Consider the following 57,671-nt stretch of genomic DNA (forward strand, 5'->3'; position numbering starts at 1 on the left):
CTTTATCATTTATCATATTTATCGAAATTAACAGCTCTTACTTGTTTAGATAACAAAAAATCATTGGATTTGGTATCAAATTAAATCTTCATTGGAAGTATGAATAATTCAGGTTAAATCTTGTTTTGCCAGATTTTTTGGTAAACGGTAAGGGGGTCAATATGAAAAAATTAATTTTTGTCCTCTGGGCAAGTATTGCAGCCATCCTTCTTGCTGCCTGCAGCAATAGCGGCGGAGATTCTTCCGGTTCCATCCAGACAGAATCCTATACGGCGGAGCCGCAATTTACGGTGGAGGAGCGGGCCGCAGACATGGCAGATGCAGATATGGCTGTGGAAAATGCTGAGAGCGGGGATGGAGATAGCGCCGACCAGGGAGCAGAGGAAATTCCTGCCCAAAAGGACCGGGTCATTATTTATCATGCGAATCTATCAATTGAAGTAAAAAACTATGATGAGGCCGTAAACGAAATTGAATCCCAGGCGGCTTCCAAAGGCGGGTATGTTGTAGAATCAACGATGCACGGCCGCGGGGATGACAGACGGACTGGCTACATCACGCTAAGAATCCCGCAGGAACATTTTCCATCCTTTCTTCAATTTATGGAAGAAGGGAGCTTTAAAGTGCTGGACAGCAACATATCCGGTGAAGACGTAACCGAAGAATATGTTGATTTGGAGTCCCGCCTGAAGTCGAAAAGAGTTGTAGAAGAAAGATTATTAGCCTTTATGGAAGAAGCGGAGAAGACGGAGGATTTATTAAAAATATCCAATGATTTAGCGAAGGTGCAGGAAGAAATCGACCAGATTGTCGGCCGGATGAAATATTTAGAAAACAAGTCGGATTTAGCAACGGTAACGATTCATATTGAAGAAAGAAATGTATCCCTGACTGGGGAAGAAGATTTGAACACATGGGAAAGAACGGCGGAACAATTTAAGAAGAGCCTTAATTTCCTTATGTCCTTCTTTTCCGGCTTGGTTGTTTACGTCGTTGGCGGATTTCCGATTATCGCCATCATGGCACTGATAGGACTTATCATTTACTACATCATCAGAAAACAGAGGAAGAAGGATTCATAAAATGCCACGGGTGCCAATGTCCATGGCACCCGTGGGAAGAATCCAGGCGATATTTAAATTTATTCCTTCATTTTGGCGGGCAAGGCGTGGATGGATTCGATCAGCTGATTCAGCTTTGCCTCAATGCGGTGGAGCAAATAGAAGGTAACCGCAATGGGGAAGCCGACCTCAGTGATAACAGATATCCATGTTTCCAAGCGTCATCCCTCCTTAAAATTGTCGTAAAGGTACAAAAGCATCCAGTGAAAGACGTTCACTGGATGCTTCTGCTATTACGGTAATTCAATTTCTTCAACGATATTTTCTACAACCCGCGCACTATGTTTTTCCACCAGGTCACCGCCGCCGGAAGTAAAAACATTTTGTGCAATAATTTCATCCATTGCCGTGCTGACAGCGGCAGGGTCCACCGGTTCCTTTGGCTGATCGATGGAAAAGGTGACCGTCTTTCCGTCTTCATTCAAAAATTTCAGCTCCAGCCGTTTCATCCTTTTCCCTCCTTTCTAAAAAATATGCGCCAGTTTATTCGCCGTCACGAATTTCCGACTGGTCACGGCGGACGATGTTATAAAGCGGATGTTCCTGCAAATCCGCAATGGCCGTCGCTGCGGCAAACAGCTTGTCTGCCGTCGCATCCGTTTTGACGTTATTAAAACTTTTGTATTTTAAAATTGGTTTCCCTGTATCCATATCTGTCCCGGCTTGGAAGACAAGCTGCAAAGACGTATTTGTTAAATATTGTACGGCCATCTTTGTCACCTCCTTTTCACCCGTATAATCGCACCGAAAAACTGGGTGGAGGGGGAATAGGGAATTTTCCTCAGCGGCGGATACGCTTGACTTCCTACAGAGCTGATGTCCAGCAAAAAACAGCACCCCATTTCCAAATCTTGAACATGGAGTGCTGTCTTGTTTTGATTATTTCCGTTTCCGCATCATATCCATCCGCTTCACCGGATGCTTTACGCGCATTTTGACGATCATCAGCGGATGCGGTGCCCGGTCAATCGGATTTCCTTCTTCGTCCCACATTTCTTCGATTGTCTGATTCAGGTGGGTATAGTCCGGGCCGTAAAATTCGATTTCATCGCCAACCCCGAAGTTGTTGCGCTGTTCGATCGTTGCAATTTCCGTTTCCGGATCGTAATCGAGGACTTGTCCGATAAACGTATACGCAGGAATTTTCCGCTTTTTGCCAAACAGCTGCTGATTCTCATCCGGAATGCCGTAATAAAATCCGGTAGCCAATTCCCGCTGGGCCACTTTCCACAACTCATCTTCCCAAGCCTGATTAAACTCGTAGTTGTCCGGGTCGGCACAGTACGCATCAATCGCTTGCCGGTAAACACTTGCGACCGTCGAAACGTAGTGAATGGACTTCATTCGTCCTTCAATTTTCAAGCTGTCGACGCCAGCTTCCACTAAATCAGGAATATGGCGAATCATCGACATATCGACCGCGCTCATGGAAAAGTCTTCCTCCGGGTCTCCGCCTAACAGCGATTTGCGGTTTCCAGGAAGATCCATCTCAAACAGGTCATATTTCCAGCGGCACGATTGGGAACAGCCACCGCGGTTAGCATCGCGATGGGACATATGGTTGGAAAGCACGCACCGTCCCGAATAGGAAATACACATCGCACCGTGGATAAACGTTTCAATTTCAATATCGGTATTCCGTTTCATTTCCCGGATTTCTTCCATGCTTACTTCGCGGGCTAAAACGACCCGTTCCAAGCCCTCTTCTTTCCAGAAGTTCAATGTTTCATAGTTCGTTGCCGAGGCTTGGGTTGAGAGATGGATTGGCAATCCAGGCGCTTCCGTGGCGCATATTTCGATTAATGCCGGGTCGGATACGATGACGGCGTGGATGCCGATATCCCGCAACGTCCGGAAATAGTCCCCGGCTCCTTTCGTATCCCCTTCATGGGCGACCATATTTGCAGCAACATATACTTTGGCGCCGCGCTCATTGGCAAAACGGACTCCTTCCCGCATTTCATCAAAGGTAAAGTTTCCAGCCCGGCTTCTCAGTCCGTATGCATTTCCGCCGATATACACCGCATCGGCGCCATAATGAATGGCAACTTTTAATTTTTCCAGCGTACCAGCTGGTGCTAACACTTCCGGTTTCTTCGTAATCGTTCTCATCGCTTCCTACCTCACCTTTTCCTTTCCTGATGTTTTTATTACTGAATGTCTGTCGGATTTTTTACGTAAAACCCTTTGTCCAAACCTCTTTCCTGCGGGTGAAGCTGAACGAGCTGTTCCTGCAATTCATCCCGCAATGCATCGGTCCATCGGTTTTCCGTCACCGCTTCCTTCGCTTTTACGAACAGTTCGGCAATCTTGACAAAGGTTTCTCCTTTCACAAAAATCCCGTCCAATTTCCATTGGGCAATCCCCATTTCCTTCAGTTCTCCGAGCACGGTCATCAAATTCACATCGTTCGTCGCAAAAATATGGGTTCCGTGCTCGTCTTCATAAATGGAATAATGGGTATCTTTATTTTTCGGCTCGGAAATGAACAGCCCCCGGTCTTTTCCGGTATCTTCTTCCGCGCCGACGAAGCCAAAATAGTTTTTAACTAGCGGCCGTTTCGACTGATGGATGCACGTTGCCCCATACACTAATATTTCAACGGGTACGTTTGACTTCTCGGCAATCTCTTCCAGCTCCGGTTTCGTCAATTCCCGGGCCAAAACCGCCGCCGTTGCTCCCCGTTTTGCCCAAAAATTAATTTGCGTTGAATTCGTTACGAGCGTCTGGGCGTCATACACGAAGGGAATCGCAATATCGTTTTTCTTCATTAAATGCACGACGCCGGGATCCCCGACGACGACGGCATCGACACCAATTTCCAGCAAAAATTGTAAATAAGGTACAACATCTTGCAAATGTTCATTGTGCATAATCGCATTGACGGCAATTCGCACTTGCTTTTGTTCTTTATGGGCAAAATCAGTGATTTCTTTTATTTCTTCGTAGGAAAATGAAGCTGGAAGTCGAAGGCCAAACCGCTTTTCCCCGATATAGAGGATATCGACGCCTGCAGCGATTAAAGATTTGGCCTGTTCGACGGATTCTGCCGTTGCAATAATCTCTACCATTTTTTAAAAACTCCTCCAATATATGTCAGTTTACATTCCACATCTATCAATTTTACTATAATCTGAAAAAATATTTAGTGACAAATTTATCATATTTACAGGAAAAATAGGAAGTTCGAGAAGTGCCTTATGCATGTTGCCGGGGAGGAGGGCTTATAGCCGCCACTTTTCTTGCGGAAGAAGAACGGCAAGGCGAACCAAAATCAATCGCTCCCTTCACCAGCGAAAGCCAGGTCTTTGTAATATGTTATAAAATATTTTTTTACGAATGTCATCCAAATTGTTCGGTTCATAAACATGTAAAAAACCCAAGAGCGGATCAACTCTTGGGTTTGATTTCTTTTATTCCATTCCGATGGCAACGTACTGGCTTTCTAAGAAGGCGTCAATTCCTTGGTGTCCGCCTTCCCGGCCGATTCCGCTTTCTTTCATGCCGCCAAACGGTGCTTGTGCAGCCGATGGCAATCCTTCATTCCAGCCGATGACCCCGAAATCGAGCTGTTCGATGACGCGGATTCCCCGGGCGACATTTTCTGTGAACACGTAGGCTGCCAGCCCATACTCGGTGCTGTTCGCCAGACGGATTGCTTCTTCCTCCGTTTCAATTTTTTGAATTGGAGCGACCGGACCGAATGTTTCTTCTTTCATAATGAGCATCGATTCTTTTACGTCCCGGATGACCGTCGGCTGACAGAAATATCCGCCGCTTTTCTCGATTCGTTCTCCTCCGGCAACAACCGTTGCTCCTTGTTTCACCGCATCTTCAATATGGTGGAGCACTTTTTCCAAGCCTGCCTCATTAATTAATGGACCGACATCGACGGAATCATCCAATCCGTCTCCGACTTTCAAGTTTTCTACCGCTTTTGCGTATTTTTCTACGAATTCGTCATAAATGCCAGACTGAACGTAAATCCGGTTGGCACAAATACAAGTTTGGCCCGTATTGCGGAACTTCGATGCAAGTGCCCCCTGAACCGCCTTGTCTACATCCGCATCATCAAAGACGAGGACAGGAGCGTGTCCGCCAAGTTCCAGCGAAAGTTTTTTCACTTGTTTGGCGCTTTGTTCGATTAATAGCTTTCCAACTTCGGTAGAACCGGTAAAGGTAATTTTCCGTACTTTGTCGTTGTTCATTAAAGCGTTTGTAATTTTGCTGGAAGAGCCGGTAACGATGTTTACCGTACCTTTCGGAAAGCCGGCTTGCTCGCACAGTTCCATCAGTTTCATCGCTGTCAGCGGACTTTCACTGGATGGTTTCATAATGACCGTACAGCCAGCAGCAAGAGCCGGTCCCATTTTCCGGGTAAGCATCGCTGCCGGGAAGTTCCATGGGGTAATGGCAGCAACGACGCCGATTGGTTTCTTCCACACTTGCATCCGTTTATTGTTCATATGGGTCGGAATCGTTTCCCCGTATATCCGTTTTGCTTCTTCCGCATACCATTCGATGAATGTTGCGGCGTAGACGACTTCCCCGCGGGATTCTTTAATCGGTTTGCCCATTTCCAGCGTCATGATTTCCGCCAATTCTTCTTGGTTTTCCAGCATCAGCTCGTACAGTTTTTTCAAGTAAGCAGACCGTTCGTAAGCAGTCAGTTTGGACCAGGATTGAAAAGCGGAATAGGCTGCCTCAATAGCTGCCTCTGTTTCTGCTTCACCGCCCCGCGGAACCGTTCCGACCACTTCCCCGTTTGCCGGGTTTACGACTTCCATTTTTTCCAAGTTTTCGCCAACCCACTCGCCGTTAATGTGCAACAAATACTCTCTCATTTCTCCACCTCATTTTCTCCTTCCTGCTCGGAAAGGGTTTTCTTTTTGTATTGTCGACAAACAACATTTACAAAAATTATATTCCTGGCAAATTCGAGTGTCAAGTCAATTGTTTATTTTCTAAATATATTGAATAAAACTTGTCCGCTTTCTGGGTAAGCAAGGGAATGCGCTAAAATTTTCTCCTTTAGCACGGAATATTGTATGATACACTAGAAAAAAAGGGGGAATCGTCATGAACATTATTGATACCCATTGTGATGCATTGTTTAAGCTGCAATGGAATGTCCGCAGCCAATATGATAAAAAGCCGTCGTTGGATTATCAGAACGCAGAGGAATTGGACACGAACGTCCGCCGACTCCAGCAAGGGGACGTAAAAGTGCAATTTTACGCCATCTTTATCCCGCCGGAAGTGCCGGAAAATGAAAAATGGCAGCACGCCCTTGAGCAGGTTGATCTTTTTTACCGGGAAGTCATCGGGAAAAATCCGAACATCGTACATATTCGCTCCTGGAAGGATTTGGAAACCTTACAGGAAGAGGAAATCGGTGCGGTTATTACGCTGGAGGGGGCAGACCCGATCGGAAATGACATCGTCAAATTACGGCATCTATTCCGGCTCGGTGTCTTGTCTTTCGGGCTGACGTGGAACCATGCGAATCTTTGTGCCGATGGGGCCGAAGAACCTCGCGGCGCCGGCTTAACGGTTTGGGGAAAAGAAGTTGTGAAAGAAAATAACCGCCATCAAGTGCTGACCGATGTTTCCCATTTATCGGTGAGAGGTTTTTGGGATGTCATCGAGCTTGCCGATTATCCTTTCGCCAGCCACTCCAATGCGAGGACAGTGTGCGATCATCCCCGCAATTTGTACGACGACCAAATCCGAGCGCTTATTGAAAAGAATGGAACGATTCACGTCGTCTTTTACCCGCCTTTTATTAACGAAGGAAAGGAGACGGCGGAAATTGCGGATCTCCTCCGCCATATTGACCATATTTGCTCCCTCGGCGGGGAAAAACATATCGGCTTTGGCTCGGACTTTGACGGCATCAGCAGCCGTGTCCGTCGGCTGGAACATGCGGGACAATACGAAAACCTTATCAACGAATTGTTAAAATATTATCCGGAAGAAACAGTGAAAGGATTTTGTTATCAAAACTTTATGGACTGCCGGCCGCATATTAGATAGGGCGCCGTTTCCGCACGAAGCTGCAAAACGAAGGGGAACATCAATACAGGTGTGTATCGTTTCCATCATATAAAAAAGGGAAATGGACGGATTCTCCATTTCCCTTTAGTCTATAAGTTTTGGCCGTAATATTTTTCCAAGGAAAAGCCCCGGCCCATAATTTCAGAAGCATTAATAAAAATGACGAAGGTCGCCGGCACTTCTTCCTGCAGTCTTTTCTTCAGATGGATTGCTTCCCGGCTGTCCGTCACACAGAGAATCATCGTCTTATCCTCGTTCGTATACCCGCCGATGGACCGCACTTTCGTTAATCCCCGGTCCAGTTCGTTGTGGATGATTCCTTGAATTTTTTCCTCGTTATCCGTAATAATTAAGATTAGCTTTGTGCTCGACGTCCGCAGCTGGACGAAATCGATGGCTTTTCCGGATATGTAAATCGCAAGCAGGGCAAAGAGGGTTAATTCCAGATTAAAGACGATGACACTGGCAATGACGACGATGCCGTCCACGATAAATTGGGAATATCCGCTGGAAATGCCGGTAAACTTTTTCACGATTTGCGCAATCGCCGCCGTTCCTCCTGTGGAACCGTTCCCTTTATAAACGATGCCGAGGCCGACGCCAAGAAGAATCCCGCCGTACAAGGAGGCTAAAAATGGATTCGTAACGGTAAAGGGAATATCTTCTGTTAAAAAAATCACAAATGGGACCCAAAAGGTTCCGACGAGGGTTTTCCAGCTGAAATCTTTGCCAAGGGCCAGCCAGCCGATGATAAAAATCGGCACGTTAATAATAAATTGAACGAAGGCAGGACTTGTAGCATACAGTTCAAAAAGAATCGTGCTGACTCCGGAAATGCCTCCTGCAGCAATTCGGGATGGCAGGAAAAAGATATTATAGGCAAAGCCGACAATCGTTGCGCCGGTCAAAATATAGCACAGATGCAAAAACGTTTTGTTCTCTTTCATTGCAAACTTCCCTTCAGCAAACGATGGTGCATGTATACTGTATCACTGTTGAGTTGGAGAAGTAAATGATAAACATAAGGGGCGGATGAATTTGATTAAAAAAATGGATGTGACGAAGGAAAAGCATGCAAAAGACGTGCTAAAGCTGCAAATCCCAGCATACCGGCAGGAAGCAGCACTTATCGGCGATGACCGCCTGCCGCCGCTTACGGATACGGTACGTTCCCTGCAGACCTGCGGCGAAACCTTTTATGGCTTTTATCGTAACGGAAAATTACGTGGTGTCATTTCCTGCAAAGTTAAAGGCGGCGTACTGGATCTGCATCGTCTTTTCGTCAGCCCGAGTGATTTTCGCCAAGGTATCGCACAGAAGCTATTCGATTTTGTGCAAAAGAATGAATCTCGTATGACGAAAATGACCGTCGCAACAGCTGCAAATAACAAGCCAGCCATCCGTTTTTACGAAAAAAACGGCTTTGTTCAAATAAAAGAGCAAGATACGGCGGAAGGGATACGCCTAATATGTTTTGAGAAGAAAATAAGTTCAGACGAATAGCGGCTGCCGTTGAGCAATTTCCTTTGCGACCCGTTCGGTAAACTCCCTCCCCAGCTTTGGCACTTTTGCTTTCAATACCGAGTTCATCATTGGCCCCATCATGCCTTTCGCCGATATTTCCAATGAGCCGGTAATTTTCGTTTTCCTGTCTGTAATCGGGGCGGCGGTAAAATAGCCTTGACCAGAACAAGGATAATCGATTACGGATAAGGAAAAAGCAATGAATGTGGGCGCCTGCACTTCCGTTAATTCAACTTGCACAGAAATTTGTTTCCGCACTTTCCCTATTTCCCCTTGCAGCTTCCATATGGACTTTTGCGAATCGAGCTTCCAATGTTCTACGTATCCAGGCAGGAGCGGCGCCCAATGATCAAAATCTTTTACAAAATTCCAGATAACAGAAATTGGCAGATCCATTTCGACATGATGAATGCCTGATGCCAAAAAAATACCTCCTTTAATCAATGCATGCACGCTTATTATATGGCAGGGCAAAAAGAATTAGACCAAGGTTTCGTATAATTTAATTTCTAAAGCAAAAATTAATAGGGAACAGAAGCAATTTCTGTTCAATACCGCCGAGGAGTGATTCACGTTGGCAAATCGTAATAAACTGGTAGTGCCTGGTGCCGAACAAGCATTGAATAACATGAAAGAGGAAATCGCAAGGGAATTCAATGTGGAACTGGGCGCAGACACGACTGCCCGGGAGAACGGATCGGTGGGCGGCGAGATGGTTAAACGAATGATCCGAATCGCCGAAGAAAACATGAAAAATAAAAATCAGTAACGTAAGGCTTGAAGCTGTGGCGTAATGTCACAGCTTTTTTTGGCGGGGTATTCGGGGGATCAAAGGATGATAAGAATATCAGCTTACTGCGCAAGTTATCGGCGAACTTTGCAATAAATCGGCTTTCGGTGCAAGTTATCGGCGAATTTTTGCGATAAATCAGCTTTTTACGCAAGTATATCGGCAAACTTTAGCGATAAATCGGCTTTTTACGCAAGTATATCTGCGAACTTTGCAATAAATCGGCTTACTGCGCAAGTATATCGGCAAACTTTGCAATAAATCGGCTTTCAGCGCAAGTTATCTGCGAACTTTGCGATAAATCGGCTTTCGGCGCAAGTATATCGGCGAACTTTTGCAATAAATCGGCTTTCAGCGCAAGTTATCGGCGAATTTTTGCGATAAATCGGCTTTCAGCGCAAGTATATCGGCGAATTTTTGCGATAAATCGGCTTACTGCGCAAGTATATCGGCGAACTTTGCAATAAATCGGCTTTTCTTTCGATTTATCGAGCGCTGATTTAAAAATATCGGCGATTTCCCAAAAATTTCGGCGTTTCGGGCTTAGATATCGGCGTTTTCCCAAAAATTTCGGCGTTTCGGGCATGGATATCGGCGATTTCCCAAAAATTTCGTCCTAACTCCAAATATATCGAGCGCAGAAATAAATTTATCGGCTTTAAGCTTTATATCGGCTTAGCTCACTGATATATCGTCTTTTAAGCATCTTCCAATATATTAGCGTTTGCACGTCGCCATATGCGGAAGCCCGCACAATCCCCGAAAAAATAAAAGGACGGCTCTAGCCATCCTTTTATTTCACCTTGGAAGTTTCACAAACTTTGACCGTCCAGTTAAATGGGTCTTCGATTTTTCCGTATTGGATTCCGGTGATTGTATCATACACTTTTTTCGACAGTTCCCCGGTTTTGCACTCGTTGATGACGATATGTTTTCCTTCCCAGTAAAGTTCGCCGATCGGAGAAATTACTGCAGCCGTTCCGCTGCCAAAGGCTTCCTCCAGTTCTCCTTTTTCATACGCATCGTACATTTCTTCCATAGAAATGCGCCGCTCCGTTACAGGCAGGCCCCAATGTTTGAGCAAGTGGATAACCGAATCCCGTGTGATCCCTGGAAGAATGCTGCCGTTAAGCGCAGGGGTAATGATTTCGCCGTTTACCTTGAAAAAGACGTTCATGCTGCCGACTTCTTCAATGTATTTCCGTTCTACGCCATCCAGCCAAAGCACTTGGGAATAGCCTTCTTTTTCCACGATTTCTTGCGCCTTCAAGCTGGCAGCATAGTTTCCGCCCGTTTTTGCTTCCCCGGTGCCGCCTTTGACTGCCCGGACGTATTTATTTTCTACGGCAATTTTAACCGGATTGATGCCTTCTTTGTAGTAGGAGCCTACCGGTGACATAATTACGATAAATTTATATTGATGGGCTGGTGCCACGCCTAAAAAAGGTTCTGTTGAGATGATAAACGGCCGGATGTAGAGGGACGTTCCTTCTGCATCAGGCACCCATTCCTGGTCGATTTCCACCAATTTTTTGATCGCCTTCACGAGGAATGCTTCATCAATCGGAGGAATGACGAGCCGTTCATTTGATCTGTTCATGCGCTCCATATTTTTTTCCGGGCGAAACAGCTGAACCGACCCGGATTTTGTCCGGAATGCCTTTAACCCTTCAAATACCGACTGTCCATAATGGAAAATCATTGCCGCCGGATCCAATGTAATCGGCTGATACGGGACAATGCTCGCGTTATGCCAGCCGATTCCCTCCGTGTAGTCCATGACAAACATGTGGTCCGTAAAAATGCGGCCGAATACGAGTTCAACTGCTTTTGGCTTTTCTTTTTTCGATTGACTGAGCTCCACACGAATTGACTGTTCTTCCATTTGTATTATCCCCTTAGATTAAAAGTTTTTATATATGATAAATTATATTTATCTTTTAAGCAATACCAATTTTCAAAAAGATAGTATATTCTTATTACAACTTTTTCACTTATGAACGGCGATTGTCCATCATTCCCCTTGGTCAATCTCCCTGTCTGGTATACAATGGCAGTATAAAGCGTTGGAAAGGGTGGAACCGGTGAAGGCGATTTTTTTTGACTTGGACGACACGCTGCTCTGGGATGAACGCAGCATACAGTTAGCCTTCGAAGATACGTGCGAATTGGCAAAACGAAAATATGAACTCGACCCGAAAGTGCTGGAGGAAAATACAAGAAAAGCAGCAAGGGAATTATACGAAAGTTATGACGTATATCCGTTTACGCAAATGATCGGCATTAATCCCTTTGAAGGGCTATGGGGAGAATTCCGTGACGAAGGGAAAGGGTTTCAGCAGCTAAAGGAAATCGCTCCCGAATACCGGAAAAAAGCATGGACAGAAGGATTGAAAGCAATGGGCGTGAATGACCCTGAATTCGGAGAGGAGCTCGGCGAAACCTTTCCCGCCATGCGAAAAAAGCACCCTCTTCTCTATGAGGATAGTTTGCCTGTTTTGCAAAAGTTAAAAGGGAAGTTTAAGCTCATTCTAATTACGAACGGCTCTCCAGATTTGCAAAAGACGAAACTGACATTAACACCGGAACTGGCTCCGTTGTTCGATGAAATTATCATTTCCGGTGATGTCGGCCGGGGAAAACCGGATCCGGTCATTTTTGAACATGCATTAAAGTTGGCTTCTGTGAAAGCGGAAGAGGCGATGATGGTCGGGGACAATTTAAATACGGACATCCTTGGAGCCAATCGGACGGGAATACCTTCTGCCTGGCTAAACCGGAAAGGGAAAAAGGCGAACCCGGATATTCGTCCGACGTATGAAATTACGAAGCTGGAACATTTGCTCGAGCTGCTGTAACGGTTCACAATGGTGAACCGTTTTTTCTTTTCGGCGTCACCAATTATAATTCCTTGTGCTGGAGGCAAACTATCTTTATGGGAGGTGGACGCATGGATAAAGAACTGCATTATGGGTCGGATTATAAATTCATCCCTGCCACTTCCGTCGGGAGCGGGGTCGGCACGGAAGTTTTGCCAGACTTGTATTGCTATACTGTGCAAATTGTCAATATTGTTCTCGTTGGCCGGGATAAAGACAATTTTGTGTTAGTCGATGCGGGCATGCCAGGTTCTGCTGAAAAAATTATCGCTGCGGTGGAGGAACGTTTCGGTGAAAACAGCCGGCCAAAAGCCATTGTGTTAACCCACGGCCACTTTGACCACGTTGGTGCAGTCATTGAGCTGGTGAAACATTGGAATGTTCCCGTTTTCGCCCATGAACTGGAATTTCCATATTTGACAGGGCAGGAAAGTTATCCGGAGCCGGACCCGACGGTGGAAGGGGGGATGGTGGCAAAAATGTCGCCCCTGTTCCCGAATGAACCGATTGACATCGGAAGTGCACTGGAAATCCTGCCGAAAGATGGCACGGTTCGATACATGCCTGGCTTTCGCTGGATTCATACACCGGGGCATACGCCGGGACATGTCGCATTTTTCCGGGAAGAGGACAGGGCTTTAATTGCCGGGGACGCCTTTGTCACTGTGAAACAGGAATATTTGTATAAGGTGATGACCAAGGAGCAGGAAATAAGCGGGCCCCCAAGATATTTGACGACAGACTGGCAAAGCGCAAAGGAATCGGTAATGAAATTGGAAGCGCTGAAGCCGAAAATAGCGGTAACCGGCCATGGCCTGCCAATGTCTGGCGAAAACCTATCTCAAAGCCTGGAACAGTTAGTCCGGGACTTTGACCGCATTGCAAAGCCAGATTACGGCAAGTATGTAGATAAAAATTTGCATTGATGATCGGGGACCGCTGAAATATTTGAGGGATGATTAGAATTAGATGCTGGAAAGCTGAAAATTTTTGATATGCGCTGAGTCGATGGGGCAAACCGTTAGAATCAAAGCGAATCGCTGAATAATTTGGCGAACTGTAAGAAAAAAACAGGTAACCGCTGAAAAACTTGCAGAAGCGCTGAATATTCGGCTGGGAGCGTTAGAATCCTCCCGCACCGCTGAAAACGGTGAAAAACCGTTAGAAAAAACAAGAGAAAAGCTGAATTTTTCAGAACAACGCTGAATCGATGGGGCAAACCGTTAGAATCAAAGCGAATCGCTGAATAATTTGGTGAACCGTAAGAAAAATGCAGGAAAACGCTGAAAAACTTGTAGAAGCGCTGAATATTCGTCTGGGAGCGTTAGAATCCGCCCGAACCGCTGAAAACGGCGAAAAACCGTTAGAAAAAACAAGAGAAAAGCTGAATTTTTCAGAATATCGCTGAATAAAAAGAGGATACCGTTAGAATCAAGGCAATCCGCTGAATAATCATAGAGAAAAGCTGGGCAAAAATAAGGAGCACACCGGTTACATCAAAAAAAGTTCCAATTCCTCGACAAGAGAAATTGGAACTTCTTATGGCTGTTGTGCGCAGCGGTGCAGCTTCAAACCGCCGCTATTCTACAAATCTATCGCTACAACGTCGTTGATTTCCTGCAGTTTCTTTAATTCCTCTAAAGCAGCATCGTCCAAATGCCGGTCAATTGTCAGCATCATCATGGCGCTTCCGCCGACATCGGAACGATCCACCTGCATCGTTGCAATGTTTATATCGTGTTTTGCCAAAATGCTTCCCATCCGTCCGATCACCCCAGGCATATCAATATGCTGGATAAATACCATATGCCCTTTAGGGGTGACGTCCACACTATAGTCATCCACTTTCACTATCCGCGGACCGAGGCCGTTCAGCAGCGTCCCCGATACTCTTCGCGTTTGGGATTTTGTTTTGATTTCCACCGTAATTAAATTCGTAAAACCTTTATTGGACGAAGTTTTGCTTTCTCGCACCGTAATATCCCGGCGCTCCGCAAGATATAAGGCGTTTACGTCATTGACATGGCTTCCGAGATGGCGTTTTAAAATTCCTTTTACCGTGTTGCGGGTGAGAGGGCTAACCTCCACATCATACAATTCCCCGGAATAGTAAATATGGATTTCTTCTGCCACTTCCTTCACCAAATCAATCAGAAAGGCGCCTAATTTTTCTGCCAAATGGAAGTATGGTTCAATCGTTGCTAACACGTCTTTCGGCAGCGACGGCAAGTTGACCGGATTTTTTACCGGTTCCCCGTTTAAATACCGGATGACATCCCGGCTCACATCAATGGCGACAATTTCCTGGGCTTCCACTGTGCTTGCTCCCAAATGAGGGGTTGCCACGACTTGCGGCAATTCCAGCAGCCGATGTTCGTGGAACGGTTCCTCCTCAAACACGTCAAGGGCAGCGCCTGCCACTTTGCCGGAGACAATCGCATCGTACAAGGCATCCTCATCGATAATGCCTCCCCGGGCGCAGTTGACGATATAGACGCCGTCCTTCATTTTCGCAAAGGCGTCTGCATTAATTAAATGCCGTGTTTCTTTCATCAGCGGCGTATGCACCGTAATAAAATCTGCCTGCTGGATTACTTCTTCAAACGTGCCGCAGCCGATTCCCATTTTTTCCGCCTTTTCCTTCGTTAAAAACGGGTCATAGGCAATGACGTTCATCCGCTGTCCCTTCGCCCGGTATGCTACCTCACTGCCGATTCTTCCGAGACCGATCACACCGAGGGTTTTATCTTTTAGCTCCACACCGACATATTTTTTCCGGTTCCATTCATGGTTTTTTAACGCCAAATAAGCTTGGGGAATGTTCCGGGAAAGGGCCATGATCATCGCCATCGTATGTTCGGCCGCCGAGTTCGTATTGCCATTCGGAGCATTGACGACGATAATCCCGTGCTCGGTGGCTGCTTCCAAGTCAATATTGTCCACCCCGACGCCGGCCCGGCCGATAATTTTTAAATTTTTTGCTTTGCTGATCAGGGAGCGGGTCACTTGCGTCTGGCTCCGGACGAGCAGCGCATCGAACCCGACAATTTTTTCCTCCAGTTGTTCCGGAGTCAGTTCGGTATCAACGACAACATGAATATTTTTTGCCTCCCGTAAAGGCTGAATTCCCTCTTCACTTAACGGGTCCGTGATTAAAACGTGAAAAGTCATTTCTGTCCCTCCTGGTTGACGTAAATTTCCTGGGCTGCCTGTACTCCTTTTCCTAGCTCAATCGATTTCCCGATTTTCGTTAAGCCGATTTCCAGCAGGCTGATTGTCTGCAGCACGTCGGCCGGGGAGCAATAGCCCATGTGGCCGATGCGGAAAATTTGTCCTTTCAAATGCTGCTGCCCGCCGGCAAGGGTCAGGCCAAAGTCTTCCTTCACTGCTTTCCGCAGCATTTCCGGGTCAAAATCAGCCGGTTTTACTGCCGTAACCGTAGGCGATGCATCCGAATCAGCGGTAAACAAAGGAATGTCGAGCGCCTGGAAAGCGGCCCGCGTCATTTTCATCATAAGCTGATGCCGCCGATACACTTCCTCCAATCCTTCTTCCTCCAGCAGCTTAAGCACTTCCTGCAGTCCGTATAAAAGGGAGACGGCCGGGGTAAAAGGAGTGGAGTTTTTCTCCAAGTTATCTCGATATTTTCTTAGATCGAAATAAAAGCGGGAGCGGTTATTTTCTTCCATCGCCTTCCATGCCCGCTTGCTTGCAGCAATAAAGGTCAATCCCGCCGGCAGCATGAGCGCTTTTTGCGAACCGGTTACGACAACATCGACACCCCATTCGTCCATCTTTGTTTCTGCGCCGCCGACAGCGGATACCCCGTCAACAATAACAAGGGCATTGGAATATTGCCGCACTGCTTTCGCGATATCTGCAACCGGGTTCAGCACCCCGGTGGACGTTTCGCAATATGTACAAAAGACAGCGGAAATGCCCGGATGCTGCTGCAGCAGATGGGCCACCTTTTCCGAATGGACTGCTTCACCCCAAGGGACGTCAAGCCGGTGATAGCGAATTTCATATGCATCGCAAATTTTGGCAAACCGATCGCCGAATGCTCCGGTAACAATGACAAGAACTTCATCGCCCGGCTTCACCGTATTGACGACAGCCGTCTCCAGTCCGGCGGTGCCGCTTCCTGCAAGAACGAGCACTTCCTCTTCCGTGCCAAAAACCGGCTTTAATTTTGGTGTGATATCCTCTAGCAGTTCCTTTGCTTCATCCCCGCGATGGCCGATCATCGGCTGGGACATTGCCCGCTGCACCCTCGGCGGAATCGGGGTCGGTCCCGGAATTCTAAGTATTTGCTGGTCAGGTAACAATGGTGATTTCCCCTTTCCGATGTAAACTTATTTACAAATTTTCGTGCATTTGTTGTTAAATATAGCAGTAATATCGGAGGTGTCAATGACTTTTTGCATCACCAAAAGGTAAAAATTTGCAAATTTTTTCTGTAAAGCGGTTACATTCATTTTTGTAACAAAAAATTTACAAATGATGGAAAGTCAATGCTGACCGTTATGTAAACGTATACAATATATTGCACTTGGCAAAAAATTAAAAAAGTTTACAAAAACCTATTGACCTTCTTGGCAAAACGTTATATTATTATCGGCAATATCAGAAATCTCCCATAATTCACAGTTAAAAATATTGGGGGAAAATAAAAAACGATGCATTCATTTTTTCAAATATTAACTTCAATTTGTTAAATCATTATTACGGTAAATCAAAAAATAAGCGGAAATCGATGACGGGAACAGAAACACGAGAATTCGTACTCACAGAGATCTAGGGTTGCTGAGAGCCTAGAAGTACACCGTGTTTTCTTCTCCTCCCTGAGTGCTAAGCTGAACGGACCGGGTTCCTATTAGGTTTAGCCAGGTGTAATAACACCTGTTACCAAAAGGGGACTGCGATTTTGCAGTCCGTGAGGCAGCATGCCGCGAGGGTGCTGCGAAACTGGGTGGTACCGTGAAAAGAAGGCTCTTTTCTCCCCATGCATTACTCTGCCATCGTGCAGATTTTGGGGAAAGAAGGGCCTTTTTCCTATTTTCCCTAACGAAACATGAAATGGAAATATAGCGATTTAATTGAAGGAGGTTCGTACAAAAGTGAAAGTTGAGGCTAGGCCGATGGAGGAAACAGAAAAAGGATTAAAGAGGGGAGCGGATATCTTTGTCGAATCCCTCGTCGAGCAAGGAGTAGACACGATTTTTGGCTATCCGGGCGGAGCGGTGCTCCCGATATACGACGCACTATACCGCAGCAATGCACCTTTTGACCACGTGCTTTGCCGCCATGAACAAGGGCTGATCCATGCAGCGGAAGGCTATGCACGGGTTACCGGAAAGCCGGGAGTTGTCATTGCTACATCAGGACCAGGAGCGACGAACTTAATTACCGGCATTACCGATGCGATGATGGATTCCTTGCCGATGGTCATTTTTACCGGTCAAGTCGCAACGCGGGTCATTGGAACCGACGCCTTTCAGGAAGCGGATGTCATTGGCCTGACCACACCGATTACGAAATATAATTATCAAGTTACGTCATTAAAAGAGCTGCCGCGGGTCATTAAAGAAGCGTTCCATATTGCCACAACGGGACGAAAAGGTCCGGTTGTGATTGATATACCGAAAAACGTGTCTGAAGAATTTGCTTCCGGAACGTACGATACAACGGTCCGTTTGCCGGGGTACCAGCCGACAACGAAACCGAATCCGCTGCAAATTCGCCGGCTGCAGGAAGCGTTAAGCACAGCAGAGCGGCCCGTTCTCCTCGCAGGAGCAGGCGTGCTGTTTGCGGAAGCAAGCGAAGAGCTCCGGAAGTTTGTCAAAAAATATCAGCTGCCCGTCGTGACGACGCTGCTCGGCCTAGGCAGTTTTCCCGGATCGGATCCCCTGTTTTTAGGGATGGCAGGAATGCACGGAACGTACACTGCCAACATGGCGATTTATGAATGCGACCTGCTCATCAATATCGGCGCCCGGTTTGATGACCGCCTCACCGGAGCAGTGCAGCATTTTGCCCCGAAGGCGAAAGTCGCCCATATCGATATCGACCCGGCGGAAATCGGAAAAAATATTACGACGCAAATTCCGGTCGTTGCCGATGCCAAAGAAGCGCTGAACGCCCTTATGAAAGAAGAGGTGAAAAAGAAGGACCATCAGGATTGGCTGGATCATTTGCAGAAGAAAAAAGCGAAATATCCGCTCTGGTATGAACGGTCCAAAGAATCGATTTCACCCCAGTGGCTCATTGAACAGGTGTATCGCATATCCAAAGGGGAAGCAATCGTAACGACGGATGTCGGACAGCACCAAATGTGGGCGGCCCAATTTTACACCTTTGATAAGCCGGACAAATGGGTCACTTCCGGAGGACTCGGCACGATGGGATTTGGTTTCCCGGCAGCGATCGGCGCCCAGCTGGCGAAGCCGGATGAAATGGTCGTTGCCATCGTCGGAGACGGCGGTTTCCAAATGACGATCCAAGAATTATCCGTCGTAAAAGAACGGAATTTGCCGGTGAAAATCATCATCGTCAATAACGAAGCGTTAGGCATGGTCCGGCAATGGCAGGAGAAATTTTACGAAGAGCGGTATTCCGAATCGATTCTGCAAAATCCGGACTTCGTCAAAATCGCGGAAGGATACGGCATTAAAGGATACCGGGTGACAAAGGAAGAAGATGTTCCGGCTCTCCTGGAAGAAGTGCTGTACAGTGACGGACCGGCCCTGATCGACTGCCGGGTGGAAAAACTGGAGTGTGTCTATCCGATGGTTGCTCCAGGAAAGGGAAATCACGAAATGATTGGGGTGACAAAATGAGACGGATTATAACAGCAACGGTGCAAAACCGGAGCGGCGTGCTGAACCGGATTACCGGCATGCTGTCGAAGCGGCAATTTAATATCGAATCGATTACCGTCGGCCCGTCGGAAACGGAAGGGGTATCGAAAATGACCTTCGTCGTTGACGTCAGCGACGACCGAAAACTGGAACAGCTGACGAAACAGCTCAACAAGCAAATCGACGTGCTGAAAGTTTCCGACATTACCGATAAGGCGATGGTGGCAAGGGAACTGGCCCTGATTAAAGTGGGGAGCAACGTTCAGACGCAGCCGGAAATTCAAGGGATTATTACTCCGTTCCGGGCGAGCATCATCGACGTCAGCAAAGATTCAGTCATCGTCCAAGTAACCGGGAAGCCGGAAAAAATCGATGCCCTGATTGAGCTGCTAAGACCATACGGCATTAAAGAACTGAGCCGGACGGGAGTCACCGCCTTCTTGCGGGGACAGCAGCCGAAAGTAATCCACGAAGCAAATACGCTATTAATATAAAAAATCATATGGAAAGGGAGATTGCTATGACAAAAGTTTTATATGAAAAAGATATCCAGAAAGAAGTGTTACAAGGAAAGAAGATTGCGATTATCGGTTACGGTTCTCAAGGCCATGCCCATGCACTGAACCTTCGGGACAGCGGCTTTGACGTTGTTGTCGGCTTGCGGCCAGGGAAATCTCAGAGAAGAGCGGAGGAAGATGGCTTCCAAGTTTATTCCGTTGCCGATGCGGTAAAAGAAGCAGATGTGACGATGCTTCTGCTGCCGGACGAACTGCAGAAAAAAGTGTATGAAGAAAGCATTAAGCCGAATTTGCAGCCAGGCAGTGCTATCGCTTTTGCCCACGGGTTTAACATCCATTACTCCCAAGTGGTGCCGCCGAACAACGTGGACGTCTTTCTAGTAGCGCCAAAGGGGCCGGGGCATCTGGTGCGGCAAACGTATGAAGAAGGGGCTGGAGTTCCTGCACTGTATGCGGTCTATCAGGATGTTTCCGGAAAAGCGAAGGAAATTGCCCTTAGCTATGCCGCCGGAATCGGTGCCGCCCGGGCGGGGATTTTAGAGACGACGTTCCGGGAAGAAACGGAAACGGATCTGTTTGGGGAGCAGGCGGTCCTTTGCGGCGGGCTTACGAGCCTCATTAAAGCCGGCTTTGAAACGCTGACGGAAGCAGGATACCAGCCGGAAGTTGCCTATTTCGAATGTTTGCACGAAATGAAGCTGATCGTCGACCTGCTCTATGAAGGCGGACTGGAAAACATGCGCTATTCCATCTCCGATACGGCCCAATGGGGAGATTTCGTGTCCGGACCGCGGGTAATCAACGAAGAAACGAAGGCACGGATGAAGGAAATTTTAGCAGATGTGCAATCCGGAAAATTTGCGAAGGAATGGATTTTGGAAAACCAGGCAGGCCGTCCGCAGTTTAATGCCATTAACGCGAGAGAAAATGCCCATCCGATTACAAAGGTCGGAAAAGAGCTGCGTGCGCTAATGCCGTTCATTCAGCAATCGGTTCAAGAGAAGGAGAGTGATGTCGGTGTCGGAAATTAAAATTTTTGATACAACCCTTCGGGACGGGGAACAGTCCCCTGGTGTGAACCTGAATAAGATGGAAAAGCTGGAAATTGCAAAACAGCTTGAACGCCTTGGGGTTGACGTGATGGAAGCGGGATTTCCCGCTTCCTCTCAAGGAGATTTTGAAGCGGTAAAGCTGATTGCGGATACGATAAAAGACGCTTCCGTAACCGGGCTTGCCCGTACGGTAAAATCCGATATCGATATCGCCTGGGAAGCGCTGAAAAATACTGCCGAACCGCGAATTCACGTGTTTTTGGCAACATCTCCCATTCATATGACGTATAAGCTGCGGATGACGCCGGAGCAGGTGATCGAACAATCGGTGGAAATGGTGAAATATGCGAAAAAGAAGTTTCCGCAAATCGAATGGTCCGCAGAAGATGCGACCCGCTCAGACTGGAAATTCCTTGCCCAAATTATTGAAAAAGTAATCGATGCGGGAGCTACCGTTATTAACCTTCCGGATACCGTCGGCTATACGACACCGGAAGAGTACGGGAAAATGTTCCGTTATATCCGGGAACATGTACCAAATATTGATAAAGTAAGCCTTTCCTGCCATTGTCATGATGATTTAGGAATGGCGGTGGCCAACTCGCTGGCAGCGGTGGAAAACGGAGTTACCCAAGTGGAAGGGACGATTAACGGCATCGGGGAACGGGCCGGAAATGCTGCCTTGGAAGAAGTGGCCGTCGCCTTGCACATCCGTTCTGATTTTTATCTGCACCGTACAAACTTGAATTTGCGGGAAATTAAACGGACGAGTGATTTAGTATCGAAATTAACAGGAATGTACGTTCAGGCGAACAAGGCGGTTATCGGCCGAAACGCTTATGCCCATGAATCAGGCATCCATCAGGACGGGGTGCTGAAGAACGCTCAAACTTATGAAATTATTACCCCGGAACTGGTTGGGGTCAGCTCCAACACCCTATTTCTCGGAAAACATTCCGGTCGCCATGCCTTCCGGGATAAAGTAGAAAGCTTCGGCATGGAACTTACGAAGGAACAGCTGCAGGAAGCCTTTACCCGGTTTAAGCAGCTGACCGACCGGAAGAAAGAAGTGACCGATGACGATATTTACACGATTGTCATGGATATTAAGACGGAGGCTTCGGCGGTGAGCAAATATCAGCTCGAATCGTTCCAAGTGCAGTACGGGACGAACAATATTCCGACGGCTACCGTCGTCTTGACGACACCAGACGGGGAAACGCTGCAGCAGGCTTGTACCGGCTCGGGCAGTGTAGAAGCTTTGTATAAAACCCTTAATGAACTGATCGATGAAGAATTAACGCTGCTCGATTACCAAATTAATTCCGTCGGCGGAGGGAAGGACGCCCTTGCCGAATCCCACGTCCAGCTGCAAGTAAACGATAAAGTGTTCCACGGCCGGGGATCGGCACAGGACGTGTTGGAAGCATCCGCCAATGCCTTTTTAAACGCGGTCAACCGGTACGTCATCCAGCAGCATTCCCAGCTGGTGAAGGAAGCGGTGAAATAAACGGAATCAGAAGGAAGACGTTTTACGAATAAAAAATAAAGAAAGGGGGAGGAACGTGAAAAAGGAGATTATCGTTCTTCCAGGTGATGGTGTCGGCAGAGAAGTGATGGAAGCGGCAAAAACGGTGCTGAGAGCCATTGCCGATGAATATGATCATCAGTTTGTTTTTCACGAACATGAAATCGGCGGAGCGGCCATCGACCAATACGGTGTACCATTGCCGGAAGAAACGATTGACGCTTGCATGCACGGGGATGCCATTTTGCTCGGGGCGGTCGGCGGTCCGAAATGGGATCATGTAGCGCCGGATATCCGGCCGGAAAAAGGACTGCTCGGCATCCGCAAACAGCTTGGCTTGTATGCCAATTTACGGCCGGTGAAAGGATTTAAAGCGCTGCTCCAAGCATCGCCTCTAAAAGAAGAAATTCTTGGAGAAAGCGATATTTTAATCGTTCGCGAGCTGACGGGAGGGCTGTACTTTGGCCGGCCGAGCGAGCGGAGGGACAGCGGCAATACGGTCGTTGACACGTTGTCCTACACCCGTGAAGAGATGGAACGAATCATCGAGACTGGCTTTGAAAGTGCGATGAAGCGGCGGAAAAAACTCACTTCCGTTGATAAGGCAAACGTGTTGGAGTCGAGCCGGATGTGGCGGGAAATCGTTGAAGAAAAAGCGGCACAATATCCGGAAGTGGAAGTGGAGCATCTGCTCGTCGATGCCGCGGCGATGAAACTGATCACGGAGCCTTCTCGCTTTGACGTCATCGTTACGGAAAACTTGTTCGGCGATATTTTAAGCGATGAAGCATCCGTTCTGACCGGGTCGTTAGGGATGCTGCCGTCGGCAAGCTTGCGCAGGGACGGAGTCGGCATGTATGAACCGGTTCATGGATCCGCACCGGATATTGCCGGAAAAGGGGTCGCCAATCCGATCGGGATGATTTTGTCCGCAGCAATGATGTTAAGATATTCCTTCGGTTTGGAAGAGGAAGCACGGGAAATCGAAAGAGCGGTGGATGAATGTCTCGAACAGGGGTACTTTACACCGGACTTGTTTATTCCAGGCGGAACCCCTGTTGGGACAGCAGAAATGACGGCACGGATCATAGAAAATGTAACTGCCAAAAGCATTTCTGACAGCATTTGCGGCATGTATTCGTAACAGACAGAAGTCTTCCCATCCATGAAAGTCATGGATGGGAAGGCGGTAAGAGAGAATGGGAGGGAAGTACATGGGTCAACCGAAAACAATTATCGAAAAAATTTGGGAAAAACACGTCGTCCATCGGGAAGAAGGAAAGCCGGATTTAATATATATAGACCAGCATCTTATCCATGAAGTTACTTCTCCGCAAGCGTTTGAAGGATTGCGGCTGGCCAACCGAAAAGTCCGGCGTCCAGATTTAACTTATGCGACGATGGACCATAATGTGCCTACCATTCACCGGGAAAATGTGAAGGACCCGATTTCCGTCAAACAAATGGAGGCGTTGCGGAAAAACTGTGAAGATTTTGGGATTGAACTGGCGGATATGTTTCATCCGGATCAGGGCATTGTGCACGTTATCGGACCGCAGCTCGGTCTTACCCAGCCAGGGAAAACGATCGTGTGCGGCGACAGCCATACGTCTACCCATGGAGCATTTGGCGCTCTCGCTTTTGGAATCGGCACGAGCGAAGTGGAGCATGTGCTTGCAACCCAAACCCTTTGGCAAGAAAAACCGAAAACGTTAAACGTCCATGTAGTCGGTGAACTTGGCCCTGGGGTAACAGCGAAAGATTTAATCTTAGCGATCATTGCCAAATTTGGCGTGAAATTCGGAACGGGCTACGTGATGGAATATACCGGAGAGGCCATCCGGAATCTCGATATGGAAGGCCGGATGACGGTTTGCAATATGTCCATTGAAGGCGGCGCCCGGGCAGGATTAATCAGTCCGGACGAGAAAACGATTGAATATTTGCGGGGCAGAAGATACGTGCCTAAAGGTGAGGAATTTGAAAAGAAAGCGAAAGAATGGCTTGCCCTCGCCACCGATGAAGGTGCCGTTTACGATAAGACGGTAACGATTCATGCGGATGAAGTCGAACCTCAAGTTACATGGGGCACGAACCCGGGAATGTGCGTCCCTGTCAGCGGATCGACTCCAAGCCTGGATGAGGTGGAAAATAAGGAAGAAGTGCGAAGAGCTCTGGAATATATGGGACTGGAAGAAAACCAGCCGATTACATCCATTGAAGTCGACCATGTGTTCATCGGTTCCTGTACGAATTCCCGGTTAAGCGATTTGCAAAAAGCAGCGGAAATCGTCAAAGGAAGAAAAGTGAAGGACGGCATTAAAGCAATCGTCGTACCAGGTTCCTTTACGGTGAAAATGGAAGCAGAAAAACTGGGCATCGATCAAATATTTAAAGATGCCGGCTTTGAATGGCGGGATTCGGGCTGCAGCATGTGTCTCGGGATGAACGATGATATCGTGCCGCCAGGCGGAAGATGTGCATCGACATCGAACCGGAACTTTGAAGGAAGACAAGGAAGCGGGGCAAGAACCCACCTCGTCAGTCCGGAAATGGCTGCCGCAGCTGCCATTGAAGGCCATTTCGTCGACGTAAGAGAATATAAGGCCAGAGTTTTGCAGTAGGAGGGAGAACATGAAAGCCATTAAGGAACATAAAGGAAGAGTTTTTCCGTTAAACCGGGCGAACGTGGATACAGACCAAATTATCCCGAAACAGTTTTTAAAACGAATCGAGCGCACCGGCTTCGGCCAGTTCCTTTTTTACAACTGGCGCTTTGACGAAGACGGAAAGGAAAGACCGGATTTTCCGTTAAATGATCTGAAATATAAAGGAACATCGATTCTTGTTGCAGGGGAAAACTTCGGCTGCGGTTCCTCCCGGGAACATGCACCGTGGGCATTGCTCGATTACGGCTTTCAAGTAATTATCGCCCCGAGTTTTGCCGATATTTTCTATAATAATGCATTAAAAAACGGCATCATATTGATAAAGATGGAGGAAGCCCAAGTTAACGAATGGATGGAAAAAGCAGAAGAAGGAGACTTGGAACTTCACGTCCATTTAGAAAAACAGGAAATTACCGATGGTGAGGGAAATACGGTAGCCTTTGATATTCCTGCTTACCATAAGGAAAAGTTAATCCACGGCTGGGATGATATTGCACTGACATTGCAGCTGGAAGATAAAATTAAACAGTACGAAGAAACGATGCAAGTTTAAAGAAAGGGAGAGTGACAAAATTGGGGATTGCCTGACAGGTGAGTTAGTTCATACAGCTTGGAAGAGATTGACACCGATCGTTCACCAGACACCGTTATTAACATCAGCAACGACGAATGAATTAGTAGGAAAGCATGTCTATTTTAAGATGGAAAACCAGCAAAAAACTGGTGCCTTTAAGTTCCGCGGCGCCACCTACAAATTAATGCAGCTTAAAAAGAAGCAGCTGGCGAAGGGGGTGATTACCGCATCCGCAGGAAATCATGCCCAGGGGGTGGCGCTGGCAGCCCGTAAATTGGGAGTGAAGGCAACGATTTTTATGGCAGAAAAAACACCACTTGCCAAAGTGAACGCGACAAAAAATTATGGCGCTGATGTTGTGTTGACAGGCGAAAGTTTCCAGGAGGCATACGAAGCATCTTTACTTCACCAGAAGGAAAGCGGTGCAGTGTATATTCATCCCTTTGATGATTATGATATTATGACGGGGCAAGGCACGATGGTCATGGAAATGCTCCGTCAAGAAGACCGGATCGATACGATTATCGTGCCGATTGGCGGCGGCGGCCTGATTAGCGGCGTAGCGGTGGCGGCAAAGCACGTGAACCGCAATATGAAGATTATCGGCGTCCAGGCAGAAGGAGCGAAAGCTATTTACGAAAGCTATCACAAGAACATCGTGAAAGAGCTCGATACAGTTTCTACCATTGCCGAGGGGATTGCGGTAAAAAAACCGGGAGAAAAGACGCTGCCGATTATTCGGAAATATGTCGATGATATTGTGACCGTCACCGACGAGGAGATTGCCGCTGCCATTTATTACATGCTGGAGCGGAATAAAACGTTAATGGAAGGGGCAGGTGCTGCAGCGCTAGCCGCACTGTTCGCCCATAACGATAAAATTCATTCCCGCCATTGCGGCATTATCGTCAGCGGCGGAAACTTAGATATTAGCTTGATGGCAAAAATTGAACAAATGGCAAAAAAAGCGGAGCCAAGGGAAGAACAGCTCCTCGTCGTATAAAGTAATAGAACCGTCTGAAATCATTCGATTTCAGGCGGTTTTTTGGTGTTTGAATCGAAGTAAGAAATCAAGAATGCCAGAATATTGAAGCACAGCCGCAAAATAGAGAAATCATTTTTTAGGCTAGGTCTGTAGAAATATGTCGTTATATGTATAAAGAAAAAACAACTGTGTAAATGGAACTAATGTTATAATACAGAAATAAAATTTTGTACTGTCACAGTAATTATCACCTATATTATAACCCAAAGATGTTATATAACAAAATATAATTTTCTTCAAATCTTCCAAATAGGAATTTTATCATACTTCTATCGGACTGCGAGAAAATTGTCGATTTCTGTTAATTATCATTAATTACTTGATTTTTCAAAAATATTACAATATAATTTTCGTAACATTCTATTTTTTATATAAAAGTAATATTTTTATAAAAATAGGAATTGTCATTGTATGCAAACTTCTAATAGAGTAAGGGGGATCAGCGTGGAAAATCCATTGTTGCAAATCAACCATTTAAGTACCTCATTTCGTATCGGTGACCAATATTACCGGGCGGTGGATGACGTATCGCTTTCGGTAAACAAAAACGAAGTGCTGGGCATCGTCGGGGAATCAGGATCAGGAAAAAGCGCCCTCGCTTACTCCATCATGCGCTTGCATAACCGGGCAAAAATCGAAGGGGAAATCCTCTTTCGCGGAAAAGATATTATGACTTTAAAAAACTCCGAAATGAATAAACTGCGGGGAAATGATATGGCAATGATTTTCCAGGATCCCCTTACTGCCTTAAATCCGTTAATGCCAGTCGGCAATCAGATTGGCGAAACCCTCCTTCTCCATCAGCCAAATATATCCAAACACGAGCGGAAAGAGCGGGTGCTCGAACTGCTTCATCTCGTGGGCATTCCGCGTCCAAACTACGTATATGAACAATTTCCCCATGAATTATCCGGGGGGATGCGCCAGCGAATTGTCATCGCCATTGCGATTGCCAATAAGCCGGAGCTGCTTATTGCCGATGAGCCGACGACGGCATTAGATGTGACGATTCAGGCGCAAATCCTCGATTTAATCCGAGAATTAAAAGAAGATATGCATTCCGGCGTCATTCTGATTACCCATGATTTAGGGGTAGTAGCAGAAATGGCGGATCGGGTAGCTGTCATGTATGCCGGTGAGATAGTGGAAATTGCGGATGTCGTCTCATTGTTCGAAAATCCGCTCCATCCTTACACCCGGTCTCTTCTCAATTCGGTTCCGGCGGAAGGACAAGACCGGCTCCACGTCATTCAGGGTATTGTGCCGGCGCTGCAATATTTGCCGCGGGAAGGCTGCCGGTTTAGGGAAAGAATTCCATGGATTGATCCGTCAGCCCATGAAGAACATCCCGAACTCCATGAAGTCGAACCTGGTCATTTCGTCCGCTGCACGTGCTTTAAACAGTTCTACTTCCCGGATAAAAGAGAGGAGGCAGGAATATATGGCAATTCTTGAAGTTACGAATCTAAAAGTCTACTTTCCTATTAAAGCAGGGATCTTTAACCGGACGGTAGATTACGTCCGGGCAGTCGACGGCGTTTCCTTTGTTTTGGAAGAGGGGAAAACTTACGGGCTTGTTGGCGAATCCGGATCGGGCAAAACGACGACAGGCCGGGCAATTATCGGTTTGGAGAAAGTTACGGAAGGAAAGATTGTTTTTCAAGGGAAGGACATAACGAAAAAAAGGGCAAGAACCCGGGAACTGAACAGAAATATGCAGATGATTTTCCAGGACCCCTATTCTTCCTTAAATCCGAAAAAGCGGGTGCTGGACATCGTAGCTGAACCGTTAAGGAATTATGAACATTTATCAAAGAAGCAAGAGAAAATGCGGGTGCAGGAATTGCTTGAATTGGTCGGGCTAAGTCCGGAAAGCATTTTAAAATATCCCCATGAATTTTCCGGCGGCCAGCGCCAGCGGATCGGGATAGCGAGGGCCATCGCCTTGAAGCCAAAATTAATCATCGCCGATGAGCCGGTATCCGCATTGGACGTTTCAGTACAAGCCCAGGTGCTGAACTTTATGAAAGATATTCAGAAGGAACTGGGGCTTACCTATTTATTCATCAGCCATGATTTAGGGATCGTCAAACATATGTGTGACGAAATCGCGATTATGTATAAAGGCAGGCATGTGGAACAGGGAACGAAAGAAGATATTTTTGAACGGCCGCAGCATATTTATACGAAACGGCTCGTTGCCGCCATTCCGGAAATTAATCCGAGACATCGGGAAAAGCAGTTTCAGTTTCGCAAAGAAGTCGAGAAGGAATATGATGCTGCCTACGATGACTACTTCAACAAAGATGGGCTTGCTTATCAACTGCAAAAAATATCCGATACCCATCTTGTGGCACTCCCGGAGAAAGGGTGAAATTTATGTGGAAATTTATCGTTAGGAGAATTATCATTACGTTTCCGCAGCTGATTTTGCTGAGCGTGCTGCTCTTCTTAATGGCACAGGCCATGCCGGGAGATGCGTTAACCGGACTGATTGACCCGAATGTTCCGGAAGAAGTAAAAGAGCAGCGCAGGGAAGAGCTTGGATTAAATGATCCATGGCATGTCCGGTATGTCGATTGGGTGTCCGGGATCGTCAAAGGGGATCTTGGCCAGTCCTTCCGTTTTAAAATGCCGGTGACCGAAGTCGTGACTGACCGGGTTATTAATTCCTTCTGGCTTTCTCTCGTTACTTTAGTTTTTACTTATCTGATTGCGGTTCCCCTTGGCATGTTAAGCGGAAGGTACAACAATACATTGCTCGATTCTGCCATCACAACGTATACATACATCGGTTTTGCCACACCGATATTCATCTTTGCTTTAGTGATGGTGTGGGTATTTGGCTACAATTTAGGCTGGTTTCCGACGAGCGGCAGTGTCGCACCCGGACTGGAGCCGGGAACGATGGAATATTATTTAAGCAAATTTTATCATTTGCTGCTGCCGGCACTTTCGATGGCGCTCATTCAAACCGTCTCAACGGTCCAGTATTTGCGCAGTGAAATCATTGATACGAAACAGAAAGATTTTATTATTACCGCTCGGGCGAAGGGTGCCTCGGAATCAAGAGTCTACAACAGACATATTTTTCGCAATTCGATTCTTCCGATTGCTGCCTTTTTCGGCTATGAAATTACGACGTTAATTACCGGAAGTATTTTTGTCGAACGAATTTTTGCTTACCCGGGAATGGGGCAGCTGTTTATTGAGTCGGTTTTGCTTCGGGATTTTAGTGTCGTCAATGCGGTCGTCCTCTTATTTGGAATTGCGATGATTTTAGGAGCGTTATTGTCCGACATTATTTTAAGCATTGTGGATCCGCGCATTCGTATTAAATAAGAAAAGGCAGATTCCGAGGTGATATAAAGTGGAAATGAACAATATAAATGTGGTAGACCAAGTGCATGACCCAACGAAAAGTCCGTCGGGATTGCGGATTTTATGGAAGGAGATTGTCCGGGATAAGCTGGCGTTAGTTTCTCTTATTTTTCTCATTGTAATCAGTTTATCGGTTTTTACAATTTCTCTCGTACTGGATCAAGATGAAATTGTCAAGGTTGATTTATTTGCCATCAATGAGCCGCCTTCCGAGGAGTTTATTCTCGGTACCGATTACGGCGGACGGGATGTATTCGGGCAGCTGATTATCGGCACGAGAAATACGATGCTGATCGGCATTGCTGTCACCTTAATGAGCGGAATATTTGGGGTTGCCTTTGGGCTGATTGCCGGCTACTTTGGCGGGCATATCGATAACGCACTCATGCGGGTATTAGACTTTTTCCAAATCCTTCCGTTTACAATGCTCGTCATCGTCTTCGTTGCCATCGTGCCCAAATATACGATTTTTTCCTTTGCGCTCATTTTTGCTGCTTTCAGCTGGATGGGCATCGCCAGGCTAATCCGTTCCAAGGCGCTGCAGGAAAAAGAACTGGAATATATTAAAGCGTCACAAACGCTAGGGACATCCCATCCAAAAATTATTTTCCGCGAAATGATGCCGAATATCAGTTCCTTAATTATTGTGACGATGACGCTAAATTTGGCGAACAATATCGGGATTGAGTCTGGATTATCCTTTTTAGGCTTTGGTTTTCCGGAAACGACTCCAAGCCTGGGAACATTGTTAAGTTACGCAATGAACCCGCAAACGCTGGAACATCGTTGGTGGATTTGGGCCCCGGCAGCAGTGATGATCTTAGTATTGATGCTTGCTGTCAGAAATGTGGGCGAAGCGCTGCGGCGGGCGACCGATGCCCGGCAGCGGCGGGGATAAGTTTGGTACTGGCATCCTTTTTCGGGATGTTTAGTATACATGTCAGACTTATGAGCTGACAAATAAATATTAGGGGAGGTTAAAAGATGTGTAAACCAAGCAGGCTGAAATGGCTATTAGCCTTCATGCTTATGTTGTTGCTCGTGTTGGCAGCATGCAGCGGAGATTCTGGCGAAGAAGCAGAGAGCAGTGACGATACAGAATCGACCGAAGAAGCTGCGGAAGAGACAGAGGAACAAGAAGAAGAAGGGGAAGAGGAATCGGAAGATAATATTTATTCCATTGACGACTTCAGCCCGGTAAAAACCGATCAGGGAGAACCGATGGATGGAGGTACGCTCAATTTCGGTTTAGTTTCTGACACGGTTTTTGAGGGAGTATTAAATCCGGTATTCTATGAAGGAAATCCGGATGCAGAAGTGATGGAGTTTTTTGTAGAAGGACTTTTCAGTTTTGATGAAAACTTCAATTATACCCAAGATGGTGCAGCAACATGGAAGTTGGACGAAAATGATGACGGCACGGTAACGATGACGGTGGAAATCCGCGACAATGTCAACTGGCATGACGGCGAACCGGTTACGGCGGAAGATTTGGCTTTTGCCTATGAAGTCATCGGTCATCCGGACTATACCGGAGTACGCTACTACTTAGTGGAAAATGTGCTCGGCATGGAAGAATATAATGCCGGCGAAGCAGATTCCATTTCCGGTTTAGAGATTGTCGATGAGAAGACATTGAAGATTACCTTTACCCATGCGTTCCCAGGAATTAAAGCAAGCGGTTTATGGGATGATCCGCTGCCGAAACATATTTTTGGGGATATTCCGGTAGAGGAGATGGCTGAGTCGGATGCCGTCCGGAAAAACCCGATCGGATTCGGGCCATTTAAGGTGGAAACGATTACTCCTGGAGAAGCTGTCACGTTTTCTGCCTTTGAAGACTACTGGCAAGGTCCGCCAAAACTGGATGGGGTAACGTTAAAGGTTGTTCCTCCGGAAACGGTGGCGGAAGCGTTAGAATCTGGAGAAATAGATACGGTAGATAGATTCCCAACGGATCAATATCCAGATGTTAAAGATAAACTGACGAATGTGGAATTTTTAGGACAGCAGGAATTGGCATATACGTATATCGGCTTTAAGCTCGGCAAGCGCAATGATGACGGAGAAGCAGTCATGGATCCGGATGCAAAGATGGCGGATGTCAACTTGCGCCGGGCAATGTGGCATGCAGTGGATAACGATGCTGTCGGCGAACGATTCTATAACGGATTGCGCTGGAAAGCAACTTCGTTAATTATTCCGCGGTTCACTTATTATCATAAGCCGGATTTAGATGTTCCAGATTACGATCCGGATGAAGCCAACCGGATTTTGGACGAAGCAGGATATATTGATGTCGATGGCGACGGATTGAGAGAAGATCCGAACGGAGAAAAACTGACAATTAACTTTGCCTCCATGTCTGGCGGTGAGGTGGCAGAACCGATTGCCAACTACTACATCCAGGCATGGAAGCAAGTCGGTTTGGATGTGCAGCTTGTCGATGGACGTTTGCTGGAATTTAACACGTTCTATGACCGGGTAGAAGCCGACGACCCTGAAATTGACATCTATCAAGGTGCATGGGGTACAGGTACGGACGTCGACCAGCGAGGATTATACAGCCGTACGGCATCGTACAACTATCCGCGCTATGCTAGCGACAAGAATGATGAGCTGTTAGAAGCAGGAGCTTCCCCTGAGGCAATGGATTTGGAATATAGGAAAGAAATCTACAATCAGTGGCAAGAGCTGATGGTAGAAGAAATTCCAGTATTCCCGACCCTATACCGTGCCGAGCTCATACCGGTTAACAACCGTGTAACGGGCTGGAATATCCAAGATCATTGGAACGGTCTATATGAAGTAGGCGTAACCCAAGACGATCCAATCCTTCCATAAAATATAAAAGCGGAGCAGAAAAGGCTGCTCCGCTTTGTCATGTACTGCCGCCAAGAGCTTCTCGTACGTTCATTTTTCTTTTTGTTTGAAGGCAATGGTGAATAAGATGCCGTTTATAAAAGTTACGAATCCGAGTACTAGCCACATTATTTCCTTGCCGAATAGATAGGATATGAAAAAGAAAAAGGCGGCAATGAAAAACAAGACGCTGGCTGCCGAATATAATTTCTTTTTCTCAACTTCCTGCTTTGCCACGGTAAACAAACCTCCTTTGTTTTATATTCACTGTCATCGGGACAAGGTGCCGTTCGCATTTTGCCGGTGACGGTTAATTTAAAGTCGTAAGCATAAAAGACTCCATTTGCTAAGAAAATAATGGCGATGAGAGTTCAGCGGGATTCATCCTTAAACAAGGATACGATAAAAATAAAAAATGCAGCAACAAAAAATAGTAAATTACTTTTTTATGAAGCTTTCTGTTCTTCTCGCGCTTATTTGTCAATATTGTTTCATCCCCCCCTCTTGGTCATTTCCCATGCGTTTACCTTCCGATGAACAAGCCAATTCTAATGACAATATATGTATATTCACTTCCAAATCCCGTTAGTGCTATATATGAGCAATTCATACAAGTGACGCTTCCCGAATTTAATGGGGTGTTAGGCCACGATAGTATCCGATGACAAGTAGTATATCGTTCCGCTATAATATTCCTTAGATGAATTTGAGGAGGAATTGTATGTTGGGCGAAAAAGATATAGGCAAGAAGCTTGCCGGCGAGCAGGCTGCAAACGAAGTCCAGGACGGAATGAAAGTCGGTTTAGGTTCCGGTTCGACCGTTTACTGGATGGTAAAAAGATTGGGCGAAAGAGTACAGCAAGGATTAAAAGTCGAAGGGATTCCATCCTCTAATCAAACGGAACAATGGGCGAAAGAATTCGGTGTCCCCCTTACTAATTTTTCCCAGGTGGATTATCTCGACGTGACGATCGACGGGGCAGATGAAGTGGATGAAAACCTCAATTTAATTAAAGGCGGAGGCGGTGCTCTGTTCCGGGAAAAAGTGATTGCCGAGGCAGCGAAAAAGTTTGTGATTATCGTTGACCAATCAAAAGTCGTCACCCAATTGGGAGCTTATCCGCTGCCGGTAGAAGTATTGCCATTCGGCTGGGAAATGGCGGCAAAATCGATCGAAGCATTAGGTTGCGAATGGAAGCTGCGCCGGCGCAATAATGAAATATTTGTAACGGATAACGGCAATTATATATTAGATTGTGATTTCGGGATGATTCCCAATCCGGAAGAATTACATAAACAATTAAAAATGATTGTCGGTGTCGTGGAAACAGGATTATTTGCGAATATGGCGGACAAAGTGATTATTGGCGGCCGGGAAACAACAAAAACGATCGAAGCCTAGCGGTCAGTCTTGGGTATCGCCGGTGCGCATCACCGGCGGCACTTATATACAAAAGCCTGCTTTTTTAAGAGCGCTGCAGGCTGCTTCAATTTTATCCATGGAATCCGCTTCCAGCGTATGCTGGTGAATCCCTTTCGTCAATGTCAGCAAATAAGGAGCATTCGTTTCTTTGATTCGATGATAAAAGGCATCGGCTTCCTTCCGGCTGCTGACGCCAATCGGAGCCGTCAATTTACCGTATACGGCATGTTCCACGATGACGTCTTTTACGGTGACGCCATGGTCGACAATCGTATACAATTCATCTAACGTCTGTTCCGGACCGTGTTTGCAGACTATGACTTTCCGGAACGGGGCGTTTTCTTTTTGCTTGTCCAAGTAGATGTATCCTTGGCTTGTGGATACAATCGGCTCATTTTTTGCCTTTAATACGGAAATATCCTGAACGATTACTTGGCGGGACACTTTCGTTTTATTCGCTAAGTCCCGGCCGGATACCGGGGATGTTGCTTCTTTTAACACCGATACGATAAATTGCTGCCTTTCCAAAGGCGGCATTTTTCTATCTCCATTCACATTTGTCCCTCCCTTTGCCGTCCCTAGTTTCCAGTAAAAATCACTTGATTCTATGTTAAATCTATGTAAAGATAGATGACAAGACAGCTATATATTCTCTAGTATAATAAAAATCGGCAGAAAAAGAAAATACGTTTTTTCAATAGGGATGCACGGGTCCTGTCATTCCAGCCGTGCCTCTATTTATCAATTTATTGTGAAAAAATTCACAATATAGAAAGCGATATATATTTTTGGAAAATAGAACCATCTGTATACTGCTATGAGGCTCACATTGGAGGTAAAATGATGAATCCATTATACGTACGAAAAGCACTTGAATCTTTTTTCCTGGAAGATATTGGCGAAAGGGATCTGACGAGCAGCACGATTTTCCCTGCAGCGCAAAAAGGCAGGGGAGTATTTATCGCAAAGGAAGACGGCATCATTTCCGGCTTGCCGATTATCGAAGAAGCATATCATTTGCTGGACCGAAATATTGAAGTCGTCCTGCATAAGGAAGACGGCCAGCTTGTCAAAAAAGGAGAAACAATTGCTGAAGCGTTCGGCCCGGTACGTTTCCTGCTTACAGGAGAACGGGTTATTTTAAATCTGCTCCAGCGAATGAGCGGCATTGCTACGATGACCCGCCGCTGCAAAGAAGCGCTCGCTGACCCAACGATTCAAATTTGCGATACGAGAAAAACAGCGCCAGGATTGCGTATTTTTGACAAGTATGCCGTTGTAACCGGCGGCGGCAGAAACCACCGCAACGGATTATACGACGGAGTAATGATCAAGGATAACCATATTTCCTATGCCGGTTCCATTACGAACGCAGTAAACGCGGTAAGGGAAAAATTAGGCCATATGGTGAAAATCGAAGTAGAAACAGAAACCCGGGAAGAAGTTTTGGAAGCGGTTCAAGCTGGAGCTGACGTTATCATGTTCGACAACCGGAAACCGGAAGAGGTAAAAGAATTTGCTCAGCTTGTTCCCGAACATATCGTCACCGAAGCATCCGGAGGAATTACACTGGACAATATTGCAAGTTACCGCCATACCGGCGTCCAATATATTTCGTTAGGGTTTTTAACCCATTCCGTCAAAGCGTTGGATATTAGTTTGCAAGTTAAGGAAGGCGACAAAAAATAACGATCAGGAGGATCCAGCTGGTGAAAAAATTGATAAGATCTTGTTTACTGTTCCTTGTCATCTTTTTGACCGCTTGCGGTGCTGAACATGGGGATTCTCCTCTTCAGACGACGATTGTCGGAGGAAGTGTCGGCGGAGCATGGTCCGTTTTCACCGAGGGCATTGCCGAGACGATTCGCCGGGAATATGATGGTTCGATTGTAACCGTCGAGCCGGGGGGAATTGTAGAAAATCCGGCAATGGTCAGCTTAGGGAAAGTACCCTACGGCTTATCCTATGCGATGACTGCCTACGCCGCATACGAAGGCGCCGAACCTTATGACAAGCCTTACAATGATATCCGTGCGGTAAGTGTTGTCATCCCTGGCAATTACTATCAATTCCTCGTATCCGCCGATTACCGATACGACTCATTGGAGGGGATTATCAACGATAAAGCACCGATGCGCTTAGCCCTGGATGCGAAAGGGTCTGCTGGGGAAATAATTACACGGCAAATTTTTGCCGAATACGGTGTAACCTATGATGATATTGTTGCTTGGGGAGGAACGGTGGATCATTTAAGCGGTTCGAAAACCTTTGAAATGATGGCAGATAATCGAATGGACGCGACAGGTGATGCGGTATCCGTCCCTTCCAGCGATATTATCGAAGCAACGACGACGATGGACTTAAAAATGTTTTCATTCCCTGATGATGTTCTCGAAAATGTCAGTGAGAAGCTGGGGATGGAAACAGCCACCATACCGAAAAACAGCTATTCCTTTTTGCAGGAGGATATTCAAACGTTAAATACACCAGCCATTCTAATCGTCCATAAAGATGTGCCGGAAGAAGAAGTGTATCAGGTGACGAAAGCAATTTATGAACATCTCGATTATTTGCGGAACGTACATGGAGAATTTCAAAACCTGACCGAAAGAAATATGGCAAGTGTCGGACAAATTCCTTTACATCCGGGGGCGGAAAAGTTTTTTGAGGAGAAGGGAATGTTAGATGAAGGAGTTACGGGGGAGTAACATTTCTTTTGTGAAATAAATAACACATGTTCAAACGAAAGCATATGTCATTTGGGGGAAGGAATGTTGACTTGTGGCAAAGAAATATAAATTCGCCGCTTGGTTTCAAACGGGAGAAAAACGAAAACTTACAGGGATTCATTTAAAAATTTTTTATGTGCTCGCACTGATTTTGGCTGTTTATCAAATTTGGTCTGTCATCTGGGGAAAATTAGACCCGATGAATCAGATGGCGCTGCATTTATCTTTTGTACTCGCATTAACTTTTTTATTATACAGCTTTTCGAAAAAATCGATCGGGCCGCCAACGATATTCGATGTTGTTTGTGCCATCCTTGCGATTAGCGCCGGCATCTATTTTACGTATCATGCAGCGTATTTTTCCGTCCGTATTCCGATTTTAGACCCGCTGTCTCCAATGGACATTTTCTTCGGACTCGTATTTGTCCTCTTAAGCATGGAGGCAGCGCGAAGAACCATCGGATACCCGATTATCGTCCTTGTGCTGATTAGTTTCGGCTATGTATTATGGGGGCACTTTTTGCCTGGCTTGTGGCAGCACCGGCCGTTTACTGCCGGGGAATTGCTGGAAGATTTAGCCTTTAGCTTTAACGGGTTATGGGGTTCCCCTATTTCCGTGGCCGCGACTTTCGTCTTTATCTTTATGCTTTTTGGCGCCTTTTTAAAAAAGGCAGGCGCCGGGGAATTTTTCTTTAAACTTTCCATGGCCATCGCCGGAAGATCCCGGGGCGGATCGGCAAAAGTAGCTGTGATTGCCAGTGCTTTATTTGGATCGATTTCCGGAAGCCCGACGGCAAATACGGTGACGACCGGCTCCTTCACAATCCCTGTCAATAAAAGAGCCGGGTACACACCGACGACGGCAGCAGCGGTGGAAGCCGCCGCTTCTACCGGAGGGAGCATATTGCCGCCGATTATGGGTTCCGCTGCTTTCCTGATGGCAGCAGTAACCCAGTTTCCATACGCGACGATTATGGTTGCAGCAATCATTCCAGGAATTTTATATTATATTTCCTTATATTGCATGGTCCATTTTCAAGCGCTGCGTTCAAATATTCCGACGCCGAAAGACGAACATATCCCGAATCTGAAAGAAGTGTGGAAAGAAGGATGGTATTACTTCATCCCATTAATCGTTTTAGTTGTCTTTTTATTTCAGGGGTATAGCGCGTCCAGAACCGGATTTTACGGCATTCTTTCCATTATTGCCGTCAGCTGGTTCCGGAGAGAAACCCGAATGGGACTCAAGGAAATTGGGGAAGCACTCGTCGACGGGGCAAGATCAGCCATCCCGGTTTCGACCGCATGTGCAGCGGCAGGGCTGATGATTGCCGGCATTATGACGACAGGACTTGGCGGGAAATTAACGAGCATCGTTCTTTCGATAACGGAAGGAATGTTTTTCCCGACTTTGGTGTTAGTGATGGTCATATGCATTATTTTAGGGATGGGCATGCCGGTAGCAGCAGCGTACATTTTGACCGCAATGCTGGCTGCTCCTGCTTTAATTGAATTAGGCGTCAGCCCGCTGGCTGCTCACCTGTTCATCGTCTATTTCTCAATTTTTTCTGCTATTACTCCGCCGGTCGCTGTGGCTGCTTATGCGGCAGCAGGAATTGCCCAGGCAAATCCGAACCAGGTCGGATTGGAGGCGGTAAAAATCGGTATTGTCGGCTTTATCGTTCCGTTTATGTTCGTATTGGAACCGGGATTGTTAATGCAAGGGTCGGTCATGACAATTGTTATCTCCGCTATTACGGCGGCCATCGGAGTCGTTTCTCTGTCTGCCGGGATCATCGGCTGGTTTGCGGCAAGAGCGGCCATTTTGCACCGGAGTATATTGATAATCAGCGGCTGTACATTGATTTATCCCGACTTTTTCATCAGTGCATCGGGATTGGCAGGATTAATCCTCGTTTTCTTCCTCCAGAAAAGGAAAAAGGAAGCCGTCCGCCCTGCATCGGATTTCACCGGGGCAGCCGATAAAGCAATCGCAGAAAATCGTTAAAACTTTTCCGAAGTCGAAAAAAGTAGGCAATTGCCATTCTTTCGATATATAATAAATGCAAAACGTAGAAGGGGAGGAAGCCGGAAATGAAATACTTTGCCGTTTTGCTGCCAATGAAAGATGAAGAAAAAAGCAAAACCTATCGTCCGGAACATTTAGCTTACTTGGAAAAGAAAGAAGAGGAAGGGAAAGTGTTCGCCCGCGGCCGATTTGCTGACGGTACGGCAGGTCTCGTCATCTATATCGCTGACTCTTATGAAGAAGCGGAAGAACTGACAAAACAAGATCCGTACGTTATTCATGGGGCAAGGTCATACGAAATCCATGAATGGGATATGATTACAAAGGCGACATTGCTAAAATAAATGCAGTGGAGGTGTCTTCTTCGGGCACCTCTACTTTTTTTGCCTATTTTTTTCTGTCCAATACGGAGAATCCGCTTTCTCCGGGGTATGTCCTAATTTATAAAAACTAGAAATAGACTTCTACATAGTCAAAGGAAATGAATAGGTCATAGGATGGTATAAACGGAAGAAAGCAGGTGATAGGTTTATGAGTCATTCTTCGAAAAACCATTTTCCTTCTGAAAAGGTAGTTCAAGTCATGGTGGACAGCATTTTGCGCAAAAATGGGGTTAAAAGAGAGGAATTAAAAAGCAATATTTCTGAAGAACAAAAACAAATGCTGAAGGAAATGGTGGAGGATTTGCGCAAACAAGTGGAAGCATTCCAACAAAGCAACCGAACTGACGAAGATTCTGATGAATTGAGAGATTAATGAGAGAAACCTAAGTGTGCAACGTTCACTTAGGTTTTTTTCTATATAAAAACTAGACGGACAACCGGTAGGTGTTTGTTTCAAATTCTATAAATCTAGTGTTTTTGTACAGTCTATAAAGAGAAAAGTCCATAAATTATTGTATATACAACGAAAGGAGTGTTCAAAATATGACAATTTATCGGCGGATGAATACGAAAGACCGAAATCCCAATTTCTTTTTTAATGATGATGACCACAATGAAGTCGACGTAGCAGAAGATAGCCGTTTCCGTGATAATGATTTTTTTAGTGACGATGCAATTTCTCAGGAAGCAGATCAGCTATCCTTTATGGAGCAAGAATCGGCAGAATTAATCTGGGTCAAGGAATCTTGCAACATTCGAATCACTTCTACCGATACCCAGGCAGCGGTTTCCTTGCAGGCAGCTTTGCAGGTTGCTATCGGCCTGGTGTTAAGTATTTCTATTCTTGATGGCGATCAGCGAGAAAAAATTTCCCAGGAATTACTGCAAATCTCTGACGTAGAGCAAACGAACCGGCAAAAAATATTTATCTATAACACAAAGGATGCCAGGGTGAGAACAGTCGATACAGATATTGCCATCAACATTCAACTATTATTCCAGATTTTGCTCACCTTGGTCGTGCTTGTGGATATTTTATAATTTCATGGAGGTGAAAATTGATGAACCGATTGGATGAATGGCGGGCATTGGACCATTGTGACGATTTTGATAACGATACGACAGTAAAAGACGAAGCGGAGCAAGTACAAAAAACAAAGCAAGTCTCCGATGAATGGATTATCATTAAAGATTCAGAGCGGGTTGAAGTAAGGACGGTAGATACCCAGGCAGCACTTTCATTGCAAGCGAGCATTAAAGTTGCCATTGGAGTCGTTCTTTCCCTTGCGATTGCAGACGGAGACCGGAGAAATTCGGTTATGCAAGAACTGCAGCAAGTAATGAAAACGAAACAGAAAAACAGTCAAAAAACGATTGTGGAAAAATCGAGAAATGTCGTCATTAACACCTACGATACGGATATTGCGGTAAATATCCAGCTGCTCCTGCAGATTTTAATTGCCATTGTGCTGACACTGGATATTTTATAAGTGTTTCCGGCCTATTTATTCCGGCTGTTATCACACTAGATTGCCAATTTAATAGACGTTTAACTATCCCGCCAGACAGGTGGGATTTTTTACTATATTTGTAAGAAAAGGATAACTGTTCCTGATGTTAGGCTTCCTTATCAATCAAAATACATAGTAGAGTCATAAGATATGTTGAGTAATAATAGAAGAGGAGTGAAACAGATGGAAGCCTACTGGAAAGATGACGGACATGATAAAGGCTGTCATTGTCATAAAGGGAAAAATTCAAGAAAGTCATGTCATTGTCATGACAGAGGAAAAAAACATTTTGAGCATTGTGTAGAAGAGGTGTTAGAAGCAATCGTCGAAGCCCAGCGAAAAGCAAAAGATGATCATTGCGACACTTCTTGTTCCCATTCCATTGACGATTTGTTAGGAAAGCGAAAGCGGAGCAAGAAAAATACGATTCCTGTTATTCTGTACTGCGGCTGTGATCCGTTCAAAGGAACGGGCGTGGCAACGTATACTTGCGATTCAAAGAAAAAGCGGTTTAAATGCGTCGAATCCTTCTTATTTAAAGTCAAAGATGTCAAGCACGGCTGTGCCGTCCTGGAATTGTTAGCTTTTAAATCCGACTTTAAACATGATAAGAAGAAAGACCACCTCTGCTGCCCATGCTGTCAAATCGATCATAAGCCTGTCCACGATTTATTCGGAACAGGCATTTGTATTACTGTAGATTTATCTTGCTTCTGCGCTGTATCTTGCCTGGATGCCGTTCACGTTAAATAGCTGAAAGGATAAGGGCTGTAAATGAAGAACAGGAAGCCCAATGCAATGTATCGGAATCGGGTTCTTCCTTTTTTCCCTTATACAGCCCTTTTTTTAACCTCCGTAAGCTTCGATAATCTCTTCCACATCTTCCATTGGGATTTGCCCTGTTTGGCTTGATTTTGCAGTGCCATTTCCAGAAACAGGTTCGGCAGAAAAATTTCTGCTCGTTAGCAGTCTTTTAATGTCCGCCAATTCTTTTAAAATTCCGTCGGTATCGGAATGATGGCTGGATTCCGGTGCAAAATATTCATCTAAAGCAGAGAAAAGCAGATGGATTAGCGTATTGTTTTTTGCGTGGTACGCAATCTGATCCCTGATTTCCGGAGATATGGGATGGGTCTCTCCCGTTCGGACATCAATAAATTCTTCCGGTATTTTAATCGTTACATCTATAAAATAATCTGAATACACTTCTTGCATTGTTATCATCCTCTGGCAGTAGCGACGTATTCATGGCTTCCCTGCTGTTTCTTGATCATATTCATTTTCGCAAGGATCATTAATCCTAAAACGTTTAGCTTATACATATCTTCCGGGAAAAACAGTTCAATCGGCCGGCCTCTTTTCTTCCAGGAAATGGCCGTTTCTTCAATTTGCTTTTGGGCAATGGAAGCAGCTCCGCCGACAGCAATGTACATCGTTGCTCCTTTAATTTCTTGTGAACTGCTCCGAATCCGGTCAAAGGTTTCCAAAAAGCGGATGGCCAAGAGGCGCAATTGGGGAATAATGTAGCGGCTAATATCTTTCCGCACCCCGGCAAACGGCTCCACATACCATTCCGACGGTCCTTGAATAAGTTTTTCTTCCAGCTCTGCCCTCGAATCGAACGTATACAGTTCGTTTTTGCTCACCTTTCGGATAATTTCATCCAAGAATGGATTAAAGCCGAATATTTCCCCTTCGATGGAAGCGACCGGCTTCCCGTGTTTAATGCCGACGAAATCGACGGTGTCGCCCCCTAAGTCGCCGATAATAATCCCTTTTTTCGACGCTTCGGCGATGGATTCATTTTTAATGAGCAAGGTATCCTGATCCCGGGTTAATCCTAGTTATGCACAAGCACCCTCGGCGCCAATAATGACGTCTTCAATATGGAGTTTCACTGCAATTTCCTTCGGGGCGTCAATTCCCGGCACTTTATGAAAAACAATCCGGTGGGTGCCGAGAAGTTTATTTTTAAAAAGATCCTTTTTTGTCTTATATTGGGTCGTCGGCAATGAAACAGCCAGCTGATCGACGGTGAAATCCAGCTCTGTTTCCCCCGGATTTGTCTGAATCGCATGGTACGCCATCATCGCAAACAATAACGTATACGTCCGGTCTTCCGTTACTTTCTGATTATGAATGGATGTTAAGCTGACATTTTTCATTTTTAAAGCGGACTTTCTCGCATAATATACTTGCCGTTTTTCCGTAATGGAAGGACTGTTCAATTCGACAATGATATTTTCTTCCAGAAGCACATCTTCTTCATCGTACGGTTCTTCGTAAAATTCTTCGTCAAACAAGGCGACCGCATTTGGAAACTGATATTCATATAAAGCGCCCTGATCCGAAATTAAACTTTTAAACCAGCTGTTGCCAATATCAACAGCAACAATCCGCTGATTTTCCATCAATCCCCCTCCTCGAGACTCGCATAGTATGAAGTGAGGTAAAAATTCAAAAGGAGGAATGAAATTGAGCCATAAATATGATGACAAGAGCTGTGTTAGCGTAAATCAGTCTTCCCATTTAGGGGAATGTACGAACGAAGTAGCAACGCAACCAACTTTGCCGGCAGCAGGACGAACATTTCGTATACCTGTTACCTTGGGAGAATTCAACGTTACAAGCCACTTATCGAGCACCATCACCTTTCCTGACCCGGTTATGGAAATAAAAAACGTCAAAAAACGGGTGGAAATTGTACAATGCAGTTTGCTTACCCCGTCCACCGATATGCCAGGAACGACATCCAGCGGTCCGTTTCCGCTTTTCTTGCGCGGATTCGTCCGAAAAAATATTCAGTATGCTACCCCGGTATATGAACCAAATGGAGAATGTGTCGAATCCGAATTAAAATCCTTTACGACAAGGGTAGAATTCGAATGTATGACAACCATCGAAGAACTTGACAATCCGGTGGTTTTGCCAGTAGCAAACGATAGCACAGAGTACGACTTTGCAAGAACGAAAAAACTGGGTACCGGCTTCCCGGAAAAAGACCATTTCCATTCGAGCGATATTTCCCAATTCCACCAAGAAAGCGAAAGATTTTATAATGATTTTCCTTACTGCGAGTTAGTCAGCGATGAAATTTTAGAATGGGATGAAGCGATTGATCGCCAAACTTACGGTGACGCCCCAGTTGGCGAAGGTACTTTCCAAAAAGTTGTTGAAAAAATGCGGCTAAATTTTGTCATCCGTATCCTTCAAGTGCAAAATATTGAAGTAGGCGGTGGCAATGGCGGCGCAGGATAAGCAGCATTTATTACTGTATATGCGAATTTATCCCGAGACGTGTTAAAAATATTATTCTCCAATCTGAACTGCCGAATCATGGTGCACTATTTCCATGGTCGGCAGTCTTTATTTATGGGTTCTGACTAGATAGATGCCTATACATAGTCAAATATCATACATAGGATACATTAGTTATTAATCCATTGCGATGGGGAGGCAATAATATGTCTTTTGAACATCAAGAAGAAATAAAGCATCATAAATCGGCAACAGTAAGCAAGTGTGAAAATAAACCGATTGAACCAAAAGTAAGTATCGGAAAAATCGTGACAAAAGTTCCTGTCGTGCTGGCGGAGTTGAAATTGCAAATTCATGTCCATGAAACGATTACGTTTCCTGAACCTGTATTGGAAATTAAAGAAACGGGTTGTGCTAACTCAGTGCCGCCTGCTCCTTCCGACAAATAAACTGTTTGTGAAAGGCTTTGTCCGAAAAAATATCCAATATGCAAGTCCGTCACCGAAAATTGAACAAGGAACAGCTCATTCCGTAGCGTCTCACCTGCATTCCTATACGGTCAATATTCCCTTCGAATGTGTAACAGAAATCAAGAAATTTTTATCGATGCCGGTGATGCCGGAAGTGAATACAAGAGAAGAGTTTGATTTTAGTGTGAAGAAAACACTGCCGGAAGGATTTCCGGAAAAGGATCAATTGCTTACGAGCGACCTGTCCCAATTTCATCAGGAAAGCAGCCAGTTTTACAACGAACTGCCATACGGCGAACTGATTTCCAGCAAAATTATTGAATGGGATGAAGCAATCGATCGGGAACCTATTCCGGATGAATCACCGCATCATGAAGGGATGTTTACCAAAGTCGAGGAAAAGATGGTGCTCGATATTGTGTTAAAGGTTTTGCAAAACCAGCAAATCCGGGTATCCTCTGCGACAAATGACAAAAAGTGCAAGCCTTGCAAACCTTGGGAACATCATCATGATGATGATTACGATGAAGAAGAGGATTAAATAAGCGATGATTTGAGGTGACAATTGTGTCTAGGGAGGAGGGAAGTGGACGAAAATTCAGTCCCAATGACGATGATATATCAAAGAAATAGCGGCAAAGACAATGACAACGGAAAACAACGAAAACGGCGGCCGCCGAAAATTTATACGCCGAAGAGAAGAAGTTCGATGTACGTACATCCAACAATCTTTTCGCCGCCGACAATAAAGGACAGGATCTACCGCGAAATTCCACCTGGTGTTTCGGATACAAGTGAAGTCAAAACGATACGATTTAATAAAAATAAGTTTTTTCGGCTGCAAAAGTATTTGCCTGAAGATGTAGCAAGCGATAAGAATACGTTAGTAGAACAGTTTTCGAAAATGCTGGAAGAAGAGCCGGAGTTAGAAGAAGAGACTGATTTCACCATCGCAGACAACAATGATGCTGCCGAAGACGTGGAGAAAACAGCTGTTGAGCATTCAGATGCAAGTGCGGAAATGGAGATGGACCCGCAAGAAGTTCAAAGTATAAAAGCGGAAATGATGGACTTGTTAAATGATGCGGCAGAGGAGAAGGAGTTGAGCCAGGAATTCGATGACGGAATAAATAAAGTTTCAGCAGATGAAGGAAGAATTGAAGAGTCAGAAAAAATTATGATGGAGCATGAGGAAGAGGAACGAGAAACGGGAATGCAAGAATCGGCAGACAAAGCTGAAGAACATATCATGGAACCAAAAACACCGCAATGGTTGGAACCTGAGGATGAAGGTGATGAAAAAATCACAGAATTGGAAGCTGCGGAAAGGCCGGAACAAGTGGATGAAGAGGAAGAAGAGGAAACAGAGTTGGAAGGACTGGAATGGACGGAACCAGATGCCGAAGAAGACGAGGAGACTACAGAAATAGAAGAACCGGAATGGTTAGAGCAAGAAGATGATGAAGAAATAACAGAATTGGAGACGCCGCAATGGCTGAACCAGGAGGAAGAAGAGTCTGAAGAAATAATGGCATTGGAAGTTCCCGAATGGATGGAAACAGCAGACGAAGATGATGAAGAGGAAGCGTCGCACTGGTTGGTACGAGAGGAAGATGACGAATGGGGAGCAGATTTTAAAGAGCCAGAGGCGACGGAAAAATCGGAAGAAGACGTCGAAGAGAAAAAGGGCTCGGAAGCAAACAGAGAGGCGGATAATGACGAGGAAATACCGAAATGGGCTGCAGGAGAGGATGAAGAGGACGATGATTGTGATTTTCAGGAAATTATCGATAACAGCGCCTCGGATGATCTCGGTTCCGTATTGCAGGAAAGGTCTATAAGGGAAAATACGGCGGCTGAATTTGAAGACAAAATAGCGTTGGTCAAAAAAGAGAAGGATAAGGAGAGAGAGAAAAAGAAAACGAAAGATGACCTTGCGAAAGAATTTACCGATTGGCTCGAATCAGAGGATGACAAGAAATTATCCCAATTAAAGAAACATTTTGAGGAACAGTTGTTCTCGTTGCAAGAAGATATTACCGATTTAAAAGAAATAAATGATCTGCTTTGCCATCAAATAGAAAAACAAAAGGAAACCGTCTTTGTGAAAGTTCCGGTGCTGCTCGGAAAAATTAAGTCAGATCTCCAGATAGAAAAGAAGCTGGATTTACCATCTTCCATGGCGGAGATTCAAGATATCCGCTGGACAGTTTCGAAATTATCTGCTACGGTCTTCCTGCCTTCGAATGTCGTTTTTCTAAAGGGAATTTTTCTTGCTGATATTATGTACACCGATTTAGAAAAACACTCTATCCATTCATGGAAAGTGCCAATTCCATGGGAACAGTTTATCGAAGTCCGCTGGAAACCGAAAACCGGAAAACTCCAAAAGAAGGAATATATGTTTCTTCTAAAAAAGGGGGAAACGACAGAACATGCGGAGTTCAGCCAGTCCTTTGCCGAAGAGGTGAAGGGAGAACTGGAATCAATGCATTTTATCTGGACCCATGGGCCAGCTATATCCTATGATACAGATGCCATAGAAATTCAAGGAACCGTTCAGCTGGAGGTGCATCTGCTGCAAAAACAATATGTTCCGCTTCTGATTGCATCTGACGGATGGGAATCAGACTGGATAAAATAAAAACGGGCTAACTCCTCACTGTAATTTTGCATATTATGAAATGAGGAGGTTTAGCCCCCTATCATACTTAATTATCCATTATGCACGGCGAATTAATTTTCTGAATACATCCCGAGATGATTCTTGGTTTTCAGTATTTTCATCGTCGGTTGGAGCTGCGCCATTGACAAGTAAATCAATAGGCTGTTTTTGAGTAATTCTTAAGCCAAGGATAATATTAATTTTCTCAGTAATTTTATTAAATCTTGACCAGCGATCAAAGTTTTTTAGAATGTCCCATTCCTCAACAGCGCTAAATAATAGTTTACAGTCAATTGGCTGGTTCAGTTCTTCAAAGGTGAGCGAGCCAAACTTACAACGATCTGCTTCCATGCCATTTTTTGCTAATTGCCTATATTCTTCTGTAGAGCTATCTTTGCTGGTAAGTCCCGGTGATATTGGCGGAACAGGGAGATCGATGCGGTCATAGCAGCGGAACGGTACGTTGATATTGTAATCTTTCAAAACACCTTTGGCTGAATCAATATATTGAATGTTTTTGTGCACAAATCCTTCAACAAAAAGAGTTGCCCTGTTTGGTGAAACGAACGTAAGATCTTGCAGGACTTTACATTGAGTTAGATGGACGTTTTTGCGGATATTTTTAATGTCTCTAGCGTAAGTTGGGAGTTTAATATCTGTTTCCACTGGTATTAATAGAAGCGGTTCTGCAAGAATGACTTTCGCTTCAATGTCATCGAAACCGGTTTGAATAATATCACATTCGCCGGATTTGGATTTGGCAAAATCCGATTTAGGCATGTGAGGGCATGGATTGTGGCCGCATCCGCAGCTCGAATTCACTTTCATATATTTCACTCCTTATTTAAACGTTTTGTCAAAAGATGACACTCATCTTTCTTCTTTCGACTCACTATACTCTATGTAAAACTTACTTTTGTCGTGGACTTGTGTCGTTAGGCTTCGACATATTTTCAATTGCACATGCAGGTCCGAAAAAACCCCGTTACATTTCTAGGCTGTAGCGGGGATTTGTTGTTGAAATTGTGTCATGTTCAAAATCCGCGGCTGGACATTGTTAATTTGCTAGGTCATAATGAGAAGAAAACTGTGAAAAATTAGAAAAAGAGGTGTTTTCATGAAATTTTCTCGTTACAATCCGTATCCGATTTCCCGGAATCCGGTGTATGCCAAAAACGGCATGGTAGCCACTTCCCAGCCGCTGGCAGCTCAGGCAGGTCTGGATATATTGAAAAAAGGCGGAAATGCCATTGATGCCGCTATTGCCACGGCAGCTTGCCTCACTGTGGCAGAGCCGAGTTCCAACGGGCTTGGCGGAGATGCGTTTGCCATCGTCTGGACAAATGGCAGGCTGTACGGGCTCAATGCCAGCGGGAGATCACCGAAATCCCTTTCCATTGAGAAGGTGAAAGAACTGGGATATGATGAAATCCCTGCTCATGGCTGGATTCCGGTAACCGTACCGGGTGCGCCGGGGGCATGGGCGGCCTTATCCGAACGGTTTGGCCGACTCCCGTTAACAGAAGTACTAAAGCCGGCCATTACGTATGCGGAGGAAGGATATCCGGTTTCTCCGACTTTAGCGAAAAATTGGGACAAGTCATACCGAAAATATAAAGAAACGCTCACGGACCCGGTGTTTCAGTCCTGGTTTGATACATTTGCACCAAAGGGCAGGGCGCCAAAAGTCGGGGAAGTTTGGAAATCGAAAGATCATGCGGAAACGTTGCGGAAAATTGCGGAAACGAATGCGGAATCGTTCTACCGGGGAGAACTGGCAGAAAAAATCGTTTCCTTTGCCCAAGAAACAGGCGGCTTTTTAACGGAAGAGGATTTGGCCAGCTATAAAGCCGATTGGGTCGAACCGATTCACGTCAACTACCGCGGCTACGATGTATGGGAAATTCCGCCGAATGGCCAGGGGATTATCGCATTGGAGGCGCTTAATATATTGAAAGGCTTCGATTTCCCGGAGAAAGACAGCGTGGAAACGTACCATAAACAAATTGAAGCGATGAAACTCGCCTTTGCCGATGCGAAGGAACATGTGACGGAAGAAAAATATATGCGCTACACTACAGAGGAAATTTTAAGCGACACCTATGCAGAAGCGAGACGAAGCCTGATTACCGATGAAGCATTAATGCCGGAAGCAGGGGAGCCGGTGATGAGCGGTACGGTATATTTGGCGGCAGCGGACGGAGAAGGAAATATGGTTTCCTTTATTCAAAGCAATTACATGGGATTCGGATCAGGGATTGTCGTACCGGGGACCGGTATCGCCTTGCAAAACCGGGGACATAATTTCTCGATGGATCCGAATCATGTCAACGCACTTCAAGGCGGCAAGCGGACGTACCATACGATTATCCCGGGATTTTTGACGAAGGACGGAATGCCAATCGGGCCATTCGGAGTTATGGGCGGATTTATGCAGCCGCAGGGGCATGTCCAAGTAATTATGAATACGATTGATTTCGGTCTTCATCCGCAGGCAGCCCTTGATGCGCCGCGCTGGCAATGGATGAAGGGCAAGACGGTAGAAGTGGAAAACCGTTTTCCGCACCATATAGCCCAGGAATTGCGTTTAAAAGGCCACGATATCCGGGTGCAAGTGGAGCCGAATCAGTTTGGCCGCGGCCAGATTATTTGGCGCAACCCGGAATCAGGTATACTGGTAGGAGGGACGGAATCCCGGACCGACGGCAATATTGCCGCCTGGTAATACTAGAAAAAAGGTTTGTGACAGAATGAAATTGCATTGGGACATTTTTATCTCTTTCTTTCGTGTCGGCATGCTCGGTTTTGGCGGCGGGCCGGCATCGATTCCGCTAATACAAAAGGAAGTGGTGGAAAAATACGGGTGGATGACAGAGGAGGAATTTGGCGATGTATTGGCAATTGCCAATACCCTCCCCGGACCGATTGCGACCAAACTCGCCGGCTATATCGGCTATCGCGTCTCCGGCTTCTGGGGCATGGTGAACGCCATCGTTGCCAACATTGCCCCAACCATTGTCCTCCTCATTGTCCTATTGACCACCCTTTCTTCCTTTAAAGAATACGATTGGGTGCAAGGAATGGCTGCCGGGGTGATTCCCGTTGTCGGCATGATGATGGCGGTGCTCACGTGGCAATTTGTGAAAAAGACCCAGGCCGGATTTGGCTGGCCGCGGACGATTATTTATGGGGCAATCTTGTTTATTATTTTGCAATGGCTCCATGTCCATCCGGGAATTGTGATTGCGGTGCTGCTTGTTTTAGCCCTTTCCGTAAATGACAGGAAGAAGGAAGGGGAGAGCAAATGATTTACGTGCAAATTTTCTGGGCTTTTTTCATTCCCGGAATATTAGGGTATGGCGGCGGGCCTGCGTCCATTCCGCTAATTGAAAATGAAGTTGTCCGCCGGTTTGGCTGGATGACGGTGCAAGAATTTAGTGAAGTGCTCGCGCTTGGGAACTCTTTGCCCGGACCGATTGCAACGAAACTTGCCGGTTACATCGGCTATGAAATGGGCGGGGTGCTTGGTGCCGTCATCGGCACTTTTGCAACAGTTGCCCCGTCTCTGGTACTGATGATCTTTTTAGGAACCCTCTTATATAAATTTAAAGATTCGCCAAAGGTAAAACGGCTCACCCTTTTCGTCCAGCCGGTCATTGCGATTTTGCTCGGGGTGCTGACGTGGAAATTTTTTTCCGAATCGATGGAAGGAATCGGTGTATGGCAAACGCTCCTGCTTGGCGTTATCAGTTTTTTATTGATTGAAAAATGGAAAGTGCACCCGGCCTTTGTTATTGCCGGGGCACTCATTTACGGTGGGTTTTTCTTGTAAAAAAGAAAAGGCAGCTGTATCGGCTGCCTTTTATTCATTCGGTAGCGGAGTAACGGCTTCATGTAAAAGCTGATTCAATTCTTCGGTATAGGCTTGCTTCTGTTCGTAAGTCCAATTCAGCGTCTTTGCCATATAGCGGATGACCGCATCTTTATGTTGATGCACCCATTGGATATGGAAAAATAAGGCCCCGGTACGGCGAATGAAAAAGTCTGCCGGTTTATAAACGAGTTCGTGTTCCATACCGTATATCAGCTGAGCAAAAACTATCGGATCTATGTTTTCTGCAGCGGCTTCCGTTTTTCTTTCTCGGTAGATGGTAAAAATCGTATCGATGTTGGAACCGTATTTTTGCACGAGACTTTCAGCTGTCTCTGCCGATAAACCTAGAGCAATCCCTTGAGAAATTTTTTCCTTTTTAAATAGTGGGAAGCCATTTGAGCCGCCGACATCTCCTCCGGAAATCGGCAAGTGTACCGTGTCTGAAGAGCTGTAAAGGATGCCTTCTTCCTCTTTCAACTGCTTTACTACCGTATCCACTGCCGCTTCCGCCATTTTCCGATACCCGGTTAATTTTCCGCCGGCGATGGAAATCAGGCCAGAATCTGAAATAAAAATTTCATCTTTCCGGGAAATTTCTCCCGGCTTTTTTCCTTCCTCAGAAATTAGCGGACGCAGCCCCGCCCAGCTCGATTCCACATCTTCTGCGGCAATATTCACCGTCGGGAACATGTAGTTAATTGCGTTCAGAAGGTAATCCCGGTCTTCTGTCGTTACCGTCGGATGGGCAATATCTCCTTCGTAAAACGTGTCCGTTGTGCCCACGTAGGTTTTGTTTTCTCTTGGTATGGCAAAGACCATCCGGCCGTCTGGTGAATCAAAGTAGATTGCCTGGCGGAGCGGGAATCGTTCTTTCGGAAAAACGAGATGGACTCCTTTCGATAACAGCAGATGTTTTCCTTTCTTCGACCCGTCGATATCGCGAAGTTCGTCTACCCACGGTCCGGCGGCGTTGACAATTTTTTTGGCGAAGATGTCGTGTTTTTCCCCGGTAATCTGGTCTTTAATGACGGCACCTTTCAACTTACGGGAATCATCATAAAGAAATTCGTCTGCCTTTGCGTAATTAACTGCAATGGCTCCTTTCTCGACTGCTTTTTTCATTACTTCTATCGTAAGCCGGGCATCATCAGTTTTATACTCGACGTAAAAGCCTGCTCCTTTCAAGTTATCCCGTTTGATGAGAGGTTCTTTCTGCAACGCTTCCTCCGGGGAAAGCATTTTGCGGCGTTCGGATTTTTTCACGCCGGCAAGCACATCGTAAACTTTTAGGCCGATGTTCGTTGTAAAAGGACCAAACGTACCTCCTTGATGAAAAGGAAGCATCATCCATTCCGGTGTCGTCACGTGGGGTCCGTTTTCGTACACAATCGCCCGCTCTTTTCCTACCTCTGCCACAAGCTTAATTTCCAGCTGCTTTAAATAGCGCAATCCTCCATGAACTAATTTCGTCGACCGGCTGGACGTTCCGGCAGCAAAATCCTGCATTTCCACAACGGCCACTTTTAACCCGCGGGTTGCAGCATCAAGGGCAATGCCGGCACCGGTAATCCCGCCGCCAATGACGAGGAGATCTAATTTTTCCTTTTTCATATTTGTAAAAATATCATTGCGTTTCAGACTGGAAAAATAACTCATCTTGAACAACTCCTTTTAGTTTGTTTGAATGAATCGTATTCATAGTGCCTAAAGTTAATTTTGGGAAAAACAAAAAAAATAAACCAAAAAACATGCTATTCCTGTACTTTGAAATAGCAGTTCTTTGGTTTCTCCAAATCTCCGTCCCACTATATTAACTTGTTTAGCTTTATTTTATCATATTATAACAATACGTCAAATTAAAAAACGGTTATTAAGCTCCGTAGACAATGCTGTTAAAACCTATGGATATGCAATCTTTGTCGTCAGTGAAGGGATATTGTGGAATGAAGGCCAGACCGTTAAAATGGATACCTTTAACAACAGGACGGTTCTCGGCGGGATTTATTGATGCATCGGCAGGGCCCACCTTGGACGTCAAGGTACATGTCTCAGAATTGCTTGGTTCGGAAACGCTTATCTATTCGAAGATCGGCTCTCAAGATTTCGTTGCAAGAATTGATTCCCGCGCGAACATAAGTGTCAATGCGACGATTAAATTAGCAATTGATATGAATAAAGCTATTTTCTTTGATAAAACAACAGAAAAACGTATTCGATAAAGTAAAAAGGTCAGGTAAAATAACAATTCGAAGCTCACACCCTGCTTTCTGACTTCGTTGTATTGGAATTGGTTTACAAATATATGACAACACATGTAAATAAGCTATCAAATTCATTTTAAAGGGGTGTACATATGTCCTTCTCTAAGGCATTTAAACGTTACAACAATGCTAAAAAATACGGCTTTGTTTTTACGTTCAATAATAATAGTAATTACTATCGAAAAGTCATGTATCAAAACGGAACAGATTACGGTGTCTATTATAAAAAAAATAAGGATTTTCACCCTCCATACGTGGCAAAGCACGGAAGTCATGATGATGGCCCGTACAATGGTCCGTTTTTGGGGGGCATTGGCACAAGCAATTTTTCAAGAGACTTTACGGGGAATTTTAACCGCTGGCATTTGCAACAAGGGGTTCATCATCATGAAACAATAGAGCCTGCATTTTTTTTGCTCCGCTGGAAAATCGATGATAAAGTTTATTATAAGCGGATTAGAATTGGAGGGAACGATTTTCAAGAGGCAGAAATGGAATATGCTGCCCTTTTCCCTTTTGTATATGAATATTACAAAAGTAAAGAACTTCCATTTGATTTATTAATTGAGTATTTTTCACCGATAATCCCGCACAAGCGGACTATGTATCGCAGCATGGTTTATAATGGCTAAACTGTCAGAAAGGTATAATGCTGAAAAGGCTGGCTACTATTATAACAAATTTTTAAAAGCCCAAAAAACGATGGAGAGACTTTGGAACGGAAAATATTATAATACAAATGATACTGGAAAATACAGTAAGGCAGTAATGTCCGACTCTTTATTTGGAATTTTTTTGGCGAAAAAAGCTGGATTGGGGGATTTAATACCAAAAGAAAAGGTAATTTCACACTTGAAGTCGGTTTATGTGAACAATGTAATGGCTTACTCGGATGGAAGATTTGGTCCTCTATTAGTTGCTGAAGAAGGACGTCAGCATTTTGAAGGTGATGGAGGAGAAACGATACAGGTTAATGAGGTAATCGTTGGTTCTGCTTGGATTTATACAGCGATGCTCTACGAATACGGCCTCCATAAAGAGGCTAATATGGTGGCCATAAGCTTAAGAAATATGATTTATAATCATACCGGCCTGCAATTCCGCACTCCAGCTGCATGGGATAGTGAAGGACGTTTCAGAGCACCATTAAACATGCGTCCTTTATCTGTCTGGCTAATGTAATCGTTACGGATGAAGATACAAAAGCAACAGGATATCAAGTACATCTGGCTGCCTTCATGTTCCATAAAGTTTGTAAAAAGCAAAATAAGATAATCAAAGGAGTTTTACAATGAAGGATAAGTTCATTCTATCTCTAGATCAGGGGACTACAAGTTCTCGTGCGATTTTATTTAATAAAAACGGAGAAATTGTTGAAATAGCCCAGAAGGAATTTGAACAGTTTTTTCCGAAACCAGGATGGGTGGAACATGACGCAAGTGAAATTTGGACGTCAATCCTTGCCTGTATTGCGGATGTGCTCAGAAAAGCAGATATTTCACCGAATCAAATTGCAGGAATTGGTATCACGAATCAGCGGGAAACTACCGTTGTATGGGATAAAAATACGGGCAAACCTATATACAGAGCAATAGTATGGCAATCACGGCAAACAGAGGAAATTGTCCAGGAACTTCGGGAGAAAGGATTAGAAGACCTGTTTAAAGAAAAAACAGGATTGTTATTAGATCCATATTTTTCGGGAACGAAAGTAAAATGGATACTGGACCATGTGGAAGGAGCAAGGGAAAAGGCGGAAAAAGGAGAATTATTATTTGGTACAATCGACAGCTGGCTAGTTTATAAATTGACTGGCGGTAAGGTTCATGTTACAGATTACTCCAATGCTTCCCGGACGTTGATGTACAATATTTATGAATTAAAATGGGATGAAGAACTGCTTGAAATTCTCGGTGTGCCAAAGAGTATGCTTCCAGAAGTCCGGCAATCATCCGAAATATATGGAACGACAGCAGATTATCATTTCTTTGGATATGAAGTACCAATTGCTGGAATAGCGGGGGACCAACAAGCAGCTTTATTTGGCCAAGCTTGCTTTGAAGTCGGCATGGCAAAGAATACATATGGTACCGGTTGTTTCATGTTAATGAATACTGGAGAAAAAGCGGTAAAATCGAAGCATGGACTACTTACGACATTGGCATGGGGGGTTAACGGGAAAGTACAATATGCCCTGGAAGGGAGTATTTTTGTTGCTGGATCAGCGATCCAATGGCTGCGTGACGGTTTACGATTAATAGAACATGCACCAGAAAGCGAGGCATTTGCAACAAAAATTGATTCAACAGATGGGGTATACGTTGTACCAGCTTTTGTTGGATTAGGCACCCCATATTGGGATAGTGACGCTCGCGGAGCAGTGTTTGGGCTGACGCGTGGCACAACAAGAGAGCACTTTATCCGTGCTACATTGGAATCCATTGCCTATCAAACGAAAGACGTATTAGATGCGATGACAGCCGATTCCGGAATTGATCTGAAATCTCTGCGGGTAGATGGCGGTGCAGTGAAAAATAATTTCTTAATGCAGTTTCAAAGCGATATTTTAGGTGTTTCGGTTGATCGTCCTGTAGTGAATGAAACAACTGCATTAGGAGCAGCGTATTTGGCCGGCTTGGCAGTAGGTTTCTGGGCAGGAGAAGATGAAATCGTGAAACATTGGCAAAATGAAAGAACCTTCGAGCCAAAAATAGACAATACAAAGCGAGAACAACTATATGACGGTTGGAAAAAAGCAGTACAAGCAACAAGAAAGTTTAAATAGGCAGCAATAGTTTTTAATAAGTCTATTGAGTACATCGTTATATTTCCTGGATTACCCATACCAGAAAGTTTATGGTGTTCTATTGAAATTTCCATATAACATTCTATACGATGCAAAAAACTACCCTATTCATTGGTGATTAGGGTAGTTTTCTTGCGTGAGTAAAGATTTTCGTGGAACACAACGAATGCTCGAAGGCAGAATAGCGGAGATGAACATGCCAAGAATGCTATTTCTAATTCCAAAGTTTTGGATTAGAAGTAGTAACGGCAACGGCACCTGCTTTTATCGCCTGCTCAATGTCGGATTCCTCTTTAATCAATCCGCCAGCAATGACAGGCAATTTTGTTTCAGCATGAATCTCCTGAATCATGCTTGGTATAATTCCGGGTAAAACTTCAATACAATCTGGCTTCAGGCGTTTAATTAATTGTAAATTATGCTCTAGCGCACTGCTGTCTATTAAGAATAACCGTTGAATGGACAGTAAATGATGTTTTTTTGCTAAGCTAATTATGTTTCCCCTTGTAGATAAGATACCGTCAGGCTTTACTTCGCGGATTAAAAATTCCATTCCATATTCGTCTGCTTTTAAGCCCTGAATCAAATCGAAATGAACAAGTGCTTGTTTATTGGATCTTTTAGTATATTCCACTAGACTTTTTAACTGATCAAGCCTCGTTTCTAAAAAAATGACCGTTTCATGGGAAGTCTTTAATACATGGTCAAAATCTTTCATTTTCCTGATAGCAGGTATGACCCCTGAAGGGATATCCACGGTATTCACCTCTGTATTTAATTTTGCTGACTCCTATGCAATCTCGTGCCATGTCCACATGGAAAAGCTTCTTTATTCCACAATCCCAAGCTGCTGCAAGCCGATATAAATTCCTGATTCATCTACTGTCGCCGTTTGATGTTTTGCATACGGGAGAAGATCTGGATTGGCGTTTCCCATGGCAAAACCTTCTCCGACGGCCTGGAGCATTTCTTTATCGTTCATCCCGTCGCCAAAGGCAATGGCTGCTTCTTTCGGAATGTTTAAATGCTCCAATATTTTCTTGATTGCTTCCCCTTTATTTACTTTATCGCGAATAATGTCATACGTATGCTCAATTCCTGTTCCGCGCACCTTTGACAGATGGACCGAATTCTCTTTTTCGTAAAGGGGAACTTGTTCCGGCAGCACGCCCATTACCGTCAGTCCCAACACGCGGGGAAGAATGTCTGGACGGAAGGCTGCATTGATCGTCATTTGGAACGTACGGCCAAAATGCTCGAGGACTGGACTTTCCAAATCGCTAAAATAATTTTTTTCATCGGTAAACATAATAAATTCATGGCCGTATTCTTGAGATAGGTCGTAAAAGTACCGAACCGTTTTCTCTGGCATGACTTCATGGACGACCGTTTCCCCGCGATA

Annotated in this window: 57 protein-coding genes and 1 pseudogene (1 of these 58 running past the window's edge); 38 read left to right on the forward strand and 20 right to left on the reverse strand. The window is 45.3% G+C overall.

What is annotated here, in order from left to right:
* Positions 1 to 161 precede the first annotated feature (161 nt).
* Complete coding sequence (locus tag IEV18_RS03460) at positions 162 to 1,082, forward strand: DUF4349 domain-containing protein (protein WP_188390987.1); 921 nt, start codon at positions 162 to 164, stop codon at positions 1,080 to 1,082.
* 59 nt (positions 1,083 to 1,141) lie between these two features.
* On the opposite strand, the gene IEV18_RS03465 is transcribed toward IEV18_RS03460, so the two are convergent.
* From IEV18_RS03465 to IEV18_RS03490, 6 genes are all read right to left on the reverse strand, one after another.
* Complete coding sequence (locus IEV18_RS03465) at positions 1,142 to 1,279, reverse strand: YvrJ family protein (RefSeq protein ID WP_188390988.1); 138 nt, start codon at positions 1,277 to 1,279, stop codon at positions 1,142 to 1,144.
* 75 nt (positions 1,280 to 1,354) lie between these two features.
* Positions 1,355 to 1,570, reverse strand: coding sequence for a DUF2922 domain-containing protein (locus IEV18_RS03470; RefSeq protein ID WP_188390989.1), 216 nt, complete (start codon positions 1,568 to 1,570; stop codon positions 1,355 to 1,357).
* A 34-nt stretch (positions 1,571 to 1,604) separates the two neighbouring features.
* Positions 1,605 to 1,832, reverse strand: coding sequence for a DUF1659 domain-containing protein (locus IEV18_RS03475; protein WP_188390990.1), 228 nt, complete (start codon positions 1,830 to 1,832; stop codon positions 1,605 to 1,607).
* A gap of 168 nt (positions 1,833 to 2,000) precedes the next feature.
* The gene (locus tag IEV18_RS03480) at positions 2,001 to 3,233 is read right to left on the reverse strand and encodes a peptidase U32 family protein (protein ID WP_188390991.1); all 1,233 of its coding nucleotides are present in this window, start codon (positions 3,231 to 3,233) and stop codon (positions 2,001 to 2,003) included.
* Between the two features lie 38 nt (positions 3,234 to 3,271).
* Positions 3,272 to 4,192 (reverse strand): peptidase U32 family protein, encoded by a 921-nt coding sequence (locus tag IEV18_RS03485; RefSeq protein ID WP_188390992.1) that lies wholly within the window; start codon positions 4,190 to 4,192, stop codon positions 3,272 to 3,274.
* A 342-nt stretch (positions 4,193 to 4,534) separates the two neighbouring features.
* A complete protein-coding gene (locus IEV18_RS03490; protein WP_188390993.1) occupies positions 4,535 to 5,965 on the reverse strand; it encodes an NAD-dependent succinate-semialdehyde dehydrogenase in 1,431 nt (476 codons plus the stop codon).
* Between the two features lie 235 nt (positions 5,966 to 6,200).
* Between IEV18_RS03490 and IEV18_RS03495 the strand changes: the two genes are divergently transcribed.
* On the forward strand, positions 6,201 to 7,157 hold the full coding sequence (locus IEV18_RS03495; protein ID WP_188390994.1) for a dipeptidase: 957 nt from the start codon (positions 6,201 to 6,203) through the stop codon (positions 7,155 to 7,157).
* A gap of 110 nt (positions 7,158 to 7,267) precedes the next feature.
* On the opposite strand, the gene IEV18_RS03500 is transcribed toward IEV18_RS03495, so the two are convergent.
* Positions 7,268 to 8,125: a YitT family protein gene (locus IEV18_RS03500; protein ID WP_188390995.1), complete on the reverse strand. Its 858-nt coding sequence runs from the start codon at positions 8,123 to 8,125 to the stop codon at positions 7,268 to 7,270.
* 91 nt (positions 8,126 to 8,216) lie between these two features.
* On the opposite strand from IEV18_RS03500, the gene IEV18_RS03505 reads away from it, so the two are divergent.
* Entirely contained in the window at positions 8,217 to 8,681 is a 465-nt protein-coding gene (locus IEV18_RS03505) for a GNAT family N-acetyltransferase (RefSeq protein ID WP_188390996.1), read from the forward strand.
* On the opposite strand, the gene IEV18_RS03510 is transcribed toward IEV18_RS03505, so the two are convergent.
* Positions 8,670 to 9,125, reverse strand: coding sequence for an SRPBCC family protein (locus IEV18_RS03510; RefSeq protein ID WP_188390997.1), 456 nt, complete (start codon positions 9,123 to 9,125; stop codon positions 8,670 to 8,672). The genes IEV18_RS03505 and IEV18_RS03510 overlap by 12 nt on opposite strands.
* A 151-nt stretch (positions 9,126 to 9,276) precedes the next feature.
* On the opposite strand from IEV18_RS03510, the gene IEV18_RS03515 reads away from it, so the two are divergent.
* Positions 9,277 to 9,471, forward strand: a complete 195-nt coding sequence (locus tag IEV18_RS03515) for an alpha/beta-type small acid-soluble spore protein (RefSeq protein ID WP_188390998.1) — start codon at positions 9,277 to 9,279, stop codon at positions 9,469 to 9,471.
* 814 nt (positions 9,472 to 10,285) lie between these two features.
* Here the strand turns inward: IEV18_RS03515 and IEV18_RS03520 are convergent.
* Positions 10,286 to 11,377 (reverse strand): branched-chain amino acid aminotransferase, encoded by a 1,092-nt coding sequence (locus tag IEV18_RS03520; RefSeq protein ID WP_188390999.1) that lies wholly within the window; start codon positions 11,375 to 11,377, stop codon positions 10,286 to 10,288.
* 199 nt (positions 11,378 to 11,576) lie between these two features.
* Between IEV18_RS03520 and IEV18_RS03525 the strand changes: the two genes are divergently transcribed.
* On the forward strand, positions 11,577 to 12,350 hold the full coding sequence (locus IEV18_RS03525) for an HAD family hydrolase (RefSeq protein WP_188391000.1): 774 nt from the start codon (positions 11,577 to 11,579) through the stop codon (positions 12,348 to 12,350).
* A gap of 92 nt (positions 12,351 to 12,442) precedes the next feature.
* The gene (locus IEV18_RS03530) at positions 12,443 to 13,297 is read left to right on the forward strand and encodes an MBL fold metallo-hydrolase (RefSeq protein ID WP_188391001.1); all 855 of its coding nucleotides are present in this window, start codon (positions 12,443 to 12,445) and stop codon (positions 13,295 to 13,297) included.
* 658 nt (positions 13,298 to 13,955) lie between these two features.
* Here IEV18_RS03530 and serA read toward each other — a convergent pair.
* Positions 13,956 to 15,542 (reverse strand): phosphoglycerate dehydrogenase, encoded by a 1,587-nt coding sequence (gene serA, locus IEV18_RS03535; RefSeq protein WP_188391002.1) that lies wholly within the window; start codon positions 15,540 to 15,542, stop codon positions 13,956 to 13,958.
* Complete coding sequence (locus IEV18_RS03540) at positions 15,539 to 16,699, reverse strand: pyridoxal-phosphate-dependent aminotransferase family protein (RefSeq protein WP_188391003.1); 1,161 nt, start codon at positions 16,697 to 16,699, stop codon at positions 15,539 to 15,541. Before IEV18_RS03540 ends, serA begins: the two co-directional genes overlap by 4 nt.
* Before the next feature lie 792 nt (positions 16,700 to 17,491).
* On the opposite strand from IEV18_RS03540, the gene ilvB reads away from it, so the two are divergent.
* The 13 genes from ilvB to opp4A all read left to right on the forward strand — a co-directional run bounded on the left by ilvB (position 17,492) and on the right by opp4A (position 32,842).
* Complete coding sequence (ilvB, locus tag IEV18_RS03545) at positions 17,492 to 19,210, forward strand: acetolactate synthase large subunit (RefSeq protein WP_373281880.1); 1,719 nt, start codon at positions 17,492 to 17,494, stop codon at positions 19,208 to 19,210.
* The gene (gene ilvN / locus IEV18_RS03550; protein WP_188391004.1) at positions 19,207 to 19,725 is read left to right on the forward strand and encodes an acetolactate synthase small subunit; all 519 of its coding nucleotides are present in this window, start codon (positions 19,207 to 19,209) and stop codon (positions 19,723 to 19,725) included. Before ilvB ends, ilvN begins: the two co-directional genes overlap by 4 nt.
* Positions 19,726 to 19,751: 26 nt before the next feature.
* The gene (gene ilvC, locus IEV18_RS03555) at positions 19,752 to 20,780 is read left to right on the forward strand and encodes a ketol-acid reductoisomerase (protein ID WP_188391005.1); all 1,029 of its coding nucleotides are present in this window, start codon (positions 19,752 to 19,754) and stop codon (positions 20,778 to 20,780) included.
* Positions 20,767 to 22,311 (forward strand): 2-isopropylmalate synthase, encoded by a 1,545-nt coding sequence (locus tag IEV18_RS03560; RefSeq protein ID WP_188391006.1) that lies wholly within the window; start codon positions 20,767 to 20,769, stop codon positions 22,309 to 22,311. The genes ilvC and IEV18_RS03560 overlap by 14 nt, the downstream gene beginning before the upstream one ends.
* A gap of 55 nt (positions 22,312 to 22,366) precedes the next feature.
* A complete protein-coding gene (leuB, locus tag IEV18_RS03565) occupies positions 22,367 to 23,473 on the forward strand; it encodes a 3-isopropylmalate dehydrogenase (RefSeq protein ID WP_188391007.1) in 1,107 nt (368 codons plus the stop codon).
* A 70-nt stretch (positions 23,474 to 23,543) separates the two neighbouring features.
* On the forward strand, positions 23,544 to 24,953 hold the full coding sequence (gene leuC, locus IEV18_RS03570) for a 3-isopropylmalate dehydratase large subunit (RefSeq protein ID WP_188391008.1): 1,410 nt from the start codon (positions 23,544 to 23,546) through the stop codon (positions 24,951 to 24,953).
* 10 nt (positions 24,954 to 24,963) lie between these two features.
* Positions 24,964 to 25,551, forward strand: coding sequence for a 3-isopropylmalate dehydratase small subunit (gene leuD, locus IEV18_RS03575; RefSeq protein WP_188391009.1), 588 nt, complete (start codon positions 24,964 to 24,966; stop codon positions 25,549 to 25,551).
* Between the two features lie 67 nt (positions 25,552 to 25,618).
* Complete coding sequence (ilvA, locus tag IEV18_RS03580) at positions 25,619 to 26,575, forward strand: threonine ammonia-lyase (RefSeq protein WP_229733536.1); 957 nt, start codon at positions 25,619 to 25,621, stop codon at positions 26,573 to 26,575.
* Positions 26,576 to 27,061: 486 nt separating this feature from the next.
* The gene (locus IEV18_RS03585; protein ID WP_308421535.1) at positions 27,062 to 28,072 is read left to right on the forward strand and encodes an ABC transporter ATP-binding protein; all 1,011 of its coding nucleotides are present in this window, start codon (positions 27,062 to 27,064) and stop codon (positions 28,070 to 28,072) included.
* A complete protein-coding gene (locus IEV18_RS03590; protein ID WP_188391010.1) occupies positions 28,059 to 28,991 on the forward strand; it encodes an ABC transporter ATP-binding protein in 933 nt (310 codons plus the stop codon). The genes IEV18_RS03585 and IEV18_RS03590 overlap by 14 nt, the downstream gene beginning before the upstream one ends.
* Positions 28,992 to 28,996: 5 nt before the next feature.
* A complete protein-coding gene (opp4B, locus tag IEV18_RS03595) occupies positions 28,997 to 29,959 on the forward strand; it encodes an oligopeptide ABC transporter permease (protein ID WP_188391011.1) in 963 nt (320 codons plus the stop codon).
* A gap of 34 nt (positions 29,960 to 29,993) precedes the next feature.
* Positions 29,994 to 30,896, forward strand: coding sequence for an ABC transporter permease (locus IEV18_RS03600; RefSeq protein ID WP_188391012.1), 903 nt, complete (start codon positions 29,994 to 29,996; stop codon positions 30,894 to 30,896).
* Positions 30,897 to 30,982: 86 nt separating this feature from the next.
* Entirely contained in the window at positions 30,983 to 32,842 is a 1,860-nt protein-coding gene (opp4A, locus tag IEV18_RS03605; RefSeq protein ID WP_188391013.1) for an oligopeptide ABC transporter substrate-binding protein, read from the forward strand.
* Positions 32,843 to 32,911: 69 nt separating this feature from the next.
* On the opposite strand, the gene IEV18_RS03610 is transcribed toward opp4A, so the two are convergent.
* A complete protein-coding gene (locus IEV18_RS03610; RefSeq protein WP_188391014.1) occupies positions 32,912 to 33,097 on the reverse strand; it encodes a hypothetical protein in 186 nt (61 codons plus the stop codon).
* 484 nt (positions 33,098 to 33,581) lie between these two features.
* Here IEV18_RS03610 and rpiA point away from each other — a divergent pair, with 484 nt between their 5' ends.
* The gene (rpiA, locus tag IEV18_RS03615; RefSeq protein ID WP_188391015.1) at positions 33,582 to 34,262 is read left to right on the forward strand and encodes a ribose-5-phosphate isomerase RpiA; all 681 of its coding nucleotides are present in this window, start codon (positions 33,582 to 33,584) and stop codon (positions 34,260 to 34,262) included.
* A gap of 42 nt (positions 34,263 to 34,304) precedes the next feature.
* Here rpiA and IEV18_RS03620 read toward each other — a convergent pair whose 3' ends face one another.
* Entirely contained in the window at positions 34,305 to 34,820 is a 516-nt protein-coding gene (locus IEV18_RS03620; RefSeq protein ID WP_188391048.1) for a transcription repressor NadR, read from the reverse strand.
* Positions 34,821 to 35,126: 306 nt separating this feature from the next.
* Between IEV18_RS03620 and nadC the strand changes: the two genes are divergently transcribed.
* The 8 genes from nadC to IEV18_RS03660 all read left to right on the forward strand — a co-directional run bounded on the left by nadC (position 35,127) and on the right by IEV18_RS03660 (position 41,688).
* Positions 35,127 to 35,972 (forward strand): carboxylating nicotinate-nucleotide diphosphorylase, encoded by an 846-nt coding sequence (nadC, locus tag IEV18_RS03625; RefSeq protein WP_188391016.1) that lies wholly within the window; start codon positions 35,127 to 35,129, stop codon positions 35,970 to 35,972.
* Positions 35,973 to 35,992: 20 nt separating this feature from the next.
* Positions 35,993 to 36,991 (forward strand): TAXI family TRAP transporter solute-binding subunit, encoded by a 999-nt coding sequence (locus tag IEV18_RS03630; protein ID WP_188391017.1) that lies wholly within the window; start codon positions 35,993 to 35,995, stop codon positions 36,989 to 36,991.
* Between the two features lie 73 nt (positions 36,992 to 37,064).
* Positions 37,065 to 39,020, forward strand: a complete 1,956-nt coding sequence (locus tag IEV18_RS03635) for a TRAP transporter permease (protein WP_188391018.1) — start codon at positions 37,065 to 37,067, stop codon at positions 39,018 to 39,020.
* A gap of 86 nt (positions 39,021 to 39,106) precedes the next feature.
* Complete coding sequence (locus IEV18_RS03640; RefSeq protein WP_188391019.1) at positions 39,107 to 39,385, forward strand: YciI family protein; 279 nt, start codon at positions 39,107 to 39,109, stop codon at positions 39,383 to 39,385.
* A 187-nt stretch (positions 39,386 to 39,572) separates the two neighbouring features.
* Positions 39,573 to 39,797: a spore coat protein gene (locus IEV18_RS03645; protein WP_188391020.1), complete on the forward strand. Its 225-nt coding sequence runs from the start codon at positions 39,573 to 39,575 to the stop codon at positions 39,795 to 39,797.
* Positions 39,798 to 39,967: 170 nt separating this feature from the next.
* Positions 39,968 to 40,465: a spore coat protein gene (locus IEV18_RS03650; protein ID WP_188391021.1), complete on the forward strand. Its 498-nt coding sequence runs from the start codon at positions 39,968 to 39,970 to the stop codon at positions 40,463 to 40,465.
* 20 nt (positions 40,466 to 40,485) lie between these two features.
* The gene (locus IEV18_RS03655) at positions 40,486 to 40,914 is read left to right on the forward strand and encodes a spore coat protein (protein WP_188391049.1); all 429 of its coding nucleotides are present in this window, start codon (positions 40,486 to 40,488) and stop codon (positions 40,912 to 40,914) included.
* Between the two features lie 204 nt (positions 40,915 to 41,118).
* On the forward strand, positions 41,119 to 41,688 hold the full coding sequence (locus IEV18_RS03660; RefSeq protein ID WP_229733538.1) for a CotY/CotZ family spore coat protein: 570 nt from the start codon (positions 41,119 to 41,121) through the stop codon (positions 41,686 to 41,688).
* Positions 41,689 to 41,781: 93 nt separating this feature from the next.
* Here IEV18_RS03660 and IEV18_RS03665 read toward each other — a convergent pair whose 3' ends face one another.
* The 3 genes from IEV18_RS03665 to IEV18_RS17200 are packed head-to-tail and all read right to left on the reverse strand — an operon-like array spanning position 41,782 to position 43,346.
* Positions 41,782 to 42,150: a hypothetical protein gene (locus tag IEV18_RS03665; RefSeq protein WP_188391023.1), complete on the reverse strand. Its 369-nt coding sequence runs from the start codon at positions 42,148 to 42,150 to the stop codon at positions 41,782 to 41,784.
* 5 nt (positions 42,151 to 42,155) lie between these two features.
* Complete coding sequence (locus IEV18_RS17195) at positions 42,156 to 42,752, reverse strand: acetate and sugar kinases/Hsc70/actin family protein (protein WP_229733539.1); 597 nt, start codon at positions 42,750 to 42,752, stop codon at positions 42,156 to 42,158.
* A gap of 27 nt (positions 42,753 to 42,779) precedes the next feature.
* On the reverse strand, positions 42,780 to 43,346 hold the full coding sequence (locus IEV18_RS17200; protein WP_229733540.1) for a ParM/StbA family protein: 567 nt from the start codon (positions 43,344 to 43,346) through the stop codon (positions 42,780 to 42,782).
* 64 nt (positions 43,347 to 43,410) lie between these two features.
* Here IEV18_RS17200 and IEV18_RS03675 point away from each other — a divergent pair, with 64 nt between their 5' ends.
* From IEV18_RS03675 to IEV18_RS03685, 3 genes and pseudogenes are all read left to right on the forward strand, one after another.
* Positions 43,411 to 44,193 (forward strand): CsxC family protein, encoded by a 783-nt coding sequence (locus IEV18_RS03675; protein WP_229733541.1) that lies wholly within the window; start codon positions 43,411 to 43,413, stop codon positions 44,191 to 44,193.
* A gap of 206 nt (positions 44,194 to 44,399) precedes the next feature.
* Positions 44,400 to 45,204 (forward strand): annotated as a pseudogene (locus IEV18_RS03680) (CsxC family protein).
* 45 nt (positions 45,205 to 45,249) lie between these two features.
* Positions 45,250 to 47,307: a hypothetical protein gene (locus IEV18_RS03685; RefSeq protein ID WP_188391025.1), complete on the forward strand. Its 2,058-nt coding sequence runs from the start codon at positions 45,250 to 45,252 to the stop codon at positions 47,305 to 47,307.
* Between the two features lie 78 nt (positions 47,308 to 47,385).
* On the opposite strand, the gene IEV18_RS03690 is transcribed toward IEV18_RS03685, so the two are convergent.
* On the reverse strand, positions 47,386 to 48,156 hold the full coding sequence (locus IEV18_RS03690; RefSeq protein ID WP_188391026.1) for a CsxC family protein: 771 nt from the start codon (positions 48,154 to 48,156) through the stop codon (positions 47,386 to 47,388).
* Positions 48,157 to 48,445: 289 nt separating this feature from the next.
* Here IEV18_RS03690 and ggt point away from each other — a divergent pair, with 289 nt between their 5' ends.
* The 3 genes from ggt to IEV18_RS03705 are packed head-to-tail and all read left to right on the forward strand — an operon-like array spanning position 48,446 to position 51,160.
* Entirely contained in the window at positions 48,446 to 50,053 is a 1,608-nt protein-coding gene (ggt, locus tag IEV18_RS03695) for a gamma-glutamyltransferase (protein WP_188391027.1), read from the forward strand.
* 25 nt (positions 50,054 to 50,078) lie between these two features.
* On the forward strand, positions 50,079 to 50,636 hold the full coding sequence (locus IEV18_RS03700; RefSeq protein ID WP_188391028.1) for a chromate transporter: 558 nt from the start codon (positions 50,079 to 50,081) through the stop codon (positions 50,634 to 50,636).
* Positions 50,633 to 51,160, forward strand: coding sequence for a chromate transporter (locus IEV18_RS03705; RefSeq protein ID WP_188391029.1), 528 nt, complete (start codon positions 50,633 to 50,635; stop codon positions 51,158 to 51,160). The genes IEV18_RS03700 and IEV18_RS03705 overlap by 4 nt, the downstream gene beginning before the upstream one ends.
* Positions 51,161 to 51,190: 30 nt before the next feature.
* Here IEV18_RS03705 and IEV18_RS03710 read toward each other — a convergent pair whose 3' ends face one another.
* Positions 51,191 to 52,858: a glycerol-3-phosphate dehydrogenase/oxidase gene (locus tag IEV18_RS03710; protein ID WP_188391030.1), complete on the reverse strand. Its 1,668-nt coding sequence runs from the start codon at positions 52,856 to 52,858 to the stop codon at positions 51,191 to 51,193.
* Positions 52,859 to 53,145: 287 nt separating this feature from the next.
* Here IEV18_RS03710 and IEV18_RS03715 point away from each other — a divergent pair, with 287 nt between their 5' ends.
* The 4 genes from IEV18_RS03715 to glpK all read left to right on the forward strand — a co-directional run bounded on the left by IEV18_RS03715 (position 53,146) and on the right by glpK (position 56,248).
* Complete coding sequence (locus IEV18_RS03715; RefSeq protein WP_229733542.1) at positions 53,146 to 53,421, forward strand: hypothetical protein; 276 nt, start codon at positions 53,146 to 53,148, stop codon at positions 53,419 to 53,421.
* Positions 53,422 to 53,555: 134 nt separating this feature from the next.
* A complete protein-coding gene (locus IEV18_RS03720) occupies positions 53,556 to 54,095 on the forward strand; it encodes a GH116 family glycosyl-hydrolase (protein WP_188391032.1) in 540 nt (179 codons plus the stop codon).
* The gene (locus IEV18_RS03725) at positions 54,088 to 54,645 is read left to right on the forward strand and encodes a GH116 family glycosyl hydrolase (protein WP_188391033.1); all 558 of its coding nucleotides are present in this window, start codon (positions 54,088 to 54,090) and stop codon (positions 54,643 to 54,645) included. Before IEV18_RS03720 ends, IEV18_RS03725 begins: the two co-directional genes overlap by 8 nt.
* Positions 54,646 to 54,754: 109 nt before the next feature.
* Positions 54,755 to 56,248, forward strand: a complete 1,494-nt coding sequence (glpK, locus tag IEV18_RS03730) for a glycerol kinase GlpK (RefSeq protein WP_188391034.1) — start codon at positions 54,755 to 54,757, stop codon at positions 56,246 to 56,248.
* Positions 56,249 to 56,483: 235 nt separating this feature from the next.
* Here the strand turns inward: glpK and IEV18_RS03735 are convergent, their stop codons facing one another.
* Both IEV18_RS03735 and IEV18_RS03740 read right to left on the reverse strand, forming a co-directional pair.
* Positions 56,484 to 57,026: a glycerol-3-phosphate responsive antiterminator gene (locus IEV18_RS03735; protein ID WP_188391035.1), complete on the reverse strand. Its 543-nt coding sequence runs from the start codon at positions 57,024 to 57,026 to the stop codon at positions 56,484 to 56,486.
* 72 nt (positions 57,027 to 57,098) lie between these two features.
* Positions 57,099 to 57,671: the 3' portion of an HAD family hydrolase gene (locus IEV18_RS03740; protein WP_188391036.1), read on the reverse strand. 213 nt of this gene lie beyond the right edge of the window; 573 of the gene's 786 nt are visible here — the last part of the coding sequence; its start codon lies off the right edge, out of view — the gene reads right to left on this strand; the stop codon is at positions 57,099 to 57,101.

It is taken from the genome of Compostibacillus humi (assembly GCF_014637175.1).
Lineage (GTDB): Bacteria > Bacillota > Bacilli > Bacillales > Amphibacillaceae > Oceanobacillus > Oceanobacillus humi.

Coding starts and splice junctions, on each gene's coding strand:
- IEV18_RS03460 (WP_188390987.1), top strand. CDS start 162: ATGAAAAAATTAATTTTTGTCCTCTGGGCAAGTATTGCAGCCATCCTT.
- IEV18_RS03470 (WP_188390989.1), bottom strand. CDS start 1,570: ATGAAACGGCTGGAGCTGAAATTTTTGAATGAAGACGGAAAGACGGTC.
- IEV18_RS03475 (WP_188390990.1), bottom strand. CDS start 1,832: ATGGCCGTACAATATTTAACAAATACGTCTTTGCAGCTTGTCTTCCAA.
- IEV18_RS03480 (WP_188390991.1), bottom strand. CDS start 3,233: ATGAGAACGATTACGAAGAAACCGGAAGTGTTAGCACCAGCTGGTACG.
- IEV18_RS03485 (WP_188390992.1), bottom strand. CDS start 4,192: ATGGTAGAGATTATTGCAACGGCAGAATCCGTCGAACAGGCCAAATCT.
- IEV18_RS03490 (WP_188390993.1), bottom strand. CDS start 5,965: ATGAGAGAGTATTTGTTGCACATTAACGGCGAGTGGGTTGGCGAAAAC.
- IEV18_RS03495 (WP_188390994.1), top strand. CDS start 6,201: ATGAACATTATTGATACCCATTGTGATGCATTGTTTAAGCTGCAATGG.
- IEV18_RS03500 (WP_188390995.1), bottom strand. CDS start 8,125: ATGAAAGAGAACAAAACGTTTTTGCATCTGTGCTATATTTTGACCGGC.
- IEV18_RS03520 (WP_188390999.1), bottom strand. CDS start 11,377: ATGGAAGAACAGTCAATTCGTGTGGAGCTCAGTCAATCGAAAAAAGAA.
- IEV18_RS03530 (WP_188391001.1), top strand. CDS start 12,443: ATGGATAAAGAACTGCATTATGGGTCGGATTATAAATTCATCCCTGCC.
- serA (WP_188391002.1), bottom strand. CDS start 15,542: ATGACTTTTCACGTTTTAATCACGGACCCGTTAAGTGAAGAGGGAATT.
- ilvN (WP_188391004.1), top strand. CDS start 19,207: ATGAGACGGATTATAACAGCAACGGTGCAAAACCGGAGCGGCGTGCTG.
- ilvC (WP_188391005.1), top strand. CDS start 19,752: ATGACAAAAGTTTTATATGAAAAAGATATCCAGAAAGAAGTGTTACAA.
- leuC (WP_188391008.1), top strand. CDS start 23,544: ATGGGTCAACCGAAAACAATTATCGAAAAAATTTGGGAAAAACACGTC.
- leuD (WP_188391009.1), top strand. CDS start 24,964: ATGAAAGCCATTAAGGAACATAAAGGAAGAGTTTTTCCGTTAAACCGG.
- IEV18_RS03590 (WP_188391010.1), top strand. CDS start 28,059: ATGGCAATTCTTGAAGTTACGAATCTAAAAGTCTACTTTCCTATTAAA.
- opp4B (WP_188391011.1), top strand. CDS start 28,997: ATGTGGAAATTTATCGTTAGGAGAATTATCATTACGTTTCCGCAGCTG.
- IEV18_RS03600 (WP_188391012.1), top strand. CDS start 29,994: ATGAACAATATAAATGTGGTAGACCAAGTGCATGACCCAACGAAAAGT.
- opp4A (WP_188391013.1), top strand. CDS start 30,983: ATGTGTAAACCAAGCAGGCTGAAATGGCTATTAGCCTTCATGCTTATG.
- rpiA (WP_188391015.1), top strand. CDS start 33,582: ATGTTGGGCGAAAAAGATATAGGCAAGAAGCTTGCCGGCGAGCAGGCT.
- IEV18_RS03620 (WP_188391048.1), bottom strand. CDS start 34,820: ATGCCGCCTTTGGAAAGGCAGCAATTTATCGTATCGGTGTTAAAAGAA.
- nadC (WP_188391016.1), top strand. CDS start 35,127: ATGAATCCATTATACGTACGAAAAGCACTTGAATCTTTTTTCCTGGAA.
- IEV18_RS03640 (WP_188391019.1), top strand. CDS start 39,107: ATGAAATACTTTGCCGTTTTGCTGCCAATGAAAGATGAAGAAAAAAGC.
- IEV18_RS03645 (WP_188391020.1), top strand. CDS start 39,573: ATGAGTCATTCTTCGAAAAACCATTTTCCTTCTGAAAAGGTAGTTCAA.
- IEV18_RS03650 (WP_188391021.1), top strand. CDS start 39,968: ATGACAATTTATCGGCGGATGAATACGAAAGACCGAAATCCCAATTTC.
- IEV18_RS03655 (WP_188391049.1), top strand. CDS start 40,486: ATGAACCGATTGGATGAATGGCGGGCATTGGACCATTGTGACGATTTT.
- IEV18_RS03660 (WP_229733538.1), top strand. CDS start 41,119: ATGGAAGCCTACTGGAAAGATGACGGACATGATAAAGGCTGTCATTGT.
- IEV18_RS03665 (WP_188391023.1), bottom strand. CDS start 42,150: ATGCAAGAAGTGTATTCAGATTATTTTATAGATGTAACGATTAAAATA.
- IEV18_RS17200 (WP_229733540.1), bottom strand. CDS start 43,346: ATGGAAAATCAGCGGATTGTTGCTGTTGATATTGGCAACAGCTGGTTT.
- IEV18_RS03690 (WP_188391026.1), bottom strand. CDS start 48,156: ATGAAAGTGAATTCGAGCTGCGGATGCGGCCACAATCCATGCCCTCAC.
- ggt (WP_188391027.1), top strand. CDS start 48,446: ATGAAATTTTCTCGTTACAATCCGTATCCGATTTCCCGGAATCCGGTG.
- IEV18_RS03700 (WP_188391028.1), top strand. CDS start 50,079: ATGAAATTGCATTGGGACATTTTTATCTCTTTCTTTCGTGTCGGCATG.
- IEV18_RS03705 (WP_188391029.1), top strand. CDS start 50,633: ATGATTTACGTGCAAATTTTCTGGGCTTTTTTCATTCCCGGAATATTA.
- IEV18_RS03710 (WP_188391030.1), bottom strand. CDS start 52,858: ATGAGTTATTTTTCCAGTCTGAAACGCAATGATATTTTTACAAATATG.
- IEV18_RS03715 (WP_229733542.1), top strand. CDS start 53,146: ATGAAGGCCAGACCGTTAAAATGGATACCTTTAACAACAGGACGGTTC.
- IEV18_RS03720 (WP_188391032.1), top strand. CDS start 53,556: ATGTCCTTCTCTAAGGCATTTAAACGTTACAACAATGCTAAAAAATAC.
- IEV18_RS03725 (WP_188391033.1), top strand. CDS start 54,088: ATGGCTAAACTGTCAGAAAGGTATAATGCTGAAAAGGCTGGCTACTAT.
- glpK (WP_188391034.1), top strand. CDS start 54,755: ATGAAGGATAAGTTCATTCTATCTCTAGATCAGGGGACTACAAGTTCT.